Origin of the sequence: Tepidimonas sp. (genome assembly GCF_029335975.1) — a bacterium.
Taxonomy (GTDB): domain Bacteria; phylum Pseudomonadota; class Gammaproteobacteria; order Burkholderiales; family Burkholderiaceae_C; genus Tepidimonas.
In genome coordinates this window covers 1-57671 of sequence record NZ_JARJMT020000145.1, presented here as the reverse complement: position 1 = coordinate 57671, position 57671 = coordinate 1, and the positions used below count along the sequence as shown (strand labels likewise).

Sequence of the window (57671 nt, the reverse complement as noted above, 5' to 3'; positions counted from 1 at the left end):
CTGCCCCCGGGTGGGCCAACCGTGGGCCAGACCCTGGGCGAGCTGGCCTTGCACGCAGTCGGGGTGCGGGTGGTGGGCGTGCGCCGCGTTGGCGGTCGGCACGAGGAGCCTGCCGACGACTTGCGCCTGCAGGGCGGTGATGCCGTCGTGCTGTACGGCAGCCCCGAGGCATTGGCGCTGGCCGAAAGCAAGTTGCTGGCCGGATAATCGGCCCTCATGGACACCGCCGCCTACCTCAAAGCCCACATCCGTACCGTGCCCGATTGGCCTGCGCCCGGGGTGCAGTTCCGCGACATCACGCCACTGCTGCAAGACCCCAAGGTCTTTCGGGTGCTGATCGACACCTTCGTCCACCGCTACATGGACCGCGACCGGCGCCCCGATGTGGTGGCAGGGCTGGATGCGCGCGGTTTCATCATCGGCTCGGTGGTGGCCTACGAGCTCGGCGTCGGTTTCGTGCCCATCCGCAAAAAGGGCAAGCTGCCCTTCACCACGGTCGAGGAGACCTATGAGCTCGAGTACGGCAGCGCGACGGTGGAGCTGCACACCGATGCGGTCAAGCCCGGCGACCGTGTGCTGCTGATCGACGATCTGATCGCCACCGGCGGCACCATGATGGCCGGCAAAAAGCTGCTGGAAAAACTGGGCGCCACCGTCACCGAGGGCGCAGCCATCGTGGCCCTGCCCGAGCTCGGCGGCCTGCAGCGCCTGCAGCAAGCGGGCTTGCCCCTGTTTACCCTGGTGTGCTTCGACGGCCATTGATGGTGCGCATGCGCGCCATCGGGCGCATCGATGCCGCCGCTGCAGACGCCGACGCGGCTTGACGCGTTTTTCGACAGATCGAAACAGACCTTTTTGGTTGATACTCTGGCACCATTGGCTCTGTGCCGCAGATCGCCGCCGATGGCTGTGGGGCCGCCGGCCTCGTCCGTCTCGCTCAAGAGGAGAGTCACCCCATGACCGCTGTTGCCGCCTCGAACGTCAACCACATCGATACCGCTCACGGCGTTCGTTCGAGTTCTGAGTTTCTGACCTTCCGGCTGGGGGGGGAGGAGTACGGTATCGACATTCTGCGGGTGCAGGAAATCCGCTCCTTCGAAAAACCCACCCGCATCGCCAACGCGCCCAGCCACGTTCTGGGCGTCGTCAATCTGCGCGGTGTGATCGTCCCGGTGGTGGACCTGCGCATCAAGCTCGGCTGCGACACGGTCGAATACAATGGGCTGACGGTGGTCATCGTCCTCAATGTCAAGGGGCGGGTGGTCGGTGCGGTCGTTGACTCGGTCTCCGACGTGCTGGAACTGCCGCGTGAGCAGGTTCGCCCTGCGCCCGAGATGGCGTCATCGACGGTGGACACCGCTTTCATCACTGGCATTGCCAGCGTGGGTGAACGCATGCTGATTCTGATGGACATCGAAGCCCTGTTGGGCAGTCCTGACATGGGGCTGACGGACGTCTGAACGCCGCAGGCGCCGCGCCGGGTACTGGTAGAGGACGGACACTCATGGGGACGAGCCATTGGATGCGCGCCTTCAGCGTGCGAGTGCGGATGCTGGGAGCCATTGGCGTGGTGCTCGCGCTGTTGTTGGCCTTGGCTGCGGTGGGGGTGTGGTCGGTGCATCACATGCAGATCGCCCAGCACGAGGCGCTGACCTTGGCCTGGATGGCCACCGGCACTGGCGGCGATGAAACGTTCACACAGCAGATGATTCAACTGACCGAGCGCGGCGAACAAATTCGCGCCCAGGCGTTGTGGGCCTTGGGCGCTGCCTTGGTCGTGGCGCTGGTCATCGTCGTGCCCACCACCTGGATGAATATGCGTAGCATCGTAGATCCGGTGCAGCAGGCGCAGGCGCTGGCAGTGTCGATCGCGCGGGGTGACCTGTCCACCCGTGCCGACACCAGCGGGCAGGATGAGCTGGCCGAGCTGATGCGCAGCCTGGCGGACATGCAAGATTCGCTGGCCCGCACCGTAGGCGCCGTGCGCGAGACGGCCCAGCGCATGAACCACACCGCCGAATCGGTGGCCCGAGGCAGCCAAGACCTGGCCGAACGCAGCGAAAAGACGGCCGAACATCTGCGCCAAACCGCGGCCAGCCTGGATGATCTGGCACGCAATGCCCAAGCCAGCAGCCAGGCCGCGCAGGCCGCCATCGATTTGGCTCGGCGCAACGCCGAGGTGGCCGACCGGGGAGGACACGCCGTCACGCAAGTCGTGACCACCATGGACGGTATCCAGGCGGCCAGCCGCAAAATCGCCGACATCATCGGCGTCATCGACGGCATCGCATTTCAGACCAACATCCTGGCACTCAATGCGGCGGTCGAGGCCGCGCGCGCGGGCGAGGCGGGCCGGGGCTTTGCGGTGGTGGCGGGCGAGGTGCGGCAACTGGCCCAACGCAGCGCCCAGGCGGCCAAAGAAATCAAAACCCTGATCGAAGCCAGCGTGCAGCAGGTGGGCTCAGGGACCGAGCAGGTGCATGCGGCCGGCGCCACCATCCGCGACATCGTCGCCAATGCCGAGCAGGTCTCGACCTTCATTCGCGACATTAGCGCGGCCATCCAGCAGCAAGCGCAGGCGCTGGCGCAGATCCAAGCGGCCGTGGCCGAGGTGGACCAAATGACCGAGCAAAACGTTGGCTTGGTGGCGCGCAGCGCCGACACCGCCAGCCATGTGCGCGCCCAGGCGCAGCGCATGGCCCAGACAGTGGCCATCTTTCGCTTGGCGCAGGATGAGGGCGCCCATACCCCTTTGTCGGCGGTGCAGGTGCGCGGGCAGGGCGACCCGTCCAGCTACCACGGGCCAGAGCGGCGCGGCCGCGCACCGGCGCTCTCGACCTGATGCCCGATGGGCGGCCCGCCGGCGCCGGCCGGGCGCTGTGATAAGCTGATGTTCATACGACGGTCGTGCGCGCCCACTGGATACGGCAGCCGCAAGGATCGGTAGGAGGATAGACCATGAATTGGAGTCATTGGCGCATCGGCACCCGGCTGGCATGGGCCATGGGCTTGATGCTGGCGCTGCAGCTGGCCGTATTTGGTGCTGCCATCTGGGGTGAATGGCGCATCGAGCAGGCGCGGGCGATCGAGCAGCGCATGGCCGAAGCCGAGGATCTGGCTGCCCAGTGGAAAGAGGTCACGGAAGCGCAGGCCGGGCGAGTCGACGCCATGCTGCAGCTGGGCTCGGGGGACAATGGCCAAGCGGTCCTTGACTACTTCAGCGAGCGCCTGGAGGCCGCACGCGGGCGCGTCGAAGAGCTCGAACGACGCGTGGCCGAGTTGGCCCCTCAGGTTGGGGTCGAAGAGGAGCTGCGGCGCCTCATGGCGCTGCGCCAGGCGACACTTGAGGCGCGCCGCGAGGTGGTAAAGGCGCTCAACGCTCAAGATTTCGCCTCGGCCAAAGCAGCGTTCGACGGCCGCTACCAAGCCGCTGCGCAAGCCTATCAACAGGCGCAAAGCGAATTGACCCAGATGCTCAAACAACGCAAAGAGCGCACGCGCGAAGGCGCGCAAGGGCTGACGCGCACGGTCCAAATGGTGCAGGCAGCGGTGGTGGTGGCGGCGTTGCTGCTGGGCGTGTGGATCGCGGTGGCGCTCACCCGCGCCACCGTCGGGCCCATCCGCCAGCTCCTGGCGGTCAACGAGCGTCTGGCGGCAGGCGACTTCAGCATGGCCGTGCATGACGGCGGCCGCGGCGACGAAATTGGCGATCTGCTGCGCTCTAAGGCCAAAACCGTGCAGGCGATGCGCGAGGCGCTCGTCAGGGTGCGCCGCGCGGCCGACCAGGTGGCCGCGGCAGCGGGCGAAATTGCGCAGGGCAACCAGGACCTCTCCGCCCGCACGGAAAGCGCGGCTGCCAGCCTGCAGCAAACCGCCGCGAGTTTGCAGAGCATGACGGAATCGGTGCGCCACGGGGCCGAATCGGCTCGCACGGCCAACCAGGTCGCTCAACAGGCTGCCGATGCCGCCAAGCGCGGCGGGCAAGCGGTGCAGCAGGTCGTGGGCACCATGCAAGGTATCGAGGCCAGCAGCGCCAAGATTGCCGATATCACTCAAGTCATCGATGGCATCGCCTTTCAGACCAATATTTTGGCGCTCAATGCCGCGGTGGAGGCCGCGCGCGCGGGCGAAGCGGGCCGGGGCTTTGCCGTCGTCGCTGGCGAGGTGCGCCAGCTCGCCCAACGCAGCGCCCAGGCAGCCAAGGAAATCAAGGCCCTCATCGAAGCCAGCGTGGCGCAAGTGCGCGAAGGCGGCCAGCAGGTGGATGCGGCTGGGCGCACGGTCCAAGAAGCGGTGCAGGCCATCGATCGGGTCGCCGACCTGATCGGTGAAGTCAGCGCCTCGGTCAATGAGCAAAACGACAACATCACCCAGGTCAACGCTGCGGTGGGACAGCTCGATCAGGCCACTCAACAAAACGCAGCCCTGGTGGAGCAGGCCGCTGCAGCCGCGCAAAGCCTGGTGCAGCAGGCGCATGAGCTGCAGCAGGTGGTGGCGCGCTTCAAGACCGGCGAGTCCATGCCGGCGGTGGTCTCCGCCCCCGTCCGGCCGCTGTCGGCGCCCCGCAAGCCTGCGCGTGCGCCCACCGGCTCGCTCAAACCCGTGGCGGGGCAGACCCACACCGCCCCGCGGCGCGAGCCGACGCTGCCGGCGCCTGCGCCAAGCGCCAAAGCCGCGCCGCCGGCGGCCAAGTCCGCCGGTCCATCGACATCGCCCACAGCGGGAGCAGACGACCAGTGGGAAACCTTCTAAAACAACGCGTCCATGCAATTCAGCTCGACCCTGCCGGGCACACCCAGCGCTGCCGCTGACGATGCGGCTCGCCACGGCCGGCTGTCGGTGGCCGAATTGCTGGACCATCTGAACCACGCGCTGGTGGTGTTGGATGAACAGGGCTTCGTGGTCGGGCACAACGACGCTGCTCATCGCCTGCTGGAGCTGCCGCAGACCGTTTTGGCCGAGGGCGCGCTCATCGACGACGTCGTGCGCTGGCAGATCCGGCGCGGCGACCTGCGTGGCGACGCCGACGCCATCGTACAGCGGGTATGGCACCATTTGCGTACCACACAGACCGAGGCTCACCCCCATGTGTACACCTACACCACGGCAAGCGGCCGCACCTTGCAGGGCTCGACGATTGCGCTGCCAGGGGGCGGCTGGGTGCGCGTCTACACCGATATCTCCAAGCATGCCCAGGCTCTGGCAGCGCTGCGCGAGAGCGAGGCGCGCTTTCGCAGTCTGACCGAGCTGTCTGCCGATTGGTATTGGGAGTGGGACGCCGAATGTCGCTACACCCGTCTGGAGGGTCGGACGGTCGAAGAACATGATTTGGCTCGGCACTTTCTGGGCAAACGGCCTTGGGATGTGTTTTCCCCCAACCGGCCTCAACCTCGGGACTGGGCGCCCTTACAAGATCTGATCGCGCAACGGCGCGTGTTTCGGGGCTGGGAAATCCAGCGCATCCTGCCCGATGGCCAGTCGGTGTGGTTTTCGCTGAGCGGTATGCCGATTATGGACGAACACGGCCACTGTACCGGCTATCGGGGTGTCGGACGCAACATCACGCCGCGCAAAGAAGCCGAAGCCACAGTCCAGCGCCTGGCTTTCTATGACAGTTTGACGGGTTTATACAACCGTCGGGCGTTTCAAGATCAACTCCGCAAGGCTCAGGCCGCCGCCGATCGTTCAGGCCAATGGGGTGCGTTGTATTTCATCGATTTGGATAATTTCAAAGACGTCAACGATGCCTATGGGCATAAGCTGGGCGACGCCTTGCTGCGAGATTGTGCCAAACGGTTGCAGACCATATTGCGCGACGAAGACAGCGTGGGTCGGCTCTGGGGAGATGAGTTTGTCGTTTTGCTGGAAAATCTGGGAGACTCGCAAAGCGGGGCACTCTGGAATGCCCAGATGATTGCCGAAAAAATTCGCGCCGAATTGGAGCGACCATCGATTCACGATGGTCAGGAGGTGCAGGTCACACCCAGTATTGGCATTACGTTATTCCAGGGTAGTCACGAAGCGGTGGAAGAAATTTTGCAGCGCGCCGATTTGGCCATGTATCAGTCCAAGGCGGCAGGGCGCAATGCCATACGCTTCTTTGACCCCGACATGCAGGCCAAGGTGATGGAGCGCGCCACGCTGCAGCACGAGCTGCGCCATGGACTGCGCGAGCAAGAATTTGCCCTGCACGGACAGGTCATCGTGAATGGCGGGGGGCGTATCCAAGGTTTGGAAGCCCTCATCCGTTGGCGTCATCCCAAACGGGGCATGGTGTCGCCCGCTGCGTTCATTCCTTTGGCGGAGCAAAGCGGTTTGATTGTTCCCATGGGGCAATGGATTTTGGAGCAGGCCTGTCGAACCCTGGCGCGCTGGTCTTCCGATCCTGAGCGGTCGCACTGGACACTGGCCGTCAACCTGAGCGCTCGCCAGTTACGGCAACCGGATTTGGTCGATACAGTGTTGCGCGTCATCGACGCCAGCGGATGCGATCCGAAAAAACTCAAGCTCGAGCTCACGGAAAGCCAGCTGCTCCACGATGTGGAAGATACCATCAAAAAAATGGAGGCGCTGTCGGCGCGCGGTATCCGATTCGCCCTGGACGACTTCGGGACCGGCTACTCATCGTTGGCCTATCTGAAGCGGCTTCCATTGTCTCAGCTCAAAATCGATCGCACATTCGTGCGGGATTTGCTCGATGATCCGAACGATGCTGCGATTGCACAAACCATTTTGCAATTGGCAGACAGCCTCGGACTGGATGTCGTGGCAGAGGGCGTGGAAACCGCCGCTCAATTCGAGGCGCTGTACGCCATGGGTTGTCGGCTGTTTCAAGGTTATCACTTTGGTCGGCCAGCGCCACTGGACCCGGCCGACCCCGCGTCGGTCCATTGATGGCCCCCAGGGCGGTGCGCTTGCGCGAGGGCAGCGGAGGGGTCATCTGCCCGAGGCGGGTCTAGCGTCACCGGTCTCCGGCAGGGTGTGCTGGTCGATCGGCTCGATAGGCAAGGACAGGCCGACGCTGGCGAGTTCCACGTGAACACCTCGCCGGCGATGGGTTCGTGCTGCTCGGTCTGTGCCGCCTCCCAGGCAGGAAAATCCCCGGCGTTGAAAACGGGTTGCGGCTGGCGCCCGACACAGGTCGGCCCATCCGTCGATCGCGATGAAGACGACGTCGTTGGTCAAAGACAGGCTCCGTTCGCGGTGGCCAACCGCCCCAAGTTGCGGCGCGCGGACTGTGGTTCTCACTGACGCCCGCCCGAGCTGTGAAAGCCGCGCGCGACTTTCTACAATCGGTCTATTCCCCGCTGACGCCGTCCCGTCGGGCGGCTCCCTTCCACTTTCCGTCAGAGAGGGCCTACCATGGTTCCCCATCTCGTCACCGCGCTGACCGGCCCCATCAACGAGCTGGAGCAGCGCATCCTCGAATCCACTCCGGTCATCGAGCGCTGGTTCCGCCTGGAGTGGATGGAGCACACGCCGCCTTTCTACACCTCGGTGGACATCCGCAATGCCGGCTTCAAGCTCGCGCCGGTAGACACCAATCTGTTTCCCGGCGGATGGAACAACCTGACGCCCGAGATGCTGCCGCTCGCGGTGCAGGCCGCCATGGCTGCCATCGAGAAGATTTGCCCCGAGGCGAAAAACCTGCTGCTCATCCCCGAGAACCACACGCGCAACCTGTTCTACCTGATGAATGTGGCGCAGTTGCAGCGCATCTTCTACTCGGCCGGACTCCATGTGCGGCTCGGCTCTCTCAACCCCGAGATCAAGGCCCCCGTGACCATCGATCTGCCCAACGGCGACCAGGTCACGCTCGAGCCCTTGATTCGCGAGGGGCGCCGCCTTGGGCTCAAGCACTTCGATCCCTGCACCATCTTGCTCAACAACGACCTCTCCGCGGGTGTGCCCGGCATCTTGGAGGATTTGCACGAGCAGTACCTGCTGCCCCCCCTGCATGCAGGCTGGCATGTGCGGCGCAAGAGCAACCACTTCCGTGCCTACGAGGAGGTGGCCAAGCGCTTTGGCAAGCTGCTGGGCATGGATCCGTGGCTGATCAACCCCATGTTCGCCCAATGCGGCCAGGTCAATTTTGCCGAGGGGACCGGCTTCGAGTGCCTGCAGGGCAATGTCGATGCGCTGCTGACCAAGATCCGCCGCAAGTACAAGGAGTACGGCATCCAAGAGCGCCCCTTCGTCGTTATCAAGGCCGACAACGGCACCTATGGCATGGGTGTGATGATGGTGCGCGACGCAGCCGAGTTGTCCAGTCTCAACCGCCGTGCCAAGAACAAGATGAATGTCATCAAGGACGGCCAGCAGGTCAGCGACGTGATCATCCAAGAGGGCGTCATGACGCACGAGCGCATCAACGACGCCGTGGCCGAGCCGGTGGTCTACATGATGGACCGCTATGTCGTCGGCGGCTTTTACCGTGTGCATGCCGAGCGCGGCGTGGACGAGAATCTCAACGCCCCCGGGGCGAGCTTTGTGCCGCTGGCGTTCGAGAAAAGCGCGCTGCAGCCACAGCCTGGCACGCCGCCAGGGGCGAGCGTGCCCAACCGCTTCTACATGTACGGCGTGGTGGCGCGGCTGGCCATGCTGGCCGCCGCCTACGAGCTGGAAGCCACCGACCCGGAGGCCGAGTACGATGCCTGAGGCCCCTATCGCAGCCGGTGGCCTGAGCCGCGTGCTGGTGGTGGCCGATCCCTTGCACAGCTTTGCGACCTACAAGGACAGCACCTTTGCGATGATGCGCGAGCTGGCGCGCCGCGGCGTGCGCCTGGCTGCGTGCGAGCCGGCGCATCTGCATTGGCGCAGCGGCGAGCCGGTGATGGCGCTGGTGCGCGAGGTGGAGCTGACCGGTGCGGCCGACGACTGGTTTCGCATCTGCCGGCAGGGCCACGAGCCGTTGCATGCCTTCGACGCCGTGCTCATGCGCAAGGACCCACCGTTCGATGCCGAGTACTTCTACGCCACGCACCTGCTGCAGCAGGCCGAGCGCGAAGGCGCGCGCGTCTTCAACCGCCCGGCGGCACTGCGCGACCACCCGGAAAAGCTGGCGCTCATGGAGTTTGCCGAGTGGGCCCCGCCAACGCTGGTGACGCGCTCGGCGCAAGCGATTCGCGCCTTCCACGCCGAGCACGGCGACATCATCTTGAAACCCCTGGACGGCATGGGCGGGAGGGGGATTTTCCGTGTCGGTCCGGATGGGCTCAACCTCGGTGCCGTGGTCGAGACGCTGACGCAGCACGGCCACGCCACGATCATGGCGCAGCGCTTTCTGCCCGGCATCGCGTTGGGCGACAAGCGCGTGCTCGTGATCGGCGGTGAGCCGGTGCCCTACTGCCTGGCGCGCATTCCGCAGGGCGGCGAGGTGCGCGGCAATCTGGCCGCCGGCGGGCGGGGCGTCGCGCAGCCGCTGTCGGAGGCCGACTGGGCCATCGCGCGTGCGCTCGGGCCGCGGCTGGCCGCACGCGGGCTGCTGCTGGTGGGGCTGGACATCATCGGCGAGCACCTGACCGAAGTCAACGTCACCAGCCCGACCTGCTTTCAAGAGATCACGCAGCAGACTGGCTACGACGTGGCGGCGCGCTTCGTCGATGCGCTGCAGGCGGCGGTGGCAAGTGCCGCGCCCAGCGCCGGCGCGTCAGCCAGTCAGCCGGGCTGACTTCTTGCATGCCGCGGGCGCAGATCGGATGTCGCGCTGGCCACCTCTACAATGCCGGCATGAACTTTGTCGATCGGTTGCTGGAGGCTGAGGCGCGCCATCGCTCGCGGCTGTGCGTCGGGCTGGACCCGGACCCGCTTCGCCTGCCCGGCCGCTGGAAGGGGCGCGTGGAGCACCTCTACGACTTCTGTGCGGCCATCGTCGATGTCACCGCCGACCTCGTCTGCGCCTACAAACCACAGATCGCCTACTTTGCCGCGCACGGGGCAGAGGCGCAGCTCGAGCGGCTGATGGCGCACATCCGCGTGGCTGCACCCGATGTGCCGATCATCCTGGACGCCAAGCGCGGCGACATCGGCAGCACCGCCGAGCAGTACGCCAAGGAAGCCTTCGAGCGCTACGGGGCCGACGCGGTGACGCTGTCGCCGTTCATGGGCTTCGACTCGGTGGAGCCCTATCTGCGCTACCCCGGCAAGGGGGTGTTCCTGCTCTGCCGCACCAGCAACCCCGGCGGCAGCGACCTGCAGGCGCAGCGCCTGGCCGATGTACCGGGGCAGCCGCGGCTGTACGAGCACATCGCGGCGCTGGCCCAGGGGCCGTGGAACCGCCACGGCCAGATGGGACTGGTGGTCGGCGCCACCTACCCGCAAGAGATCGAGCGCGTGCGCTCGATCGCCCCCACCGTGCCGTTGTTGATCCCAGGTGTTGGCGCGCAAGGGGGAGACGCCGCCACCACGGTGCAAGCCGGCTGGCGCGGCGACGCTCAGGGCCGCACGATCGGGCCGGTGATCGTCAACTCCTCGCGTGCCGTTCTGTACGCCAGCGCGGGCGAGGACTTTGCCAGCGCCGCCCGCGCGCAAGCCGAATGCACGCGCGCAGCGCTGTGGCAGGCACCCTGAGCGCGGGCCGCAGACTGGATCAGAGCAGGCTTTTAAGCAGCTTGCCCATCTCGGAGGGGTTGCGCGTGACCTTGAAGCCGCATTCCTCCATGATGGCGAGCTTGGCCTCGGCAGTGTCGGCACCGCCTGAGATCAGCGCGCCCGCGTGGCCCATGCGCTTGCCCGGGGGGGCAGTGACGCCGGCGATGAAGCCAACCACCGGCTTCTTCATGTGGTCCTTGCACCAGCGTGCGGCCTCGGCCTCGTCTGGGCCGCCAATCTCGCCGATCATGATCACGGCGTCCGTATCGGGATCGTCGTTGAACATCTGCATGACGTCGATGTGCTTGAGCCCGTTGATCGGGTCGCCACCGATGCCGACGGCGCTGGACTGGCCCAGCCCCAGCTCGGTGAGCTGCGCCACCGCCTCGTAGGTCAGCGTGCCGGAGCGCGACACGACGCCGATGCGGCCCTTGCGGTGGATGTGACCCGGCATGATGCCGATCTTGATCTCGTCCGGCGTGATCAGGCCCGGGCAGTTCGGCCCCAGCAGCAGCGTCTTCTTGCCGCCGGCGGCTTCCTTGGCCTTCATCTTGTTGCGCACCATCAGCATGTCACGCACGGGAATGCCTTCGGTGATGCAGACCACCAGGTCCAGGTCGGCTTCCACCGCTTCCCAGATGGCGTCCGCTGCACCCGCCGGTGGCACATAGATGACGCTGACCGTCGCGCCCGTCTCGGCCGCCGCTTCTTTCACGGAGGCGTAGATGGGGATGTCGAAAATCTTCTCACCGGCCTTCTTGGGGTTGACGCCGGCAACGAAACAGTGCTTCCCGTTGGCGTACTGCTGGCATTTTTCGGTGTGGAACTGGCCCGTCTTGCCGGTGATGCCCTGGGTGATGACCTTGGTGTCTTTGTTGATCAGGATGGACATGATGCGCTTTCCTCTCGGCAGGGCCAATCAACGGCCGGCAACGGCGGCGACGACCTTCTGGGCGGCTTCGGCCATGGTGTCGGCGCTGATGATGGGTAGGCCCGATTCGGCCAGCATCTTCTTGCCCAGGTCCTCGTTGGTGCCCTTCATGCGCACGACCAGCGGCACATTCAGGTTGACCGCCTTGCACGCGCTGATGACGCCGGTGGCGATCACGTCGCAGCGCATGATGCCGCCAAAAATATTGACCAGGATGGCCTTGACGTTGGGGTTTTTGAGCATGATCTTGAACGCCTCGGTCACTTTTTCAGCGGTGGCGCCGCCGCCGACGTCCAGGAAGTTGGCCGGCTCGCCGCCGAACAGCTTGATCGTGTCCATGGTGGCCATGGCCAGCCCGGCGCCGTTGACCAGACAGCCGATGTTGCCATCCAGGCTGATGTAGGCCAGGTCGAACTTGGAGGCTTCGATTTCGGCCGGGTCTTCCTCGTCCAGGTCGCGCAGCGCGACGATTTCCGGATGGCGGAACAGGGCGTTGGAGTCGAAATTGAACTTGGCATCCAGCGCGATCAGGTTGCCCTGGCTGTCACGGTTGAGCGGATTGATCTCCACCAGCGAGGCGTCTGTCTCCATGTAGCAGCGGTACAGGTTCTGCAGCAGCGTCACTGCCTGGTCCACTGTGCGGCCGGTCATGCCGATGCCCTCGGCCAGTTGGCGCGCCTGGGCCTCGCTCAGGCCGACCAGCGGATCGACAAAAATCTTCACGATCTTGTCGGGCGTGTGCGCGGCGACCTCCTCGATGTCCATTCCGCCTTCGCTGGAGGCGATGATCGCCACCTTCTGCGTCGCGCGGTCGGTCACCACCGACACGTAATACTCTTTTTGGATGTCGGCGCCATCCTCGATGTACAGGCGCCGCACCTTCTGGCCCTGCGGGCCGGTTTGGTGCGTCACCAGTTGCATACCCAGGATCTGGCCGGCCAGTTCGCGCACCTGGTCGATGCTCTTGGCGACCTTCACGCCGCCGCCCTTGCCGCGGCCACCGGCGTGGATCTGGGCCTTGACCACCCAGACCGGCCCGCCCAGCTTTTGGGCCGCTTCGACCGCTTCCTGCACCGTGAACGCGGGGATACCGCGCGGCACCGGCACGCCGAACTGTCGCAAAATTTCCTTGCCTTGGTACTCGTGAATCTTCATGTGGTTCCTGTCTGGAATGGCGTCTGACGGGAGGTCCGCCCGGCAGCAGGTGAGGGGTCGGCAAGATCGCTTGCGCCGCCGCGTGCACGAGTGCGCGGCGCCGCGGTGCGCAGCGCCGCAGCCGGCGGGCCAGCGCGGGCCAGCGCGAACTGTATCATGCTGCGTCGCACAAGCCTGATGGGAAGCTGACGGGCCGCGCCAACCCGCCGGTCTGGATTTTGATCATGTCAATGGGGGTGACCCCCGTGGAGTATCGAGATGGCCCATATCTTCATCGACGGGGAAGCGGGCACGACCGGCTTGCAGATCCGCGAACGGCTGCAGGGGCTGGCCGGCGTGACGCTGCTGTCGATCGACCCCGAGCGCCGCAAAGATCCGCAGGCCAAGCGCGAGTGCATGGCGCGGGCGGATCTGGTCATCCTCTGCCTGCACGACGAGGCCGCGCGCGAGTCCGTCGCCCTGATCGACGCCTTGCGCGCCGAGACGGGGCGTGCGCCGCGCATCATCGATGCCTCTACCGCGCATCGGGTGGCGCCCGGTTGGGTGTATGGCTTTGCTGAACTGGCACCAGGGCAGGCCGAAGCCATCCGAGCGGCGGATCGCGTGGCCAACCCCGGCTGCTACGCCACGGGGGCCATCGCGTTGATTCGCCCGCTGGTCGATGCCGGTCTGATTCCGATCGACCACCCCCTGTGCCTGCCCAGCGTCAGCGGCTACACCGGGGGCGGGCGCACCCTGATCGAGGCGTACGAATCCGGCCACGCCCCCGCCTTCGAGCTGTACGCCCTGGGGCTGGAGCATAAGCACCTGCCGGAGATCATGGCCTACACCGGCCTGCAGCGACGCCCGCTGTTCGTGCCCTCGGTGGGCAACTTTGCGCAGGGCATGCTGGTGCAACTGCCGTTGCATCTGGATGCGCTGCCGGGCCAGGTGCGTCCGGCCGATCTGCACGACGCGCTGGCGGCCCACTATGCGGGCAGCGCTTGGGTATCGGTCGAGCCGCCAACCGCCGACGGCAAGCTGGACGCGGTGGCGCTGGCCGGCAGCGACCGGCTGGAGCTGCGGGTGTACGGCAACGACGCACGCCGCCACGCCCTGCTCGTGGCCCGATTGGACAACCTGGGCAAAGGCGCCAGCGGCGCGGCGGTGCAGAATCTGCGGCTGATGTTGGGCGTCTGAGGTGCTGCGCAGTGGGGGTGGCCTAACAGACCGTTGAAAAAGCACGCATCGGGCGGGCTTGGGGCGCTGATTCCGAAGAAACGGGTTGCCCTGACATGCCTGCGAAGCGCTTGGAGCGGCTGCTCACGCATGATGCGCGTGCCACCAGATGCCGATGCTGCCCATGCGCACCCGGTCTTAGTTGGCAAAGCACAGCAGCGCTTGGCCCGCGAGCTTGGCCTGGCCGATCAGTGGGGTCTTGGCCTTAACCGCCCACGGTCTTGATCCTGCCAAAGGCCCCTTCGATGTGCTTGATGCGCTTGCGCGCTTAGAGGCTGGTCTTGCCGCCCGCATGGCGCTCGCTGCGGATAAAGCAGCGGATGGGCCTGCGGCACTCGCTCTGCTAGGCCGATGTCGCTGAACATCGCCCCGTTGGAAGTTTTGCTTGCCTCGCATCGTCTTCGACTGGGGCGTTTGCAGATGGCGTCAGATCGTAGCGGCCGAGTCGGGCGCTCGCACGGGATTTTTCAACGGCCTGTTAAACGACTACGGGAACCCTAGGAATCCAGCTCAAGTGAGCGGGTTCGTGCACGCGGTATCTTGGAGCATCGCACGTCGTGCCACCGCGGCGCGCGCTTACCAGGACTGCCTACCTGCCAGCTTGGCTGTTCGGCGAAAAAGCGCGTTCATACGCGCACACGCCGACGACCAGCCGCCATGACGCCCATCTCTCCCAACGACCGCCGCCAACTGCCCCGCGCGCTCGGCCGGCGTGGGGTCGTCCTGGCGGACAACGCGCACAGGGGCCCGGCTACTCCACATTGTTGGCGCCGCTGCGATACTGTAAAGTGCAGTACATTTGCAGTGGCTTCCGGAGAGGCTATGGTCGCACGCAAAACCGCTACCCTGACCTTTCGGATCGATCCCGCTCTCAAGGAGGCGCTGCGCCTCGCGGCAAATCTCGAACATCGGTCGATCGCCAACATGGTCGAGGTCCTGATTCGCGACTATTGCGAGCAATGCGGGATCGAGATTCCGCCCTCCGACGAAGCCGAGAACAACAGCGAAGTGCGCTCATGATCAAGACGGTCAAGCAGGCCTGCCGGTTCAATTCGATCATCCGAGACTACCGGATGAGCCAAGGCATCGAGAATCTGGCAGAACTCATCAATGACGAGGGAGACGGGCGGGAGTTCTTCTCACGCAACTTCGTCACGCACGGCATGGAGCAACTGTTCCGCGAGGGGCTGCTGCGCTTGTCGGGCAAGTCAGATCAGGCGGTCTTCGAGCTCACCCAGGCCATGGGTGGCGGTAAAACGCACATGATGATCGCGCTCGGCCTGCTAGCGCGTCACCCGCACCTGCGTTCCGATGTCCTCCCCCCTGATCTCGCTGCCCGTGTGGACTTTGACACGGCACGCATCGCTGCCTTCAACGGTCGCAACAACCCGGATAACTACATCTGGGGTGAGATCGCAAGCCAGCTTGGCGCCGAGGATGCCATCAAGCCCTACTGGGCCAACGGCCCCAAGGCCGTCGATCAACGCAAGTGGAAGGAAATCATAGGCAGTGAGCCGACGTTGATCCTGCTGGATGAGCTGCCACCCTATCTCGACAACGCCAGCACACAGGTGTTTGGTCAGGGCACACTGGCCAATATGGTGGTCTACAGCCTCTCTAGCCTGATGAGCGCGGCGCTGGAGTTGCCCAACTGCGCCATTGTCGTTGCGAACCTTGCGGGTAGTTACAAGGCGCAGACGAAGGCCCTTTCCGACGCAATCTCCAATCTTCAGCAGGAGACGCGCCGCCAAGCCATGACCATCACACCGGTGCAACTGGCCGGCAACGAGATCTACGAGATCCTGAAGAAGCGGCTCATCGACGAGCTGCCCGACGAGCGCGTCATTTCGGATGTGGCCGAAGAATACGCCCAGCAGATCAAGAAGGCCGAAGACGGCGGCTACATCGTTGCCAGCAGCATCGAGCAGATTGCCGAGCAGGTGCGCGAGACCTACCCCTTCCACCCCTCGTTCAAGCACCTTGTCGCGCTGTTCAAGGAAAACGAAGGGTTCCGCCAAACCCGCGGCCTGATGCAATTTACCGCCCGACTCCTCAAGAGCGTCGAGGAGCGCGATACGGATGATGTCTTCCTGATCGGCACGCAGCATCTCAACCTCAACGATGACCAAGTCAAAGACGAGATCGAACGCATCGCGCCGAAGCTGATGCCAGCCGTCACGCGGGACATCGCCGACAACGGTAACGCAATTGCCGAACACATCGACGACGAGCTGGGTTCTGATGCCGCGCGACAGGTGATGACCCTGCTGCTGGCCTCTAGCCTGTCCCGCGCGGTCGGGGGGCGGATCGGCCTTTCCGAGAGCGAACTCATCGAGTTCCTGGCCGCACCGCAGCGCAAGCCAGACGAGTTCCTTCAGGCGATGCAGCGGCTGCGGGAGGCCGCCTGGTACCTGCACCGCGAGGAGCGACGCTTCTTCATCAAGGAAACCGAAAACCTCTCGCGCCAGATCGAGCGCAACGCGAAGGAGGTTCCTCAGCCCAAGGTCGATCAGGCGCTGATCAATCGGCTCACCGGCATCCTTGAACCGGTCCGCAAGATTGCATACCAGGATGTTCAGGTCCTGCCCAAGCTCGACGAATTGAAGCTCTCCGGCCCGCGGACGCTCATCGTCATCAAGCCCGATGGCAAGGTTCCGCCGAGCGAACTCCAGAACTTCTTTGACTATCAGCAGGAGAAAAACAACCTGCTGGTGCTCACGGGTCAGGATAGCCTGTTGGCGGACGCTGTCGAGGAGCGTTTGCGTGAGCTCTACGCCATCGAGCAGATCCACAAGCGGCTTCGCCCTGGTGACACGCTGTTCGAAGAAGCACGCGACCGACTGGAAGAAGCGGAAGACCGCTTCGGCAAGGCCCTGTCGGCGGCCTATAACCGCCTCTATTTCCCAGTGAACGACCCGGTCGATGGTCGCGACGTCCTGGCCGGCGTCACCATCGACCAAGGACTGAAGATCGGCCAAGGAGATCAATCCGCCGAAGCGCAGATCGAGAGTCTGCTCGCAAGCCCCAGGGCGGATTACAAGCTCGTACGGGAACTCACCAAGGGCAACCTGGACGAGTACTTTGCGATGGCCGAAGAGTACCTCTGGCCATCGGGCAAGGACAACCGCCGCACGCCCTGGAAGGACGTCGTCATGCGCGCCAAGTGCTCGCCCATCTGGCCCTGGATGCCGGGCGCGAGCGGTCTGGATACCCTCAAGACGGAGGCGTTGAAGCAAGGACGCTGGCGTCTGGGTGAAGACGGCTACATCGAGAAGGGCCCCTTCCCCAAGGACAAGGCCACTGTCAACGTGTCCGTCGTCAACATCAAGGCCGACTCGGGAGAGACGGTGTTGAGTCTGACGCCCCGCCATGCGGGTGACAGCCCAGTGGTCTATTGGTCGACCAAGCCCGAGGTTACGGACAAGGACCAGAAGGTCGATGACCTCGACAACTTCACGACGACGCAAGGAACACTCTACTTCTGGGTGAAGGACACCACCGGGCAGCACGAAAGCGCCCCGCCCGTGCGCTGGCTGGCCGATCTGAAGATCCGTCACCAAGTCGAACCGGCTGCCGATAAGCGCCGTGTGCGCCTGGAGGCCACCCCGCGGGCAGAGCTCTACTACACCTTGGACGGGTCCAACCCTAAGGACGGTACGCGGTACGACGGCCCCTTCGAAATCGGCGTAGGCAGCTTTCGCCTGCTGGTGTTTGCACGAGCAGGCGAAGCCAACAAGACGGCCGACTTCCAGATCCAGGCCAGCGGCGATAAGACGGTCCAGATCGTCGATGCCAAGCCGGCCCGCCTGCAGAGCAAGCGCGTGTCTCTGGACACTACCGACCGTGTGTTCGGGGTCATCAATCGCTTCCGCGATCAGCCGGGCACTCGTTTCAAGGGCGTTCGCATCGAGATCGGCGAGGGCGAAAACACCGTGACCGTGCGCTTCCAAGAGCGCGAGGTCACGGCCGCCATGATCGAAGGCGTCGTCAACAGCCTTCGCGACGTTCTGGGTGAGCCCGAAGCCATGGTTAACATCGCCATCGCTGAAGGCATTCAGTTCGACACGGGCTTTGCGCTCAAGGAGTTCGCGAAGATTGCTGGTGTCGAGCTCAAGCCGGGCGACGTGAGCCAGGAGGAATGACCATGACGCAAGCCTTGCGCCGCGCAACCCGGACGCTAGCAGGGCGTGCGCATGTCCAGCATACGCTGGGCTTCGGGGTGCCCGCGACCTCAGACCCGCATCACTTCAAGGTGCTCATCCCCAAGAGCAGCACGGGCAAGGTTCAGATCAGCGAGTACCTCGGCCTGCAATCGGCATCAAGCGATACCGCGGTGATCGACCGCGTCTTGCTCGACCGGCCGCGCTGGACGGCCATCCGTGCTGAGGTGCAGCGGGCCTTCAACGCACGCCTCACCGCGCATGCGCTGAAGCCCAGTGCATGGAAGATCGGCGAGAACCCTGTGGATCGCCTGCTCGGCAAGGAACTCTGCGTCCTGGCCTGGGCCGTCGAGCAGCTGGAGGCATCCAAGATCCCCGTCGCCGTAAGGAACTGGCTGGCGCTTCGGCCCGAGGAGCGCTGGTGGCTGTTTGGCATGACCGCCATGGCGACAGGCGGCGTCATGGACGCCGGCAAGGGGTGGCGCATCGCGCTTCAGCATGCCTTGGGTGATGTCGCGCAGAGCGAGTTGCTGTGCACCCGCGGCCGCCGCAGCCAAAACGACCGCGACGACACCCGGCCATCGCTGGATCTGTTCGGGGACGACACGGCATGACCAACGGCCTCGTACCCCCGCAGCCAAAGATCTACCACATTGCCCACGTAGATCGTCTACCCTCCATCGTGGCGGACGGTTTTCTTTGGTGCGATGCGGAGATCGTGCGACGCATGCCGCCGGGCACTATCATTGGCATGAATGGCATCAAGCAGCGGCGCTTGAACGAACTGCGCCTCAGCAGCCATCCCGACCTGCACGTGGGCGACTGCGTGCCGTTCTACTTCTGCCCGCGCTCGGTGATGTTGTACCTGATCCACCAGGGCAATCATCCGGAGCTTGGCTACCGCGGTGGACAGGCCCCGATCCTGCATTTCGAAGCCGATCTGCATGCCACCGTTGCTTGGGCACAAGCCCAACAGAGGCGGTGGGCCTTCACCCTCTCGAACGCTGGTTCGTACTTCTTCGAGGACCGTTGCGATTTGGCACGCCTCGACGAAATCGACTGGGTGGCTGTTCAAGCGCGAGATTGGCGGCAGTGCAAGGAAGGCAAGCAAGCCGAGTTTCTGCTGGAGCACAGCTTTCCCTGGCACCTGATCCAGCGCGTTGGCGTACTCAATCGCACGATCTACCAGCAGGTTGTGAACGCCCTTCCGGTAAACGGACACCGACCTACGGTCGAAATCCGCCCGGATTGGTATTACTGAGAAATGAGAGGGGCACAGCCATGATCGAGTTTACCTCGGGCGACATCCTCAAGTGTGAAGCGGACGCGCTGGTCAACACCGTCAACTGCGTCGGCGTGATGGGGCGCGGGATCGCCTTGCAGTTCAAGAACGCATTCCCTGAGAATTTCAAGGCTTACGAGGCTGCCTGCAAGCGCGAGGCCGTGCAACCCGGCCGCATGTTTGTCTTCGAGACGGGGCAGCTCACGCCGCCGCGCTTCATCATCAACTTCCCAACCAAGCGCCATTGGCGCGGTAAGAGCCGCATCGAGGACATCGAAGCAGGCTTGGTCGATCTGGCCCGGGTCATTCGCGAGAAGGGCATCCGGTCCATCGCCATCCCACCGCTGGGCAGCGGCCTGGGAGGCTTGGAGTGGAACGACGTACGCCCACGCATCGAGCGAGCGCTGGAGCAACTGGAGGACGTGTACGTGCTCGTGTTCGAGCCCTTTGGTGCGCCCACCCCTGACAAGATGGCCCATGTGCGTGAAGTGCCAACCATGACTGCCGGTCGTGCGGCCTTGGTTGAATTGATCCACCGTTATCTCAGCGGCTTGCTCGACCCCTTCGTGACCTTGCTGGAGATCCACAAGCTGATGTACTTCATGCAGGAGGCTGGGGAGCCGCTGCGCCTGAAGTACGTCAAGGCACCCTATGGCCCTTACGCGGAAAACCTGCGCCACGTGCTGCGCACGGTCGAGGGGCACCTGATCGCCGGTTACGCCGACGGCGGCGATGCGCCGGACAAGCCTCTGACGCTGGTTCCCGGCGCCATCCAGGAGGCGTCCGCCTTCCTCGACCAACATGCCGACAGCCGCGAACGCCTCGAGCGCGTCACCCGTCTCGTCGAAGGCTTCGAGTCACCATACGGTCTTGAGTTGCTCTCGACCGTGCATTGGGTCTTGTCGCGCGAGGGGGTGAGTCAGCTCGACGAGGTAGCCAAGCGCATTCACGCCTGGAACCCGCGCAAGCGCCAGTTCACGCTCCGGCAGATCGCCATCGCCGCCGACAGATTGGCCGCCCAAGGCTGGGTGCAGGCAGTGACCGCTTGAAGATCACCTTGCCATGCTTGCACAAACAAGAACAACCCTCGCCCCGCTGGCGCTGAAAGATGCACCGGCGTTGATCGAGACGGTTTTCCCCGCGCAAAAGGTTTCCTTCGAGGCGCAGAGTGAACGGAAGGCGGTTGCGGCGCAGACCTTGACTGGGCTTGGCTCTTACTGGAAGGGCAGGAAACCCTTGATCCTGGTACGCGCCATCGTGCTGGGTAGCCTTTTGCCGCCTACCCACGACCCCGAGGCCGATCTGGCGGTGTTCGAGGCGCTGATGGCTTTCGACGATGAGGGCCTGGCCCGCCGGGCGCTCGCCGCCAACGCCTTCTCGGCGGCTAGGCTTACGGAGATGCTTGCGCTATCCAACCCAGAGCGCTACTTCAGCGCGCGCGGCTGGCGGCGCGACGCCACCGACGACGACAAGCTGGCGCTGTATCGGCGCGCCCTGGCGCGGCTTCCCAGTTACGAGGCCAAGGCGAGCCTGTGCAAACGCCCTGAAGAGGTCGATCCAGATTGGCTCTACGCACCAGTATGGCCCAAGGTCAACCGCCACTACGCGCATTTGGGCATCGATGCCCATTCGTTCCCGGAGTTGATCGAGCAGCTCGGCATCCTGCGCTATGGCCATCGCCCGCGCGTGGGCGACACGTTCTGCGGTGGCGGCTCCATCCCCTTCGAGGCAGCACGCATCGGGTGCGATGCCTATGCCTCCGATCTCAACCCCATCGCCTGCATGCTCACCTGGGGGGCGCTCAATGTCATCGGTGCCCCGACCGACCGGCGCGCCGCCCTGGAGTCCGCGCAGCAACGGGTGTTTGCCGAGGTGGATGCCGAGATCACGCGACTTGGCATCGAGCATGACGAACAAGGCAACCGCGCCAAGGCCTACCTCTACTGCCTGGAGGCGCGCTGCCCGGAAACCGGCTGGAGGGTGCCGCTCGCCCCCAGCTGGGTGATCTCGCCCAAGCAAGGCGCCATCGCCAAGCTGGTGCCGGACCCTGCCCTGAAGCGCTTTGACATCGAGATCGTTACCGGTGCCTCGGCGAAGGCGATTGCAGCAGCCGAAACTGGCACGGTGCAGGATGGCGATATGGTCTACGAGCTCGATGGCAAGACCTACCGCACGCCCATCAAGACCTTGCGTGGCGACTACCGGCTGGCGAATGGCTCAACAGGCAACCGGCTGCGCCGCTGGGAGAAGAGCGAATTCCAGCCGCGGCCGGACGACATCTTCCAGGAGCGACTCTACTGCATCCAATGGATCAAGAAGGAAACGATCGACGCCCCCCGTCAGGAGACCTTCTTTGCCGCCCCCACGGAAGCGGACCTCGATCGCGAGCGCAAGGTGGAAGCCCTCGTTGCCGAGAACCTCGCCCGCTGGCAGGAAGAGGGATTGGCACCCGACATGGCCATCGAGCCGGGGGACGAGACCACGCGTTTATTCCGCGAGCGCGGCTGGACGCATTGGCACCATCTCTACAATGCACGGCAACTGCTGCTGCAGGCCTTGATGCAGAAGCATTGGCGGGCCTCGAATGCGGCGCCTCTTGGCTGGCTGAACGTGGCCAAGGCAGCGGATTTCAACTCGAAGCTGTGCCGGTGGGCAACCGCGCAGGGCGGCGGGTTGGGCGGCCCCAAGGGCGTGTTCTCGAATCAAGCCCTCAACACCTTCTACAACTACGCCACACGGGCCTGGCTCGGGTTCGGCGCCTCGTCGTTCAAGATGGCAGAAGCGCCGCTGCCCGACGTAGAGCGATCCATCGTCTCGGCGACTGCTGATCGTCCCGCCCAGGACTGCGAGCTCTGGATCACCGATCCCCCTTACGCCGACGCGGTCAACTACCACGAGATCACCGAGTTCTTTATCGCTTGGCTGCGCAAAAATCCGCCCAAGCCGTTCGATGCATGGGTGTGGGATTCGCGCCGGGCGCTGGCCATCAAAGGCACGGGCGAGGACTTCCGCCGCGGCATGGTGGCGGCCTATACCGCGATGCGCGAGCACATGCCCGACAACGGCCTGCAGTGCGTGATGTTCACGCACCAGGATACCGGGGTGTGGAGCGACCTGATCGGCATCTTCTGGGCGGCGGGCCTGCAAGTCGTGGCCGCCTGGTACATCGCCACCGAGACGACCTCCGAGCTCAAGAAGGGGGGCTATGTGCAGGGCACCGTCATCCTGATGCTGAAGAAGCGCCCCGCAGGCGAGCGCACGGGCTTCAAACAGCGCCTCCTGCCCGCCGTGCGACAGGAGGTTCAGCGTCAAATCGAGACCATGATGCACTTGAACGACACGATGAAGGCGCATCACGGCGAGCCGGTGTGGAGCGATGCCGACCTGCAAATGGCGGGCTATGCAGCGGCGCTCAAGGTGCTGACCGCCTACACCCACATCGGTGGCGAGGACGTGACGACTTTTGCTCTGCGCCCGCGTGCCCGCGGGGAAGTGACCGTCGTCGATGAAATCGTCCAACAGGCGGCAGAAACGGCATCCAGCCTCTTGGTACCCGAAGGCCTTGCCCCGGACACCTGGGCCAAGCTCACCGGCATCGAGCGCTTCTATTGCCGCATGCTGGACATGGAGACGACCGGCGCGCAGAAGCTCGACAACTATCAGAACTTTGCCAAAGCCTTCCGTGTAGAGGACTACAGCCGCGTGATGGGCGATATGCGCCCCAATCACGCGCGGCTCAAGCGCGTGACTGAGTTCGCCTCGCGCGACCTGACCGACGCAACCGAACTCGGCCCAACCCGGCTGGGCCGTCTCATCATCGCCTTGCAGCAGATGCTCAAGGACACCGAGCCGCAAATCATCGTCGAGCAGATCAAGAACGAGATGGCGGACTTTCTCGAAACGCGCCCGCTGCTGGTGGACGTGCTGGCCTTCATCGAGCGCAAGTCGATGGAACCAAACGTGCGCAGCGCCGCCGAGGTGCTGGGCGCGCGCTTGAAGAACCTGCGCTTTGGGGATTGAGGAAGACGACATGCAAGCAGATTTCCTGGATGCGCATGAGCGGCATTGGACCGATGCGGAGGGCTTGTTCCAGACAGGACGCTGGGCAAATGCCGATCATCTGTATGGTGTGGCGGCCGAGTGCGGTTTGAAGCGACTGATGCTGGCCTTCGGTATGCCGTATGACTCGACACGCGACCGCCCAGCCGAGGGCCGAGACCAAGTGCATGCCAACAAAATCTGGGACCGCTATGAAAGCTATCGCTGCGGTCATCATCAAGGCGCGGCGTATGCACTGTCAACGCCCAATCCCTTCAGTGACTGGGACGTGGCGCAGCGCTATGCCCATCAGTCCAACTTTGATCAGGCGCGCACGCAGGCGCACCAGTCTGGCGCAAGCGTTGTCCGCGCACTGATCAAAAAGGCGCAAAAGGACGGATTGCTATGACGACGTTCGATGAAATTCTCACCGCAACGGTGGGGGTGTTGAACGCACACCGTGATGCGCTTGAGCAGATCGATTGGCTCGTCGTCAATCGCGACCTCAACGGGCGTGCGCGCTTCATCGCGCCTGAACCCGTCGAGCGCCAGGAAGAGCCGCGGCGGCAGGTCGAGAGGATTTATCGGGAGCTTGCCGAGCGCATTGCTCCGCATGCGTATCCGCCCGAATCCGGCCTATTGTTCGAAGTGAGCCGCGAGGCTGCTTGCTCTGGCGCCACGGGTTTTCGGCTGGAAGATTTCACCAATGTCTGGCTGATCGACCGCCTGGCGACCGAAGGCAACTGGGCGGAAATTGCTCCAGAAACCCAAGGACCGCGTCGCATCGTGTTTTTTTCGATCAAAGGTGGCGTCGGTCGTTCCACGGCGCTGGCCGCCTGCGCGTGGCGGCTGGCACAAGCGGGCAAGCGTGTGCTGGTGCTGGACCTAGATTTGGAATCCCCCGGCCTGTCTTCCAGCCTGTTGCCACCCGAACGGCAGCCCAAGTACGGCATAACCGACTGGCTGGTGGAGGATCTGGTGGAAAACGCCGATACGGTGTTTGAAAGCATGATCGCCACCAGTGACCTCGCCTATGATGGCGAAATCTATGTGGCGCCGGCGCATGGCGCCGATCCCGGTGAATATGTGGCCAAGTTGGGGCGGGTGTGGATGCCCAAGATTCAAGCGGACGGGACACGACAGTCATGGTCCAGCCGATTGCATCGACTATTGCAGGCGCTGGAGGGGCGTATTCGTCCCGATGTGGTGTTGATCGATTCGCGTGCGGGTATCGACGAGGTGGCGTCCGCCTGCGTCACCGATCTGGGCGCAAACCTGGTGCTGCTGTTCACCTTGGAAGGCTGCCAGACCTGGAACGGCTACCGCATCCTGTTCGAGCACTGGCGGCGTGCTGGGGTAGCGCGACAGATTCGTGAACGCCTCAAAAGCGTGGCGGCCCTGGTTCCAGAGGTTGATCGGATCGACTATCTCAAGGGGCTTCGCGAGGGCGCGTACCAAGTTTTTGCTGATTCGCTGTATGACGAAATTGCACCTCCACCTCCTGATTCCATTGAACGGAAGAAGGAAGGAGAGCGTGAGATGTGGCGAGTCTGGGAAATCGTGGAGGGATGGAATTTCGACGAGGCGGACGAAGGCGCTCCGCATTCTCCTTGGGTGGTGCATTGGCACAGGAGCTTCGCCGGACTTCGTTCATTGCAGGGGCGACTTGCCGTCATCGATGCCGCAGAAGTGAATGCCATCTTCGGGGGCTTGATCGAGGGTGTTAGGGGCTTGCTCGATTCAGAGATTAACCATGACTGAAGCTCAAGCGTTGCGGGATGCCATCTTGGCGGCACCCCTGGAAACCAGCAACTTCGGCGAGATACCGGATGCGCGGACGCTCTACGTTCCCCTGTCACATCTGAAGGCGCTCAAGCTGGATGCTCACGTGATCATCGGCGGCCGCGGGGTGGGCAAATCCTTTTGGACCGCCGCGTTGCAGTCTGAATCGTTGCGAAGCCTGCTGGGCTCTGCGGCGCCAGAATTGAAAGACATCGTGGTGCAAGTGGGCTTTGCGGGCAAGGAGGCCATCGACCGCTATCCCAATGCCGATGTTTTCTCAGCTTTCATCGCCCAAGGTGGAGATCCCTATGATCTTTGGCGTGCAGTCATGCTGCGCTGGGTGGCAGATCATGCACAGCAGACCATTCCGTCTGCAAGCTGGCCAGAAACCGTTGCCTGGCTAAAAAACAGGCCGGAAGAGTCGGCGCGCCTGATGCAGCAGCCACGTACATGGCGCGGCCTCATTCTTTTCGATTCTCTCGATCGCACCAGCAATGACTGGAAGCGCATGGATGACATCGTACGTGGGCTGCTGCGCGCGCTGCTATGGCTCAAGTCTTATCCTGGGCTTCATGGCAAGATTTTTCTGCGGGAAGATCAGGCGGAACGCACTGTTTTCAACTTTCCGGATGCTTCCAAGCTGTTGGCCACCAAAGCTGACCTAAATTGGGCGCGACATGATTTGCATGGACTGCTTTGGCAGCGCTTGATCAATGCCTGCGGCGATCATGGCAGCTTGATGCGGAAAATTTGTCCGGCAGAACAAGGCGAAGGCGCTTGGCTGGTTGCCGATGAGATGAAACGCGAAACCGAAACACAACGCAAGGCGTTCGAACGACTCGCCGGACCATGGATGGGGCGCGATCCGCGCCGCGGCATCCCTTACACATGGTCGGTCGGGCACCTCGCGGATGGCCGCGGTCAGACTTCACCGCGCTCGTTTCTTGCGGCCATTCGTCAGGCAGCGGAGGATTCCAGTGTACGATATCAGGATCATCCGTTTGCCCTGCATTACGAAAGTATCAAACGCGGCATTCAAAAGGCGTCCGAAATCCGGGTGACCGAAGTCGCCGAGGATTATCCCTGGGTACCGGAAGTCCTCTCGGCGCTCCAAGGAATGAATGTCCCATGTACCTATGAGGATGTCTTGACTCGGTGGCAAGAGAAGTTTTCGACGGGGCCCGAGGAGATTCGCTCGGAGCGTTTGCCTGCTCAACATGTCGACCGCGGCTGGAAAGGTATCCGGGAGGATCTGCAGCGTCTTGGGCTGATCGAAACCAAAAAGGACGGTCGGATCGATATGCCGGACCTATACCGCGTGGGCTTTGGCCTGGGCCGCAAGGGCGGCGTAAAGCCACGCAATTGATGCACCATGGGCATTCGCCGCTTTTCCTCCAGAACGCATCGGCTGGATGCCAGCTTCCTAATGAGGCACTTGGCGGGCGCTCGCAGCTACAAGCGCATTGCGGGCTATTTCACCAGTTCATTATTTGAGGTGGCTGGTGAGATCTTGGAGTGCATCCCCGAAGTCAAGATCGTTTGCAACGTCGATATCCATCCGGATGACTTGAAGGTCGCCCAGTTGCGCGAAAGCAAGATGCTGGGACGCTGGAATGAGCGTGCTCTGGGGGCAGAAGTCCTGCTCCACCGCGACCGCTATCGGCGCCTCGATGCCTTTTTGCAGAAGCATGGGCAGGCCGTGCGGGTAGCGCCCGACAATGTCTGCGGTTTCGTGCATGGCAAGGCCGGTGTGATCACCTTGGCGGATGGCCGGAGGCTGGGCTTCATCGGCTCAATGAATGAGACGCGCAGCGGCTGGCAGCGTCATTACGAGATCTTGTGGGAAGACGAGTCCCCCGAGGGGGTGGCCTGGATCGAAGAAGAGTTCGACTTCCTTTGGAAAGCGGCGAAGCCCTTGCCGCAGGCGGTCATCCGAGAAGTTCATCGCCGTGGCTGGCGCCGCGAAGTGGTCTTCGACGAGATCGATGAGGACGAGAACCTTGCGCCGGCTGCGCTGATCGAGTCCCCGCTCTACCGCGAGGGGCAGCAGTTACAGCCGTGGCAGCAAGGATTCCTGACCGAATGCCTGCGCCACTACAGGCTCTATGGCGTAGTGCGGCTGCTGCTGGCCGATGAGGTGGGCTTGGGCAAGACGCTGTCGCTCGCCACCGCAGCGCTTACGCTGTGTTTGCTCTCTGATCGTGACAACGGGCCAAGACGCCCGGTCGTGATCTTTGCGCCGGCCACCCTCACCGAGCAATGGCAGACCGAGATGCTGGATAAGCTCGGCATCCCGACCGCACGCTGGGATACGGTGCGCAAGGTGTGGCTGGATACGGACGAGCGCGCCATTTCTCCGGCGGGTCGCGAGCAGATTGCACGCTGTCCGCTTCGCATCGGCATCGTGTCCACGGGCCTTATGATGCGCGACTCGTTGGAGAAGCAGCACCTGCTAGGCTTGAGGTTCGGCGTAGTGATCCTGGACGAAGCCCACAAGGCGCGCACGCGCCAGGGCTTCGGCAGGGACGCCGGAACGCCGAACGAACTCTTGGCCTTCATGCGCGAAATCGCCGCCCGGGGCGATCATGTGTTGCTTGGTACAGCCACCCCCATCCAAACCGATCCGAGGGACCTGTGGGACCTGCTGGGTATCCTGCATCAAGGCCTAGGGCGCTTCGTCCTGGGACATGACCTGGCGGCTTGGCATCGGCCCAATGAAGTGCTGGACATCTTGGCCGGTCGGCAAGAGGTACTGGACCCCAACCATGCTTGGGAGTTGCTGCGCTCTCCGCTGCCACGCGTCGAGTCCACCAACGAGCCACATGCCCGTAAACTGCTGTCGGCTATCCGACAGGACTTGGGGCTAACCAACGGAGAATGGCAAACCAATCGCCCCTTGACCGATCTCGCCGAGGAGACGCGAGAGATCCTGGAAGAGGAACTAGAGCGGCGCATCGCCGGAGCAACGTTGTTCCAACGTGAGAACCCGTTGGTCAGGCACGTCGTGCTTCGCAAACGACAGCAGCTGGAAGATGCGAACCTGCTCACACGGGTCGGGGTCGAAATTCACCCGGATCGCTCCAAGGTGGCCGAACCACGGATCTTCGACGTCCTGTTCGAGGGCAAGGCGCTTCGAACTTCAGAAGACTTCCGCGAGGCCTATAGCCAGGCACGCGCCTTCGGCAAGGCACTCGCAAAACGCGGCGAGGGCAGTGGGTTCATGAAGAACATGCTGGAGCAGCGCATTTGCTCCAGCATCCAAGCCGGACTCGTGACAGCTCGACGACTGTTGCAAGGGGAGGTTGTGCATGAAGAGGGAGACGAGTTCGAGGCCAACCTGGCCGTTGAAACGCAGGAAGAGCGGGACGTGCTGGAGCGCCTCATCGACAGGCTGCAGCGACTGGACGTCGACCCCAAGATGCAGGCCGTGATCTACTTTCTGGACAAGGAGAAGTGGCTGGATCTCGGCGTGATCATCTTCAGCCAGTACTACGACACCGCGAAATGGCTCGCGGATGAGCTGGCCGCCCGGTATCCAGAAGAGGCCATCGGCCTCTACGCCGGCGCGGGCCGCAGCCGCCTGTATCAGCAAGGCGACAGCGTCGCGGTGGAGCGCGAGACCCTGAAGCGGATGGTCGCCGAGCACCAGATCCGGGTCATGGTGGCCACGGATGCCGCATGCGAAGGCCTCAACCTGCAGACGCTCGGCACGCTCATTAACGTGGATCTGCCCTGGAACCCGACACGGCTGGAACAGCGCATCGGACGAATTAAGCGCTTCGGCCAGAGGCGAGAGACGGTTGACATGCTCAACCTGGTGTTCGAGCAGACCGTGGATGAGAAGATCTACGAGCGGCTGTCCGAGCGTATGCGAAACCGCTACGACTTGTTCGGGGCTCTACCCGATACCATCAAGGATGAATGGATCGAGGATATCGAGTCTTTAGGTGAAAAGCTCGATATGTACATTGATGCCCAGAAGAAAGCGACAGGTTTCGATCTGCGTTACACGGGCACGATGATGCCACCGGAGAAGGACTGGCGCGAGTTTACTGCAGTACTCTCGCGCCGGGATCTCGCCACATTGATGGGCACACCATGGAATTGACGCGCTGGTAGATGGTGGTAAAGAGGAATTGTGTGCGTTGAGCTGAGCAGATCGGCGGATCAGGTAATCTAATGATTTATCAGAAAATGCTGAAGAAATCGACAGCAGGATGAAACTGCCGGGCGCATCCGGTTCAATCCGGCGCATGGTGCGTGGTAGAGTATCCGTTAGGAAACCCCTGATCACTTGACGTTCTAACAGATCGTTGAAAAAGCACGCATCGGGCGGGCTTGGGGCGCTAATTTCAAAGAAACGGGTTGCCCTGACGTGCCTGCGAAGCGCTTGGAGCGGCTGCTCACGCATGATGCGCGTGCCACCAGATGCCGATGCTGCCCATGCGCACCCGGTCGTGGGTGGCAAAGATGGGGCTGCTTGCTCGGAAAGGGTGGGGGCAGTGGCGCTGGCCACGCCGCGGCGCTTGGGTCGCAGCCGTTCATGGTCCCGCATCGGGTCGGCGTGGCCAATCGCCTTTATGTCCCATCCACCAGCATGTCGCCGACACGTCTGGCCGCTTGATTGGCGCACAGATCATCGATCACGGCATCCAACCATTGTGCAAACGGCGGCGCATCGCGACAACGCGCATGCAGTCGCAGCAACAGCGGCACCTGCTGCGCCCAAGCGTACACCGCCGCCAGCGGCTGGCGCTGCCACTGCAGCGGCTTGAACTTCAGCAACACTTTCAGCGCGTGCCGGCGGTGGCGCGCGGGATCGGCCGCAAAACTCTGCAGACGCTGGCGCGCCACCGCCAGCGCCGATGCGACGGGTTCGGCGGGTCCGGCCCCGCAGTACTCCGCGTCCCCAAAGGGACTGCCGTGGCCAGGGATGACGACGCGCGGCGCCAGCCGCTCGATGAGCGTCAGCGTCGCCGCCACGGCATCGAAGCCGGGTTCTCCCTCCAGCTCGGGAAATACCACGCCAAAGCCGTGCGCCCACAGGGCATCGCCGCAGATGAGTGTGCGCGAAGCTGGCTCGAACAGCATCACCGCGTCCGGGTCGTGGCCCGGGGCGGCGAGGATTTTGTTGGCCGACAGCCAGCCGCGCTCGAACACGCGCACGCCGGGGGGCAGGGTGGGGTGGCTCATGTCTTGCCACGCAGCTCGCGGCGCAGGATCTTGCCGACGTTGCTCTTGGGCAGCTCATCGCGGAACTCGATGTACTTGGGCCGCTTGTAGCCGGTCAGGTTATCGTGGCAGAAGCGCAACACCTGCTCCTCGGTCAGCGTGGGGTCGCTGCGCACGACGTAGAGCTTGACCGCCTCGCCGGAGTGCGGGTCCGGTACGCCCACGGCGGCGCACTCGAGCACCCCGGGGCAGGTGGAGACGACGTTGTCGATCTCGGTCGGGTAGACGTTGAAGCCCGAGACGATGATCATGTCCTTCTTGCGATCGACGATGCGGATATAGCCGCGCTCGTCCATGATGCCGATGTCGCCGGTGCGCATATAGCCGTCGGGGGTGAAGACCTGGGCCGTCTCCTGCGGCTTGTTGTAGTAGCCGGTCATGACATTGGGGCCGCGGATGCAGATCTCGCCGACACCGCCCGGCGGCTGGTCCTGACCGTCGTCGTCCTTGATGGCGATCTCGACGCTGGGCAGCGGCAGCCCGATGGTGCCGGTGAACTCGGTGTTGGTGACCGGGTTGTTGGTGCCGATGGCGCAGGTCTCGCTCATGCCCCAGCCTTCGATCATGGCGCAGCCGGTGACCTTTTGCCACTGCCGCGCCGTGCCCTCGCTGGCTGCCATGCCGCCGGCTTGCGACAGCACCAGCGACGAGAAGTCGAGTTGGCGAAAACGCGCGTTATTCAGCAGCCCGTTGAACAGGGTATTGACGGCGGGCAAGACATTGAACGGCCGGCTCTTGAGGACTTCGACGAACTTGGGGATGTCGCGCGGGTTGGGGATGAGGGTGGCGTGCGCGCCGTGGCGCATGACCAGCAGCATGAGGGTGAGCGCAAAAATGTGGTAGAGCGGCAGCGCCATGATGTGGTTGGCATGCCGAGGATCGCCCACTTTGCTGAGCGCAGGGGTGAACCATGCCTCGGCCTGCAGGATGGCAGCGATGACGTTGCCATGTGTGAGCACCGCGCCCTTGGACGGGCCGGTGGTGCCGCCCGTGTACTGCAGGAAGGCGATGCTGTCGCGGTTGACCGCGGCGGGCTTGAGGGTCTGGGCCTGTCCGCTCTCCAGCGCTTGGCGCCAGGGCACGATGGTGCGCGCGCCGCCCGGTCCCTGCAGCGGGAGCTTGAACGCCGGAACCAACTTGGCCACATGCCGCACCAGGAAGGTCATCCACCGCCCGTACCAAAAACCCAGCAGATCGCCGAAGCTGGCCAGCACGACATGGCGCACCGGCGTGTGGTCGATCACCTCCTCCAGCGTGTGGGCGAAATTCTCCAGGATGACGACGGCCTCGGCCCCCGAGTCCCGAAGCTGGTGCTCCAGTTCGCGTGCCGTGTAGAGCGGATTGACATTGACACAGGTGTAGCCGGCGCGCAGCACTGCGGCCATCGTGACTAGGAACTGCGGCAGGTTGGGCAGCATGATGGCCACGCGCGCGCCTGCGGACAGACCGAGCGACTGCAGGTACGCGCCCAGGGCGGCGCTGTAGCGGTCGAGTTGACCATAGCTCATCCAGCGGTCCATGCACACCGAAACCGGATCCTGCGGATGCCGGCGGAAGGCCTCTTCCAGCAGGCTCACCAGCGAATCGTACTGGGTCGGGTCGATATCGGAAGGCACCCCGGGGGGGTAGCTCGATAGCCAAATTCTTTGCATGGTGGAAAAACGATCGTATCAATTACCCATTGTGGTAGAAGTCTTGCGTCGCCCGGCTCAGGGGATGTCCCTAGGAGATGTCGCCGGCGGCACAGTTGCTTGGAGGGCTGCCAGATGCCTCGAGCTGTCGGATAAAAAACAAGTAACGCAGGGGTATTCGGGAAAACCCTAATCTTTTCGGTCGATTCGCCGTATAGTGTCGGTATGGTGATGTTGGTCACTCCGCCCCACGTCGCTGCGCCTGCGCGCGGCGAGCGCGCGCCCGTGCGCGATCTGCCCACGGCGACCGACCCCGGCCCGGTGCGGATGCGGCGACCGCGCGCGCCAATCCGTACCCTGGACGCCCAGCACCGCGATGCCATCCTGCGCCACCTGCTTGCCTTGGATGAGCGCGACCGCTATCTGCGCTTCGGCTACGCCGCGCAAGACGAGCATATTCGACGCTACGTCGATGGTCTGCGGTTCGGCCTGGACGAGGTGTTTGGTATCTTCAATCGGCGCTTGGAGCTCATCGCTATGGCCCACTTGGCGTATATGGTCTCGCCCGAGCGCGGCAGCGACAGCGCTGAGTTCGGGGTCAGCGTCAGCGCCCATGCACGCGGCCGCGGCTATGGTCACCAGTTGTTCCGCCGGGCGGTGGTGCACGCGCGCAATCACGGGGTGCGCTATCTGTATATCCACGCCCTGAGCGAAAATGCGCCGATGCTGCGCATTGCGCGCAGCGCGGGGGCGGTGGTCGTGCAGCACGCCGGCGAGAGCGAGTGCCACCTGGCACTGCCCCCAGCCGACTTCGAATCGCACGTTAGCGAATTCATCGAGGAAGAGGCGGCGCGCACCGACTACTGGCTCAAGGCCTATCGCCGAGGGTGGCGGCGCCTGATGCGCTGGCTGGCCGCACGCCGCTGATGCGGGGCGGCCAAGGATGCCAGGATCATCACCCTGTTGTATCCTAACGACCATCGCAACCCCTGACCACACCCGTGGCCGATCCCTCCCATTCTGCGGAGCCGCGCTCTGGCGCGCGGCACGAAGACAAACGCGGTTTTCTGCAGCGGCTCGCCGAGTTCCTGCATCCTGGGCCGGATTCCAAGGATGAGCTCATCGAGACGCTGGCCGAGGCCGAGGACAACGAGATCATCGACGCCGAGTCGCGCGCGATGCTCGAAGGCGTCATCCGCATTGCCGACCTGACCGCAGGCGATGTCATGGTGGCCGCCCCGCGCATGGATGTGCTCGACATCCATGCTCCCTATCCGGAGCTGCTCAACACCGTCATCGACACCGGGCACTCGCGCTTTCCGGTCTACGAGGGCGAGCGCGAAAACATCATCGGCATCTTGTTGGCCAAGGACCTGCTCAAGCTGCAGCGTGCGCCGGAGTTGAATGTGCGTGCGCTGCTGCGGCCAGCGGTATTCGTGCCCGAGAGCAAGGGTCTGAACGATCTGTTGCGCGAATTTCGCGGCAACCGCAACCACCTGGCTGTCGTCATCGACGAATTCGGGCGCGTCGCCGGCCTCATCACCATCGAAGATGTGCTAGAGGAGATCGTCGGCGAGATCGAGGACGAGTTCGACGAGGACGAGGAAGAGGGCGACATCTTTGCGCTGGCCGACGGCAGCTGGCGGGTAAGCGGCGACACCCCCATCGAGCGCGTCAACGACTGGTTCCAGGTCGCGCTGCCGGAGGAAGACTTCGACACCATCGGCGGCTATGTGGCCCACGCCATGGGGCGCGTGCCCCGCCGGGGCGAATCCCATCAGGCCGCGGGTTTGGTGTTCCAGGTGCAGCATGCGCGTGGCGGCGCCGTGCGCTGGTTCAAGGTTTCGCGCCAGACGGCCGCATGAAGGGGCTGGGCGGCGCGGCGGTCGTGCTGGCCGGCTTGGCGCATGCGGCGGCGCTGGCCTGGCCTTTCGATTGGTCACTGGGCGCTTGGCTGCGCCCGGGCGAGCCGGTGGCAGGGCTGCAGGGGGCGAGTCTGGTCGTGCTGGTTGCGCTGCTGGCCCGCGCGCAGACGGCCGCTGCCGCCGCGGTGCGGGCCGGTGGGTTTGCCCTCGCGTGGCTGGCGGGCACCTTCTGGTGGCTGTTCGTTTCCATGCACATTTACGGTGGGCTGGCCGCACCGTTGGCGCTCGCGGCCGTACTGGCGCTGGCGGCCTTTCTGGCGCTGGACTACGCACTGGCCGCCGCCCTGTGGTGGCGCTGGCGCCACGCGGGTGTCGCAGCCCGGGTCGGGGCGTTTGCCGCGCTGTGGACGCTGGCCGAGGTGGCCCGCGGCGTGCTCTGGACCGGCTTTCCCTGGGGCGCGGGGGGCTATGCCCAGATCGAGGCGCTGGGCTGGCTGGCACCCTGGGTCGGCGTCTATGGCATGGGGGCGGCCTCGGCCGCGCTGGCCGCAGTGCTGGCGCTGGGGGGCAGGGTTTCGCGCGCCGCAGCGGGCGTGCTGGCGCTGGCCCTGTGGGCGGTACCGGCCACCGGCCCAGGCCTGGCGGCGAGCTTGCCCGATGCCACTCGGGCTGCGGGCACCCTGCCTGTGCGCTTGCTGCAGGGGGCCATTGCGCAAGACCAAAAATTCGACAGCGAGGCGGGCGTACCGCTCGCGTTGCGCTGGTATGGGCAAGAGATCGTGCGCGCCAGCGCCGACCCGACGCTGGCCGAAGGGCTGGTCGTCGCTCCAGAGACGGCCATCCCTCTGTTGCCGCAGGATGTCGACGGGGACTACTGGCGCGCACTCGGCGGGGCCGTGCGCGCAGGCCGCGTGGCGGTGCTGCTGGGCGTGCCTTTGGGCAGTTTTGCCGATGGCTACACCAACTCGGTCGTCGGCTGGACGCCAGGCGAGCCGCTGATCGATGACGGTAGCGATCCCTTCGAGGCCCTGAGCCGCTACCGCTACGACAAGCACCATTTGGTGCCGTTTGGCGAGTTCATCCCACGCGGTTTTCGCTGGTTCACCGAGCTGATGCACATCCCGCTGGGGGATTTCGACCGCGGCGCGCTGCCCCAGCCGCCGCTGGCATGGGCCGGGCAGCGGATCGCCCCCAACATCTGCTACGAGGACTTGTTTGGCGAGGAGCTGGTCGCGGGTTTTCGGGACCCGGCCGCGGCCCCGACCATACTGGTCAATGTCAGCAACATCGCGTGGTTTGGGGATACAGTGGCCATAGACCAGCACCGGCACATTTCGCGGCTGCGGGCGCTAGAGCTGGGCCGGCCCATGGTGCGCGCCACCAACACCGGTGCCACCGCTGTCATCGACCACCGCGGCCGTGTGGTGGCGGAGCTGCCGCGCGGGCAGCGCGGCGTGCTGGATGCGACCGTCGAGGCCCGCACCGGCATTACGCCCTATGCCGCCTGGGCGGCGCGCTGGGGCCTGTGGCCGCTGGTGGCAGTCTGCATGGCGGCGCTGGCCTTGGGCTGGCTGGGGCGGCCACGCCGGGGCGCGCCGTAGAATCGGGCGCTTATGCTGACCTTCCAACAGATCATCCTAAAGCTCCAGTCGTACTGGGACGCCCAGGGTTGCGCGCTGCTGCAACCCTACGACATGGAGGTGGGTGCGGGCACCAGCCATACCGCGACCTTTTTGCGCGCCATCGGCCCCGAGCCGTGGAAAGCCGCCTTTGTGCAGCCCAGCCGCCGCCCCAAGGACGGGCGCTACGGCGAAAACCCCAACCGCCTGCAGCACTACTACCAGTACCAGGTGGTACTCAAGCCCGCGCCCAACCACATTCTCGATCTCTACCTGGGCTCGCTCGAAGCGCTGGGCTTCGACCTAAAGAAGAACGACATCCGCTTCGTGGAGGACGACTGGGAAAACCCCACGCTGGGCGCCTGGGGCCTGGGCTGGGAGGTCTGGCTCAACGGCATGGAGGTGACGCAGTTCACCTATTTCCAGCAGGTCGGCGGCATCGACTGCAAGCCCATCACGGGTGAGATCACCTACGGCCTGGAGCGGCTGGCCATGTACCTGCAGGGCGTGGAGAACGTCTACGACCTGATTTACGCCCCAGGCTTGACCTACGGCGATGTGTTCCACCAAAACGAGGTAGAGCAGTCCGCCTACAACTTCGAACACTCGGACCCCGACTTTTTGTTCACCGCCTTTGCCGCGCACGAGCGGCAAGCCAAGCACCTGATGGAACAGCAACTGGCCCTGCCGGCCTATGAGCAGGTGCTCAAGGCCGCGCACACCTTCAACCTGCTGGATGCGCGCGGCGCGATCAGTGTGACCGAGCGCGCCGCCTACATCGGCCGCATCCGCAATCTGGCGCGCAGCGTGGCGCAAAGCTATCTGGACAGCCGCGCGCGGCTCGGCTTCCCGATGGCGCCACGCGCATGGGCCGACGAAGTGCTCGGTCAGCTCACGAAAAAGGGGGCCGCATGACGACCCAGACCGCAAACCTGCTGGTGGAGCTGTTCGTCGAAGAGTTGCCGCCCAAGGCGCTCAAGACCCTGGGCGAGGCCTTTGGCTGCGTGCTGGCCGACCAGCTGCGCGACCAAGGCCTGGTCGATGCCGGGGCCGTGCTCACCCCCTATGCCAGCCCGCGCCGGCTGGCCGCGCACCTGAGCGGGGTGCGTGCCAAGGCCGACGACCGCGCGGTGCAGCTCAAGCTCATGCCCGTGGCCGTGGGCCTGGACGCACAGGGCCAGCCGACGCCAGCCCTGCGCAAAAAGCTGACCAGCCTGGGCGTGGACACGACCGACGTCGCCGCACTGACGGCCCGGCTGCGCCGCCAGTCCGACGGCAAGGCCGAGGCCCTGTTCTGGGACAGCGTGGTGGCCGGGGTGGCCCTGGAGGTCGGGCTGCAAAAGGCGCTGGACGAGGCCTTGCGCCGCCTGCCCATCCCCAAGGTCATGACCTATCAGCTGGCCGATGGCTGGAGCAGTGTGCACTTCGTGCGCCCCGCGCATGGTCTGGTCGCTCTGCACGGGGATCGGGTGGTGCCGGTGCAGGCCCTGGGGTTGACGGCGGGCCGCCACACCCATGGTCACCGTTTCGAGGCGGCGTGCGATCCGATCGAGCTGCCGCACGCCGACGCCTATGCCGAGACCTTGGCGCGCGAAGGGGCCGTCATCGCCAGCTTTGCCGAGCGCCGCGCCGAGATCCAGCGCCAGCTCGCGCAGGCGGCAGCCCGCGTGGGCGGTGGCTGTCGGCCCATCGAAGACGACGCCCTGTTGGATGAGGTGACCGCGCTGGTGGAGCGCCCGAATGTGCTGGTCTGCCAGTTCGACGAGGCTTTTTTGGAAGTGCCGCAGGAGTGCCTGATTCTGACGATGAAGGCCAACCAGAAGTACTTCCCGCTGCTCGATGCGCAGGGGCGGCTGACCCACCGTTTTTTGGTGGTGAGCAACATCACGCCACACGATCCGAGTGCGGTCGTCGCCGGCAACGAACGGGTGGTGCGCCCGCGGCTGGCCGATGCCAAATTTTTCTACGATCAGGACCGCAAGCGTCCGCTGGAGTCGCGGGTGCTGGGGCTGGCCAAGGTGGTTTATCACAACCAGCTGGGCACCCAGGGCGAGCGGGTGGAGCGCGTGGGGGCAATCGCGCGCACCATCGCTGCCCGACTGGGTGGGGATGCCTTGGTGCGTCAGGCCGATTTGGCGGCCCTGTTGGCCAAAGCCGATCTGCTGACCGACATGGTGGGCGAGTTCCCTGAGCTGCAGGGCATCATGGGAGCCTACTACGCCCGGCACGATGGGCTGGATGAGGCGGTCGCCCAGGCCATCGAAGACCATTACAAGCCGCGCTACGCTGGCGACGATCTGCCGCGCAACCCGGTTGGCCTGTGCGTGGCGCTGGCCGACAAGCTCGAAACGCTGGTTGGGCTGTTTGGCATCGGCAGCCTGCCCACCGGCGACAAGGACCCGTACGCCCTGCGCCGGCATGCGCTGGGGGTGGTGCGCATGCTCATCGAGCGCGATCTGCCGCTGGATCTGCCCGCGCTCATCGACGCGGCCGTGGCGGTCTTTGGTGAGCGCATCCGCGATCCGCGCGAGGCGCTGGGGGCGTTTTTCTACGACCGCCTGGCCGTCAACCTGCGCGAGCAGGGCTACAGCGCGCAGGAGGTGGATGCCGTGCTGGCGCTGCGCCCAGCGCAACTGCGCGAGGTGCCGCGCCGGCTGGCGGCGGTGCGCGCCTTTGCCGCGTTGCCCGAGGCGCCGGCGCTGGCCGCTGCCAACAAGCGGGTGACCAACATCCTGCGCAAGGCCGAGGCGGCCGTGCCGCCCCAGGTGGACCCCAGCCGATTGGTCGAGCCGGCCGAGCAGGCCCTGCACCAGGCTCTGCAAGCGGTGCAGCCTGCGGCCGACGCTGCCTATGTCGCGGGCGACTACACCGTCAGCTTGCAGCGTCTGGCGGCGCTCAAGGCACCGGTGGATGCCTTCTTCGACGGGGTGATGGTCAACGTCGACGACGCGGCCCTGCGTGCCAACCGGCTGGGGCTGCTGGCCGTGCTGCACCAGGCCATGAACCGCGTGGCCGACCTGTCGCGTCTGGCGACTTGAAGGGAACTGGGGCGTGCGTGACATCAGGCTGGTCGTCATCGATCGCGACGGTACCCTCAACCGGGATCCGGAAGATTTCTTGCGCGGCCCGGACGATTGGGTGCCGTTGCCCGGCGCGTTGGAAGCGGTTGCACGCCTGAACGAGGCGGGCTGGCGCGTGGTCGTCGCCTCCAACCAGTCGGGGCTGGGGCGGGGGCTGTTCGATGTCGACACGCTCAATGCCGTGCACGCCCGCATGCACAAGGCGCTGGCTCAGGCGGGGGGGCGCATCGACGCCGTATTTTTCTGCCCTCATGCGCCGGAGGATGCCTGCGACTGCCGCAAGCCCGCGCCGGGTCTGTTTTTGCAGATCGCCGCCCGCTACGGCATTGCGCCAGCCCAATTGGTGGCCGTGGGCGACTCGGTGCGTGACGCTTGCGCCGGGGTGGCCGCGGGCTGCGATACCCACCTGGTGCTGACTGGGCAGTCCGCTGCACATCGCGATGGCACCCGCCCGGCCGGTCTGCCCGAAGGCGTCACCATCCACGTGGACTTGCTCGCTTTTGCCGACGCCCTCATCGCCCGCGATGCGTCGCGGGCCCAGGCAGTGGATGCGGCCAAGGGGGGGGCGGGAGCGCGCCCATGAACATACTGCGCTCCTGGCTCCACCTGCTGTTCATGGGGGTCACGGTCGTTCCTTGGGCCACGGCCGCGGTCCTGATGTCCCCATTCGTCTCAGCCAACCGGTTGTACTGGTTTTGCGTGGCCTGGGTGCGGCTGCAGGTCTGGGCAGCGCGCTGGATGCTGGGCATCCGCAACCATGTCATCGGTTGGGAGAATCTGCCGAACGGCGAGACGGCCCCTGCCATTTTGCTCGCCAAGCACCAATCGACCTGGGAGACATTTTGCCTGCCGGTACTCATGCCGCATCCGCTGGCCTTCGTCTTCAAGCGGGAGCTGCTGTATATCCCCTTCTTCGGTTGGGCGCTGGGGCGATTGGACATGATACACATCGACCGCGCCAAACGCGCGCAAGCCTTTCACAAGGTGGTCGAGCAGGGACGCCGCTTGCTTGCGCGCGGGGTCTGGGTGATCCTATTTCCCGAAGGCACCCGTGTCGCCCGCGGGCAGCGCGGCCAATACAAAAGCGGTGGCACCCGGTTGGCGGTGCAAACGGGTGCGCCAGTGATCCCCATCGCGGTGACGTCGGGCCGCTGCTGGCCGCCGCGCGCCATCGTCAAACGGCCTGGCACGGTGGTGTTTTCCATCGGCCGGCCCATCCCGAGTGAGGGCCGAGATCCCGAGGCGCTGATGCGCGAGGTCGAGACGTGGATCGAGTCGGAGATGCGCCGGCTCGATCCCGAGGCCTACCGCGACGACCGTCCGGCGACGTTGGCCGCTTGAGGACCGACGGGTGATGATGCCGCCGGCCACGGGAACGCCGACCGAGTCGCCCGCCTGGGTACATCCGCGGGCCAACCGCGCGGTCGAGCTCAACGGTGTGCACATCGCCTATGAGTGTCGGCGCAGTGCGCGGCGAACGATTGGTCTGTCGGTCGGCCCTCTCGGCCTGAGCGTGCGCGCCCCGCGCTGGGCCACTTGGTCCGATATCGAAGGCTTTCTGCAAGTCAAGGCCGCTTGGGTTTTGGCCCATCTGCAGCGCCAAGCCTGCCGCCCGCAGCCCGTTTGGCCAGAGCCGACGCCAGCGCTGCGCGAGCGGGCGCGCGCACTGTTCGCCGCGCGCGTGGCCCACTACGCCCCGCTGCTGGCCGTGCGTCCGGCGGCGCTGCGGCTGTCGTCGGCCCGCACGCGCTGGGGCAGCGCCAGCGCGCGCGGCACCGTATCGCTCAACTGGCGGCTCGTCTGCCTGCCGGTGGAGCTTCTCGATTACGTCGTGGTGCACGAGCTGGCTCATCTGCGCGAAATGCACCACGGCCCCGCTTTCTGGGCCGTGGTGGCTGCGGTACTGCCAGACTATGCTGAGCGGCGCGCGGCGCTGCGCCGGTATGTCCTCGGTTGATGGGCCGCGGTGCAGCTTTCGGCCCGGCCTCAGAGGGACCGAGCGATGGCAGCGAAAGCGCCCGTCAGCGCCAGCGCATGCACCAGGGCCGCGCCGATGGTCAGGCCGATGACAGGGCGCAACAGGGTCACGGGCTGATGCGTGGCGACGTGGCGCCACAGCAAGCCTGCCGCTGCAAGCGACAGCGGCAGCGAGGCCAGACCCCACCATGCTCGCTCGGGCGCGATCACACCCAACACCGCGGCCACCAAGACGCCATGGGCCAGCACCGCAAGCGCCGAGTAGAGCGCCGCCACGCCCACTGGGCCAAGACGCACCGCGAGGGTGCGCTTGCCCACCGGTTCGTCCCAGGGGGCATCAGGCAGGCCGTTGACCAGCAAAATCGCCGCTACCAACAGCGCAAAAGGGATGGCCGATACCATGGGTACGACCTGCCACTGTCCGCGTTGGGTGTAATAAGCCCCCAGGACCACCAGCCACCATGCCAGCGCCACCGCCAGCTCGCCGAAGCCGCGCGCCATGAGCCGCAGCGGTGAGGCCGAGTAAGCCCAGCCGAGGAACAAGCCAGCCAGCCCAATGGTGATCAGTCCGCCGCCTGCCGTCAGGGCCAGCCACAGACCGCCCAGTACCACCCAGCCGGTCAGCCCGAGCGCCAAGCGCCGCGCATGGGCTGGGGATGCGATACCCTCCGGGATTGCGCGCGAGCCACCCGTAAACGGCGACAGCGGCGCTGGGTTGAGGGCATCCGCTCCACTGAGCGCATCGTGGTAGTCGTTCCAGACGTTGGCCGCCGCGTGGGCCATGACCGCCAGCGCCAGCGTCATGCCCGCTCGCAGCGGATCGAATCCGCAACCACAGGCCGCCGCCATCGCCAAGCCCAGCGCCACGGCGGCCACGGTCACCCAGAGAAAACCCGGACGACTCAGGCGCCACGCCGCGGACAGGCTCAAAGGGGTGCTGGGGGATACCGACATCCGTGTCACTATAGCCAAGTCGCGGCACGTTGCGATGTGTCCTACGCCGGTTGGTGTGCCGCCCGTGCGCGCCCTGCCGTTTGGGGCTGCGCTGCCGTAAGATTGGGTCTTCTTGACGTTTACGTCAACGTCAGATTGGCGGCCCGCGTGTCGGCGCCGCAATTCATTTTAGCAGTCATGGCGAGCAGCACCACTTACACCATCCGCGATCTGGCCCGCGAATTCGATCTGACCACGCGCGCGATCCGCTTCTATGAAGACATGGGGCTGCTCAGTCCGCGTCGAGGGGGGCCGGGCGGGCGCAGTCGGATCTACACGGCGCGCGACCGCACCCGCCTGAAGCTGGTGCTGCGCGCCAAACGCTTGGGCCTGAGCCTGTCCGAGGCCAAGGACTTGATCGACATGTACGACAGCCCCCGCGATACCGGGCCGCAGTTGCGCAAGTTTTTGCAGGTGCTAGCCGCCCATCGACGCCAAATCGAAGAGCAGATGGCCGACCTGCAAGCGACCCTGGACGAAATCAAGGTGCACGAGAAAGAGGCTCGCGCCTTGCTCGCTCGCCTGGGCGATGGCCAGGTCCCGCCCGAAAAAGCGGCATAATTGACGTTTACGTAAACGTCAATAATTCCCAGGAGATGTCCATGACCCATTTGCCCGGCCTCGATTTCCAGCTCGGTGACGACATCGATGCCCTGCGCGATGCGGTGCGCGCCTTTGCCCAGGCGGAAATTGCCCCGCGCGCCGCGGAGATCGACCGCACCGACCAGTTCCCCGTGGATCTGTGGCCAAAGATGGGGGAACTGGGCGTGCTCGGCATCACCGTGGAGGAGGCGTACGGCGGAGCTGCGATGGGCTATCTGGCGCACATGATTGCGATGGAGGAAATCAGCCGCGCCAGCGCCTCGGTGGGGCTGTCCTATGGCGCCCACTCCAACCTGTGCGTCAATCAAATCCGCCGCAACGGCACCGAGGCGCAAAAGCGCCGATACCTGCCCAAGCTGGTCAGCGGCGAGCATGTGGGCGCACTGGCCATGAGCGAGCCCGGCGCCGGCTCCGACGTGGTGAGCATGAAGCTGCGCGCCGAAGACAAAGGCGGCTACTATTTGCTCAACGGCAGCAAGATGTGGGTCACCAACGGTCCGGACGCAGATGTGCTGGTGGTCTATGCCAAGACCGAGCCCGAGCTGGGTGCGCGCGGTATCACTGCCTTCCTGATCGAAAAGGGCATGAAGGGCTTTTCCATCGCGCAAAAGCTCGACAAGCTGGGCATGCGCGGCAGCCCCACGGGCGAGCTGGTGTTCCAGAATGTCGAGGTACCGTCCGACCACATCCTGGGCGGCCTCAACAACGGCGTCAAGGTGTTGATGAGTGGGCTGGACTACGAGCGCGCCGTGCTCGCCGCCGGCCCCGTGGGCATCATGCAGGCGGTGATGGACAACGTCATCCCCTACATCCACGACCGCAAGCAGTTCGGTCAGAGCATCGGCGAGTTTCAGCTCATCCAGGCCAAGGTGGCCGACATGTATACCACGCTGCAGGCAGCGCGTTCGTTCCTCTATACCGTCGGCAAGAATCTGGACCGGCTGGGCGCTGCGCATGTGCGCCAGGTGCGCAAGGACTGCGCCAGCGTCATCCTGTGGTGCGCCGAGCAGGCGACCAAGATGGCTGGCGACGGTATCCAGATCTTTGGCGGCAATGGCTACATCAACGAATATCCGCTCGGCCGCCTGTGGCGCGACGCCAAGCTCTACGAGATCGGCGCTGGCACCAGCGAGATCCGACGCATGCTGATCGGCCGCGAACTGTTTGCGGAGACCGCGTAATGTCCCTGCACCACCTGCTGGTCCGCAACCGCGAGTGGGCGTCGCGGATGGAGGCCGAGCGTCCGGGATTTTTCTCGGGGCTGGCCGGTCAGCAGTCGCCGCGCTATATGTGGATCGGATGTTCCGACAGCCGCGTGCCGGCCAACCAGATCACCGGGCTGGAGCCGGGCGAGGTCTTTGTGCACCGCAATGTGGCCAATGTCGTGGTGCCCACCGACCTCAATTGTCTGAGTACCATCCAATATGCGGTGGACATGTTGCATGTGCAGCATGTGATGGTGGTGGGGCATTACGGCTGTGGCGGGGTGCAAGCGGCGCTGCAGGGCATTCGCGTCGGCTTGGCCGACAACTGGCTGCGCCATGTGCGCGACGTGGCGGACCGCCATCGGCGTTTGCTGCAGGCGTGCCCCCCGCAACGCCGGCTGGATGTGCTGTGCGAGCTCAACGTCATCGAACAGGTGCGGCATGTCGCGCAGTCCACGGTCGTCCAGGACGCTTGGGCGCGCAGCCAGCCTGTGATGCTGCACGGTTGGGTGTACGGCCTCAGGGACGGCCTGTTGCAGGACTTGTGCGTGTCCATGCGCAGCGCCGAAGAGGTGGAGGAGGTTCACCGCAGCGCCTGCGCAGCGGTGGTGCAGCGCCACCGGCTGTATCTGTCATGATGATGCGCTGTTTCCTGCCGCAAGAAAGATCGCATGCTGCCGAGCCGACTCGACTCCTCGCTCGCCTACGACATCGCCCGCGCGATGATTGATGGCTTCAACCGCCACTACCGGCTCTTTCGCGCCGAGTCGGCGCGCGCCAAGCACCGCTTCGAGACCGCGGATTGGGTGGGCCAGCAGCGGGCGCAGCGCGAGCGCATCGAGTTCTACGACCTGCGCGTCAAAGAGTGTGTCACGCGCCTGGAGCGGGAGTTCCACGCCTCGCAGCAGCCGATGGAGGTATGGCAGCAGGTCAAGCTGCTCTACATCGGCATGCTGGTCGACCATCGCCAGCCGGAGCTGGCCGAGACTTTCTTCAATTCGGTCACCACCAAGATCCTGCACCGCAGCTATTTTCAGAATGACTTCATCTTCGTGCGGCCGGCCATCAGCACGGAGTACATCGAGCCGCAAGACCCCAAGTCGCACACCACCTACCGCTGCTATTACCCCAAATCGGTCGATGAACTGCCCGCGACCCTGGTGCGCTTGATCGAGGATTTTGGCCTTCGCGTCCCGTTCGAGGACTTGGCGCGTGACGTGTCCGATGTGCTGTCGGCGCTGTTGCCGCTGTTCGACCACCGTCGGCTGCGGGCCAATTTCCAGATCCAGGTGCTCGACAGCCTGTTTTACCGCAACAAGGGGGCCTATGCGGTCGGCAAATTGATCAACGGCTTTCAGGAGCTGCCATTTGCGCTGCCCATCCTGCACGGGGCGTCGGGGCGACTGGTCATCGATGCGCTGCTGCACGGCGAGGACGATTTGCTGATGATCTTCAGCTTCGCGCGGGCCTATTTCATGGTGGATATGGAGGTGCCCAGCGCTTATGTGCAGTTTCTGCGCAGCCTGATGCCGCGCAAGCCCCGCGCGGAGTTCTACAACGCGCTGGGCCTGGCCAAGCAGGGCAAAACGCTGTTCTACCGCGACTTCCTCCACCACATGCGGCACAGCACGGACAAGTTCCGCATCGCTCCTGGCATCAAAGGCATGGTGATGCTGGTGTTCGACCTGCCGAGCTTTCCGTTCGTGTTCAAGGTCATCAAGGACCGCTTTCCGCCGCAAAAGGACACCACGCGCGAGCAGATCCGCAGCAAATACCAGCTCGTCAAGCAGCACGACCGTGTCGGCCGTATGGCCGACACATTGGAATTCAGCGGTGTGGGCTTTCCCCGCGAGCGCTTCACCGACGAGCTGATCGAGGAAATCCAGAAATTTGCGCCCAGCCAGATTGAAATCGGCGACCGCAACGACGATGGCAATATCGAGGTTTTCCTCAAGCATGTCTACATCGAGCGGCGCATGATCCCGCTCAACATCTATTTGCAGGAATGTTTCGACATCCTGAGCAAAGACCCGGGCAACACGACGGCGCGCCAGCAGCTCGAACATGCCGTGGTGGAATACGGCAACGCCATCAAGGACTTGGTGGCGGCCAACATCTTTCCCGGCGACATGCTGTGGAAAAACTTCGGCATCACGCGCCATGGTAAGGTGGTCTTCTACGACTACGACGAGATCGAATACATCACCGACTGCAACTTCCGCCGCGTGCCGCCGCCGCGCAACGAGGATGACGAGATGAGCGGGGAGATCTGGTACTCGGTGGGGCCGCACGATGTCTTCCCCGAGACCTTTGGCCCCTTTCTCCTGGGCAACCCGATGGTGCGCGACATCTTCATGCACCACCACGCCGATTTGCTGGACGTGGCTTTTTGGCAGGGCCACAAAGAGCGCATCCTGGCCGGCCATGTCCACGACGTCTTTCCCTACGAGCGCGAGCGGCGCTTCTGTGCCCAGCGCGCCGTGCCCCTTTCCCCGACGGCCGAGTCCGCGCATGCGCCCGCCGCCCTCTCCACACCCCAACCGACAGGAGTCACAGCATGAGCCAAACCGATCCAATCGTCATCGTCGGTGCCGCACGCACCCCCATGGGCAGCTTTCAGGGCGACTTCGCCACGCTGGCCGCGCACGATCTGGGGGCGGCTGCCATCCGCGCCGCCGTGGAACGCGCAGGCATCCCGCCCGATGCGGTGGATGAGGTGCTGATGGGCAACTGCCTGATGGCCGGTCAGGGCCAGGCCCCGGCGCGGCAGGCGGCGCTCAAGGCCGGTCTGCCCAAGAGCGCCGGCGCGGTGACGCTGTCCAAGATGTGCGGCTCGGGCATGCGCGCGGCGATGTTTGCGCACGACATGCTGGTGGCGGGCACGGCCGACGTCATGGTCGCCGGTGGCATGGAGAGCATGACCAACGCGCCCTATCTGCTGCTCAAGGGCCGCGGCGGCTACCGCATGGGGCACGACCGCGTCTTCGACCACATGATGTTGGACGGGCTGGAGGACGCCTACGAGCCCGGTCGCAGCATGGGCACTTTTGGCGAAGACTGCGCGGCCAAGTACCAATTTACCCGTGAGCAGCAGGATGCGTTTGCCACCGCCTCGGTGACGCGCGCCCAGAAAGCCGTGGCCGATGGCACCTTTGCCCCCGAGATCACCCCCGTCACCGTCAAGGAGCGCGCCGGCGAGCGCGTCGTCGCCAGCGATGAGGGCCCGGGCAAGATCAAGCTCGACAAGATTCCGCAACTCAAGCCCGCGTTCAAAAAGGACGGCACCATCACGGCGGCGTCCAGCTCGTCGATCAACGACGGCGCAGCGGCCCTGGTGCTCATGCGCGCCTCCACCGCCGAGCGGCTGGGCTGCACGCCACTGGCGCGCATCGTCGGCCATGCCATCCACGCGCAGGAGCCCAACTGGTTCACCACCGCGCCGGTGGGCGCCACGCGCAAGCTACTGGCCAAGACCGGCTGGCAGGTGGCCGACGTGCAACTGTGGGAGGTCAACGAGGCGTTTGCCGTGGTGCCCATGGCGCTGATGGCCGAGCTGGGCGTCAGCCACGACATCGTCAACGTCCACGGCGGCGCTTGCGCGCTGGGCCACCCGATCGGCGCCAGCGGCGCGCGCATCATGGTGACGCTGATGTATGCGCTCAAGGCGCGCGGCTTGAAGCGCGGCGTGGCAACCCTGTGCATCGGCGGCGGCGAGGGCACGGCCATCGCGCTGGAGATGCTTTGATCGCGCCCCTGGGCGTCCGATCGGGTGCCCGATGCGCTGCACCTTGGGCGAGACGGCGATGCGGTTGACCGATGACCAACAGATGATTCGCGACGCGGTGCGCGCCTACGCCCGCGAGCAGCTCTGGCCCCATGCCGCGCGCTGGGATCGGGAGCACACCTTCCCGCGCGAGGCGCACCGCGGCTTGGCAGAACTGGGCTGCTACGGTGTATGTGTGCCACCAGAATACGGCGGTGCAGGGCTCGACTATCTGAGCCTGGCGCTGGTGCTGGAGGAGATTGCCGCTGGCGACGGCGGCACCAGCACCGCCATCAGCGTCAACAACTGCCCAGTGTGCGCGATCCTGCTGCGCTACGGCAGCGAGGCGCAGAAGCGCCGCTGGCTCGCCCCGCTGGCGCGCGGCGAGATGCTGGGGGCGTTTTGCCTGACCGAGCCTCACGTCGGCTCGGACGCGGTGGCGCTGCGCACCAGCGCGCGGCGCGACGGGGACGGCTATGTGCTCGACGGCGTCAAGCAGTTCATCACCAGCGGCAAGAACGGTCAGGTAGCCATCGTCATCGCCGTCACCGACAAGGCCGCTGGCAAGCGGGGCATGAGCGCCTTCCTCGTGCCGACCGACACGCCCGGCTACATCGTCGAGCGGCTGGAGGATAAGGTCGGCCAGCACTCCAGCGACACCGCACAAATTCGTTTCGACGGTTGCCGCATCCCAGCCGACTTCCGCATCGGTGAGGAGGGCGAGGGTTACAGAATAGCCCTGTCGGCGCTGGAGGGTGGGCGCATCGGCATTGCGGCGCAGAGCGTGGGCATGGCGCGCAGCGCGCTGGAGGTGGCCATCGACTACGCCAAGCAGCGCGAGAGCTTCGGCAAGCCAATTTTCGAACACCAGGCGGTGGGTTTTCGCCTGGCCGACGCAGCGGCGCGGCTGGAGGCGGCGCGGCAGCTGACCTGGCACGCCGCGGCGCTGCGCGACGCCGGTCAGCCCTGCCTGAAGGAGGCGGCGATGGCCAAGCTGATCGCCAGCGAAACGGCTGAGTGGGTCTGCTCGGTCGCGATTCAGACGCTAGGGGGCTACGGCTATGTGCGCGACTTTCCGGTCGAGCGTATCTGGCGCGATGTGCGGGTGTGCCAGATTTATGAGGGCACCAGCGATGTGCAAAAAATCTTGATCCAGCGCGCCCTATAGACCCGGACCGATCGGCAGCGTCCCGCTCGCGGGCATCGCCAACGTATCATAGGCGGGCCATGAACATCATCATTTTTGGCGCTGGGCGCGTGGGCGAAAGCGTGGCCGAGAGTTTGGTGTCGGAGCAAAACGATATCACGGTGATCGACCAGGATCCGGCGCGCGTGCGCGCGCTGGAGGAGCGGCTCGACCTGCGCGGCGTGGTCGGCAACGGCATCCAGCCCTCGGTGTTGGCCGAAGCGGGCGCCAAGGATGCGGATATGGTGATTGCCTGCGCGGCGCTAGACGAATCCAATCTGGTGGTGTGCAAAGTGGCACACGACGTCTTTCAGGTGCCCACGACGATTGCGCGGCTGCGCTCGCCGGAGTTCGAGGAGGGCAGCCCTCTGCTGGACAAAGCCGGATTTGCGGTGGGCCATGTGATCTGCCCGGAAGAGTCGGTGATGCGCTACATCCTCCAGCTCATCGACTACCCCGAGGCGCTGCAGGTTCTCGAGTTTGCCGAGGGGCGGGTATGCCTGATCGTCGTGCGTGCGGCCGCCGGCGGCGCGTTGGTGGGACACACGATCGGAGAATTTCGCGACCGTTTCCCGCGCGCCGAGATGCGCGTGGTCGCCCTCTACCGCTTGGATGCCGAGGTGGAGGCGACGGCCCAAACCCGTATCCTGCCGGGAGATGAGGTGTTTGTGCTCGCTGCCAGCGACCAGATCCGCTTGGTGTTGGCCGCTATCCACAATATCGACCAGCCGGTGCGGCGGGTGATGATTGCAGGCGGGGGCAAGGTCGGGCTGCGGCTGGCGCGCTCCTTGGTGGGTCAGTGCGAGGTCAAAATCATCGAGAGCAATCCCCGGCGCTGCGAGTACCTGGCCAGCCAATTGCCCTCCAGCGCGCTTGTGTTGCAGGGCGACAGCGTGGACGAGACGTTGCTGGAGGAGGAAAACGTTGCCGACATGGATCTTTTCCTCGCGCTGACCAACGACGACGAGGACAACATCATGTCGGCCATGCTCGCCAAGCGGTTGGGCGCGCGCCGGGTGCTGGCCCTGATCAACCGCCGTGCCTATGCCGAAATGCTGCAGGGCAGCGCCATCGACATCGCGGTATCGCCCGCGCAGACGGTGATTGGCGAGCTGCTGGCCCATGTGCGCCGCGGCGATGTGGTGGCGGTGCACAGCCTGCGCCGCGGCGCGGCCGAGGCGCTGGAGGGCGTCGCGCGCGGCGACATCAAAACCTCGCGGCTGGTCGGCCGTCGGGTGGAGGAGATCCGCCTGCCCAAGGGCGCGCGCATCGGCGCCATCGTGCGCGGCCAAGGGCGCGATGCTCAGGTGCTCATGCCCCACCACGACACGCTCATCCGGGCCGATGACCATGTCATCATCTTCATTCCGAACAAGCGTTTGGTTCGGGAAGTGGAAAAACTATTCCAAGTCGGCGCCACTTTTTTTGGGTGATGCCTGCTGGCCGCATCCGTCCACCGCTGCCCATGCAATCCCTCGGTCCTGCGCTCTATGTCTTTTCGCATGTGCTGATGGCTTTTGCCGTCATCTATGGCGTGCCGATGGCGTGGGCCTGGTTTCATGACGACCTGACCCATGAGCTACAGTGGGCGGCCTGCGCGGGATTGACCCTGGTCAGCGGTGCGCTGCTGTGGTTGACCACGCGCTCGCGCCGCAGAGAGCTGATGCCCCGCGACGGCTTTTTGCTGGTCAATCTGGTGTGGCTGGTGCTGCCGGCATACTCCGCCGTACCGCTGATGCTGATGGTGCCCGGCATCACTTGGCACCATGCCTACTTTGAGGCCATGAGCGCGCTGACCGCCACTGGCGCCACGGCGCTGTCCGGGCTGGAGCGGCTGCCGGTCTCGATCAATATCTGGCGCTGCTTTTTGCAGTACGTCGGCGGCTTGGGGGTGATGCTGCTGGTGGTGGCCGTGCTGCCCATGCTGGGGCTGGGGGGTATGCAACTCTACAAGGCCGAGACGCCCGGTCCCATGAAAGATGCGCGGCTAACCCCCCGCATCGCCGAGACCGCGCGCGGGCTGTGGGGGGTGTACTTCGTATTTTCGGTGCTTTGTCTACTGGCTTACCGCTGGGCGGGCATGGGCTGGGCCGATGCCTTCATGCATATGTGCTCGACCATGGGGTTGGCGGGTTTTTCGTCCTACGATGCCAGCATCGGTCACTTTCAGTCCGCTGCCGTGGAGTGGGTGGCTGTGGTGTTCATGGCGCTGGCCGGCATCAGCTTTTTGCGCTACTTCATGGTGCTGCGCGGATTGAGCTTGCGGCCGCTGTGGAATGACCGCGAAGTCCGTACCTATGCCATCGTGCTGGCTGCTTCCGTCGCGCTGGTGGCGCTGATGCTGTTGGCCGAAGGGGTATACGACGACGCATCCACGGCGGTGCGGCAGGCCGCCTTTCATGTGCTATCGCTGGCCACGACGACTGGCTATGCCACGACCGACTACCTGCAGTGGCCGGTATTCATCCCCGTATTTCTGCTGTTTTTGGGGACCTTTGTGTCCTGCGCCGGGTCCACTGGCGGCGGGATCAAAATGGTGCGCATGGTGCTGCTTGTCAAGCAGGCGCGGCGCGAGCTGGTGCGCAGCATCCATCCGCATGTGGTCAACCCCGTCACGCTGGGGGGGCAGGCCATCCCGCCGCAGGTCATGGCGGCGGTACTGGGCTTCATGCTCATCTACGGTGCCGCAACCCTGGGCCTGACGTTTTTGCTGCTGTTGTCGGGTTTGGATTTGGTCACAGCCCTTTCCGCCGTGGTCGCGACGCTCAACAACATCGGCCCCGGTTTGGGCGAGATCGGTCCGGCCAGCAATTACGGCGGACTCACGCCCTTTCAGCTGGGGGTGCTGAGTTTTGCGATGCTGCTGGGTCGGCTGGAACTGCTGAGCGTGTTGGTGTTGTTTACCCGTGCGTTTTGGCGGCGCTGATATGTCTGCGGGCCAATATCTGGCCCTTGCCGACCCTCAAGCCACAACCGTCACGCTGCAGGCCTGATTGGCGCTCATCGCATCCCAGCATTTGAGTGCCTCGGCCGCATACATCAGCGCCGGGCCGCCGCCCATATAGGTGCATATCGTCAACAGCTCCTCCAGCTCTTGCCGTGTGCCCCCCAGCTTGATCAGCGCGCGCACATGGTAGCCGATGCAAGCTGAACAGCGCTGCGTGATACCGATGGCCAGCGCGATCAGCTCCTTGTGCTTGGCGCTGATGGCGCCGTCGGCCATGGAAGCTTGCGCCAGCTGTGTGAAACCGCGCATGGCCTCGGGTTGGGCTTTGCGCAGCTGGTTGAGCTGAGCGCTGATATCGCAAATAAGGTCGCTGTGGTCGATGATGGGCATGGTGGGCTCCGATCCGCATAGGCATTGGTGAAATAATACCCAACTGGGTACGGTTTGGGTTTGATCGGCATCAAAAATACGCGCCAGCGGGCTTGCCGTTCAAAACCACTCGAACAGGCGATGGCTCGATGCCACCGACCCCGCTGGATGCGGCGGTGTGCCCCAAAATAGATGGCGCCTAACCCAGGGTATCCCCTAATCAGTCGAGGCGGCCATTGATGATATGCTGACTTAGCGTTAAGTCAAACCGTCACATGCAGGAGCGCAGTATGGAATGAAATCGGTGGTTGGTGGCAGTTTCGGTCGGAGGGGTGATTGGAGGGGCGTCGGCGCAGACGGTTGATCCGGCGGTGCGGGCATACCGAGAAGCGCTGTCCGACAAAGACGGAAACCCTGGAGTACTGATCGTCGAACAGGGCGCGGCGTTATTCAAAAAGCCGGATGGTCCGAAGAATGTCAGTTTGGAGAAATGCGATTTCGGCTTGGGTCCCGGGGTGCTCAAAGGTGCCTATGCCCAGATGCCCCGCTACATGAGCGACACGGGTCGGGTGGAGGACCTGGAGACGCGGCTGTTGCACTGTATGGTGACGCTGCAGGGCAAAGATCCGCAAATGATCAAAGACCAGCGCTTTGCCAATGAAACCAAGCACGAGCGCAATACAGACTGGGAAAAGATCGTGGCGTATATCGCTGCCCAGTCGGATGGCATGAAGCTTAGCATGCCCACGTCCCATCCGCTGGAACGACAGGCCATTGCGGTCGGCGAGAGGATCTTTTTCACCAACATCGGGCCCCTGGATTTCTCATGCGCGACCTGCCATGCGGAAGATGGGAAGCGCATCCGTCTGCAATCCCTGGCCAATCTAACAGACCCTAAACAGGCGCAAAATGTAATGGGTGCCTGGCCCACTTACCGGGTGTCCCACTCGGCCGTGCGCACGATGCAGCATCGCATGTGGGACTGCATGTGGCAGATGCGGCTGCCCGATGTCGACCTGGGATCGCCAGCGACGGTGGCTTTGATTGCCTACATGACCAAAAAAGCTGACGGGGCGACGCTGGATTTGCCGGGTATGCGGCGCTGAGTGGGGCGATGCGAGCGGGTCTTGGGAGCCGTTGGTTTAAACGAATTCCGGAGGGATTATGCAAATGAAGCGAGTCATGGTTAGCGCGAGCGTCATCCTGGCCAGCGTTGGGTTGGCGTCGGGTTGTGCAACGGGGTCGGCCACCACGGCGCAGACCGATCTGGATGCATTGGCGCAGCAAACGCTGCGTGAGAGCTTTTTGCCTGGGCCTGGGCAGTATCTGAGCCGCTTGAATCAAGACGAGGCGCAAAAACTCTGCACCCAATACCGTGGACAACCACCCGCGTCGGTTGCTGAGTCGATCCAAGCCAAAGAAAAGAATCACATCGCCTATCCAGCCGACGGTAAGCTGATGGGCGATTGGAAAGAGGGAGCCAAGGTCTTCAACGGCGGCTTTGCCTACCGCATTGGACATTTCATACCGAGCAACCCAAAGGCGGTGCGGGGCGGTAACTGTTACGCTTGCCACCAAGGCGAAGCCAAAGAGGTGGCTTATGGCAATCTCGGCCCCTCATTGCTGCATTATGGCAAGTTACGCGGCACCAGCGACGCAGTCGTGCGTTACACCTACGAGAAAATTTACAACGCCAAGGCCTATAACGCGTGCAGCCAGATGCCGCGCTTGGGTCATCACGGTATACTCTCGCCCAAACAGGTGGCGGATTTGACGGCTTATTTATTGTCGCCGCAGTCGCCGATCAACCAGTGATGTTGGATCGCTGCGGGGGTGTATCCCCCTCTTGGCCTGCGCATACCGCAGTGTTGGCTCACCCCGATTGGCTCATGCGCCAATCGGTCGGGCTCATTCCAGTCCAAGTGCGAAAGGCGCGCAAGAAGCTTTTGTCGCTGGCAAAGCCGACCTCAGTGGCAATGCGCTTGATCGGCCAGCTGGTGCGCAGCAACAGGTGCTCGGCGAGCTCTTGCCGAACGCGTGTGCGCAGCGCCTGGACGCAGGTTTCATGGCTGGCCAGTTGTCGCTGCAGCGTGCGCACGGACACATGCAGCAAAGCGGCCAGCTGAGCCGCGTCTGTCTCAGGGTGGGCGCGCAGCGCCAGCCGTGCGCGCTCCAGCAGTAGCCGATCGTGTCGGTACGGGCGCACCATCAGCCGAATGGCCTGCGGCAGCATGGCCCGCAATGCGGCCTCGTCTCGGCGGATCGGCTCGTGCAAGATGTCGCTGGGTAAGCTGGCTTCGATGTGGGCGCTGCCAAAGCGCAGCTGCGTCCCGGGAAACAGCAGGGGATAGACGTCGGCGTGGGGCGGCTCAGGACAGGCCAAATCCAGCGTCAGCAGCGGCAGCCGAGCGTCGATCCACCATGCCGATATCCCCAACGCGTTGCGCAGCAGGGAGATGTGGGCAAATTCGCGCACGACGGCGCGTTCGGCAACGTCTGGCAAGGCTGCACCGGGCACCGCGCGCTCACGCAGCGCCAGCCGCGCCACGGCGCCGTCGCGGCTGAGCGTCAGGATCACGTCGCTGGTCAGCAAAGCGTGGTGGCGGCACCAGCGCGCCAGCGCCACGCCCAGCGTTGGCGCGCTCAGCGATGCGCGCGCCAGCATGCCGTAGCTGCCCCAGGGCAGAGGGCGGCCAAACCAGCCCAGCGCTTCGTCGTCCAGCTCGCGCATCGCACGCAGCGCCAGCCGCTCGAACGGCAAGCTGGTCAGGCGTGCCTGCGCATCGAGCAGATCCGCACGGCCCACACCCGCCTCGCGCAGCGCTGCGGCAGGGTCGGCGCCACGCAGCCGGTACGCCAGCGCAATCGCGCGCACGAACGCCATGGGTGTGGCGGCCATGGGCTTGCGGCGTTGGGCTAGCGGTTGCAGGAGAGGCGACATGATTGGCGTATTTTGCAACCTCTGATGCTTGCCCCCCGCTGGTGTGCCACACCGCGGGACGCCACAATTCGGCGCATCATGCGTGTACTGAACTCCCGACTCAACCCCCGTTCAGCGGACTTTCAGGCCAATGCCGCGGCAATGCGCGCACTGGTCGATGATCTGCACACCCGCATCGCCGAGGTTGCACAGGGTGGCGGCGAGGCCGCCCGCAGCAAACACACCGCCCGCGGCAAGCTGCTGCCGCGGGAGCGCGTCGAGATGTTGCTCGACCCCGGCACGCCTTTTTTGGAGATCGCGCCCTTGGCCGCGCTGGGTATGTACGGTGATGAGGCGCCCTGCGCCGGTTTGATTGCGGGTATCGGGCGCGTATCGGGCGTGGAGTGCGTCATCGTTTGTAACGACGCCACCGTCAAAGGCGGAACCTATTACCCAATGACGGTCAAGAAACATTTGCGTGCCCAAGAGATCGCGCAGCAAAACCGCCTGCCCTGCATTTACCTGGTTGACTCCGGCGGCGCCAACCTGCCCAACCAGGATGAGGTGTTTCCGGACCGCGACCATTTCGGTCGAATCTTTTATAACCAGGCCAATATGAGCGCCCAGGGCATCGCGCAGATCGCCGTGGTCATGGGCTCGTGCACGGCGGGTGGGGCCTATGTCCCGGCGATGAGCGACGAGACCATCATCGTCAAGAACCAGGGCACGATCTTCCTGGGGGGCCCGCCGCTGGTGAAAGCCGCCACCGGCGAGGTCGTCAGCGCCGAGGACTTGGGCGGCGGCGATGTGCACACGCGGCTGTCGGGCGTAGCCGATCATTTGGCCGAAAACGACCTGCATGCACTGGCGCTGGCGCGCGAGGCGGTGGCGCGACTCAACTGCCGCAAAGACTGGCCGGTGGCGCGATGCGAGCCGCGCGCGCCGCTGTACCCGGCCGAGGAACTGTACGGCGTCATCCCGACCGATGCGCGCAAGCCGTTCGACGTGCGCGAGATCATCGCGCGCCTGGTCGATGGCTCGGCGTTTCACGAGTTCAAGGCGCGCTACGGCACGACGTTGGTGTGCGGCTTTGCGCACATCGAAGGCATGCCGGTGGGCATCGTCGCCAACAACGGCATCCTGTTTGCCGAAAGCGCCGACAAGGCCGCGCACTTCATCGAACTGTGCTGCCAACGCAAGGTGCCGTTGGTGTTTTTGCAGAACATCACGGGCTTCATGGTCGGCCGCAAGTACGAAAACGCCGGCATTGCGCGCGCGGGGGCCAAGATGGTGACGGCCGTGGCCTGCGCGCAGGTGCCCAAGCTCACCGTCATCATCGGGGGCAGCTTTGGCGCCGGCAACTATGGCATGTGCGGCCGTGCCTACAGTCCACGCTTTCTCTGGATGTGGCCCAACGCCCGCATCAGTGTGATGGGCGGCGAGCAGGCCGCGTCGGTGCTGGCGACCGTCAAGCGCGACGGCATTGAGGCCAAGGGTGGCAGCTGGAGTGCCGAGGAGGAGGAGGCGTTCAAGGCCCCGATTCGAGCGCAATACGAGCGCCAGGGCCATCCGTATTACGCCACCGCCAGGCTGTGGGATGACGGCATCATCGACCCGGCCGACACGCGCCGCGTGCTGGCGCTGGGCCTGTCGGCCGCGCTCAATGCGCCGATCCCGGACACCCGCTTCGGCGTCTTCCGCATGTGAGCAAGGGGGTGAGCATGAGACATTTGACCGTTACCGTCACCGGCCACCGCGCCACCGTGACGCTGGCGCGCCCCGAGCTGCGCAACGCCTTCAACGATGAGGTGATCGCTGAGTTGAGCGCGGCCTTTACCGAATTGGGGGGGCGCGACGATGTGCGGGCCATCGTGCTGGCCGCCGAAGGGCCGGCGTTTTGCGCCGGGGCGGACCTGAACTGGATGCGCCGCATGGCCGACTACAGCCGCGAGGAGAATCTGGCCGACGCCAGCCGCCTGGCGGCGATGCTGCGCACGATCCACGAGTGTCCCAAGCCCACGGTGGCCCGGGTGCAGGGCGATGTGTATGCCGGCGGCATGGGGTTGGTGACCGCGTGCGACATGGCGGTGGCGGTGGACACCGCGGGCTTTTGCCTGAGCGAGGTCAAGCTCGGGCTGATTCCCGCCACCATCGGGCCGTATGTGGTGCGCGCCATGGGCGCGCGCGCGGCGCACCGGTATTTTCTGACGGCCGAGCGCTTTGACGCAGCCGAGGCGCTGCGCATCGGCTTGGTGCACGAGGTGGTGTCGGTCGACGCGCTGGATACCCGGGTGGACGCCATCGTGCACGCCCTGTGCAGCGCGGCTCCAGCGGCGGTGGCAGCCGCCAAGCGATTGGTGCGCGATGTGGCCGCAGCCCCGCTGGACGATGCCCTGGTGGCCCGCACCGTCGAAGCCATCGCCGACATCCGCGCCAGCGCGCAAGGGCGCGAAGGGGTCCAGTCCTTTCTGCACAAGCGCAAGCCCCAGTGGCTGGCGTGACGGAGTCGACCGCATGTTCCACAAAATTCTGATTGCCAACCGCGCAGAGATCGCCTGCCGCGTGGCCGCCACGGCGCGCCGACTGGGCATTCGCACCGTCGCCGTGTACTCCGAGGCCGATGCGCTGTCGCGCCATGTCGCCGCTTGTGACGAGGCGGTATGCGTCGGCGGTGCGGCACCCAAGGACAGCTATCTGCGTTGGGAGCGCATCATCGAGGCGGCGCGGGCCACCGGCGCGCAGGCCATTCACCCGGGCTACGGCTTCCTCAGCGAAAACGAAGGCTTTGCCCAAGCCTGCGCAGACGCGGGGCTGGTGTTCATCGGCCCGCCGCCGTCGGCCATCGCCGCCATGGGCCTGAAGGCGGAGTCCAAGCGCTTGATGGAAGCCGCCGGTGTGCCACTGGTGCCGGGTTACCATGGCGCGGATCAGGATGCGCGCCTGCTCAAGGCCGAGGCCGACCGCATCGGCTATCCGGTGTTGATCAAGGCCAGCGCAGGCGGCGGCGGCAAGGGCATGCGGCGCGTGGACGCACCCGAGGGCTTCGACGAGGCCCTGGCCTCGTGCCAGCGCGAGGCGCTCAACAGCTTTGGCGATGCGGCGGTGCTGATCGAAAAATATGTCCA

At 64.7% G+C, this 57671-nt stretch carries 48 protein-coding genes and 1 pseudogene (1 of these 49 running past the window's edge); 41 read left to right on the top strand and 8 right to left on the bottom strand.

The window, feature by feature from the left end; all coding sequences use genetic code 11:
- From P3W97_RS08045 to pyrF, 9 genes are all read left to right on the top strand, one after another.
- Positions 1-207, top strand: partial view of a monovalent cation:proton antiporter family protein gene (locus P3W97_RS08045; protein WP_300845589.1) — the 3' end only. Its footprint begins 1779 nt before the window's first position; the window shows 207 of its 1986 coding nt (coding positions 1780-1986); its start codon lies beyond the left edge, outside the window; it ends in the stop codon at positions 205-207.
- 9 nt (positions 208-216) lie between these two features.
- The gene (locus P3W97_RS08040; RefSeq protein ID WP_300845586.1) at positions 217-762 is read left to right on the top strand and encodes an adenine phosphoribosyltransferase; all 546 of its coding nucleotides are present in this window, start codon (positions 217-219) and stop codon (positions 760-762) included.
- Between the two features lie 194 nt (positions 763-956).
- Entirely contained in the window at positions 957-1460 is a 504-nt protein-coding gene (locus tag P3W97_RS08035; RefSeq protein ID WP_300845584.1) for a chemotaxis protein CheW, read from the top strand.
- 44 nt (positions 1461-1504) lie between these two features.
- Complete coding sequence (locus tag P3W97_RS08030) at positions 1505-2842, top strand: methyl-accepting chemotaxis protein (protein ID WP_300845582.1); 1338 nt, start codon at positions 1505-1507, stop codon at positions 2840-2842.
- Positions 2843-2958: 116 nt separating this feature from the next.
- On the top strand, positions 2959-4752 hold the full coding sequence (locus P3W97_RS08025) for a methyl-accepting chemotaxis protein (RefSeq protein ID WP_300845580.1): 1794 nt from the start codon (positions 2959-2961) through the stop codon (positions 4750-4752).
- Between the two features lie 12 nt (positions 4753-4764).
- Complete coding sequence (locus P3W97_RS08020) at positions 4765-6894, top strand: EAL domain-containing protein (RefSeq protein ID WP_300845578.1); 2130 nt, start codon at positions 4765-4767, stop codon at positions 6892-6894.
- 468 nt (positions 6895-7362) lie between these two features.
- Entirely contained in the window at positions 7363-8658 is a 1296-nt protein-coding gene (gene gshA / locus P3W97_RS08015) for a glutamate--cysteine ligase (RefSeq protein ID WP_300845577.1), read from the top strand.
- Complete coding sequence (gene gshB / locus P3W97_RS08010; RefSeq protein ID WP_300845574.1) at positions 8651-9670, top strand: glutathione synthase; 1020 nt, start codon at positions 8651-8653, stop codon at positions 9668-9670. Before gshA ends, gshB begins: the two co-directional genes overlap by 8 nt.
- A 59-nt stretch (positions 9671-9729) precedes the next feature.
- Positions 9730-10569 carry an orotidine-5'-phosphate decarboxylase gene (pyrF, locus tag P3W97_RS08005; RefSeq protein ID WP_300845572.1) on the top strand — a complete coding sequence of 280 codons (840 nt, stop codon included), beginning with the start codon at positions 9730-9732 and terminating at the stop codon, positions 10567-10569.
- 19 nt (positions 10570-10588) lie between these two features.
- Here pyrF and sucD read toward each other — a convergent pair whose 3' ends face one another.
- Together sucD and sucC are read right to left on the bottom strand one after the other, a co-directional pair.
- Positions 10589-11482 carry a succinate--CoA ligase subunit alpha gene (gene sucD / locus P3W97_RS08000; protein WP_300845569.1) on the bottom strand — a complete coding sequence of 298 codons (894 nt, stop codon included), beginning with the start codon at positions 11480-11482 and terminating at the stop codon, positions 10589-10591.
- A gap of 27 nt (positions 11483-11509) precedes the next feature.
- Positions 11510-12676, bottom strand: coding sequence for an ADP-forming succinate--CoA ligase subunit beta (sucC, locus tag P3W97_RS07995; protein ID WP_300845567.1), 1167 nt, complete (start codon positions 12674-12676; stop codon positions 11510-11512).
- Positions 12677-12934: 258 nt separating this feature from the next.
- Here sucC and argC point away from each other — a divergent pair, with 258 nt between their 5' ends.
- Positions 12935-13855: an N-acetyl-gamma-glutamyl-phosphate reductase gene (argC, locus tag P3W97_RS07990; RefSeq protein ID WP_300845565.1), complete on the top strand. Its 921-nt coding sequence runs from the start codon at positions 12935-12937 to the stop codon at positions 13853-13855.
- Between the two features lie 177 nt (positions 13856-14032).
- Here the strand turns inward: argC and P3W97_RS07985 are convergent.
- A pseudogene (locus P3W97_RS07985) lies at positions 14033-14192 on the bottom strand (IS5/IS1182 family transposase); the annotation flags it as partial.
- Between the two features lie 524 nt (positions 14193-14716).
- On the opposite strand from P3W97_RS07985, the gene P3W97_RS07980 reads away from it, so the two are divergent.
- The 10 genes from P3W97_RS07980 to P3W97_RS07935 are packed head-to-tail and all read left to right on the top strand — an operon-like array spanning position 14717 to position 29264.
- Positions 14717-14914 carry a hypothetical protein gene (locus P3W97_RS07980; protein ID WP_300845563.1) on the top strand — a complete coding sequence of 66 codons (198 nt, stop codon included), beginning with the start codon at positions 14717-14719 and terminating at the stop codon, positions 14912-14914.
- Positions 14911-18036, top strand: a complete 3126-nt coding sequence (locus P3W97_RS07975; RefSeq protein WP_300845561.1) for an anti-phage-associated DUF499 domain-containing protein — start codon at positions 14911-14913, stop codon at positions 18034-18036. The genes P3W97_RS07980 and P3W97_RS07975 overlap by 4 nt, the downstream gene beginning before the upstream one ends.
- Positions 18037-18038: 2 nt before the next feature.
- Positions 18039-18668 (top strand): anti-phage-associated DUF3780 domain-containing protein, encoded by a 630-nt coding sequence (locus tag P3W97_RS07970; protein WP_300845558.1) that lies wholly within the window; start codon positions 18039-18041, stop codon positions 18666-18668.
- Complete coding sequence (locus P3W97_RS07965) at positions 18665-19315, top strand: DUF4433 domain-containing protein (protein ID WP_300845556.1); 651 nt, start codon at positions 18665-18667, stop codon at positions 19313-19315. Before P3W97_RS07970 ends, P3W97_RS07965 begins: the two co-directional genes overlap by 4 nt.
- A 20-nt stretch (positions 19316-19335) precedes the next feature.
- A complete protein-coding gene (locus P3W97_RS07960; RefSeq protein ID WP_300845555.1) occupies positions 19336-20385 on the top strand; it encodes a macro domain-containing protein in 1050 nt (349 codons plus the stop codon).
- Between the two features lie 13 nt (positions 20386-20398).
- Positions 20399-23356, top strand: coding sequence for an anti-phage-associated DUF1156 domain-containing protein (locus P3W97_RS07955; protein WP_300845552.1), 2958 nt, complete (start codon positions 20399-20401; stop codon positions 23354-23356).
- A 10-nt stretch (positions 23357-23366) separates the two neighbouring features.
- A complete protein-coding gene (locus P3W97_RS07950; protein ID WP_300845550.1) occupies positions 23367-23783 on the top strand; it encodes a hypothetical protein in 417 nt (138 codons plus the stop codon).
- The gene (locus tag P3W97_RS07945; protein WP_300845548.1) at positions 23780-25135 is read left to right on the top strand and encodes an ArsA-related P-loop ATPase; all 1356 of its coding nucleotides are present in this window, start codon (positions 23780-23782) and stop codon (positions 25133-25135) included. Before P3W97_RS07950 ends, P3W97_RS07945 begins: the two co-directional genes overlap by 4 nt.
- Positions 25128-26522: a hypothetical protein gene (locus tag P3W97_RS07940; RefSeq protein ID WP_300845546.1), complete on the top strand. Its 1395-nt coding sequence runs from the start codon at positions 25128-25130 to the stop codon at positions 26520-26522. Before P3W97_RS07945 ends, P3W97_RS07940 begins: the two co-directional genes overlap by 8 nt.
- Before the next feature lie 6 nt (positions 26523-26528).
- Positions 26529-29264 (top strand): phospholipase D-like domain-containing anti-phage protein, encoded by a 2736-nt coding sequence (locus tag P3W97_RS07935; protein WP_300845544.1) that lies wholly within the window; start codon positions 26529-26531, stop codon positions 29262-29264.
- Positions 29265-29734: 470 nt separating this feature from the next.
- On the opposite strand, the gene P3W97_RS07930 is transcribed toward P3W97_RS07935, so the two are convergent.
- Both P3W97_RS07930 and P3W97_RS07925 read right to left on the bottom strand, forming a co-directional pair.
- On the bottom strand, positions 29735-30349 hold the full coding sequence (locus tag P3W97_RS07930; protein ID WP_300845541.1) for an MBL fold metallo-hydrolase: 615 nt from the start codon (positions 30347-30349) through the stop codon (positions 29735-29737).
- Positions 30346-32040: an AMP-binding protein gene (locus P3W97_RS07925; RefSeq protein ID WP_300845538.1), complete on the bottom strand. Its 1695-nt coding sequence runs from the start codon at positions 32038-32040 to the stop codon at positions 30346-30348. Before P3W97_RS07925 ends, P3W97_RS07930 begins: the two co-directional genes overlap by 4 nt.
- A gap of 306 nt (positions 32041-32346) precedes the next feature.
- Between P3W97_RS07925 and P3W97_RS07920 the strand changes: the two genes are divergently transcribed.
- The 8 genes from P3W97_RS07920 to P3W97_RS07885 all read left to right on the top strand — a co-directional run bounded on the left by P3W97_RS07920 (position 32347) and on the right by P3W97_RS07885 (position 40540).
- Positions 32347-32946, top strand: a complete 600-nt coding sequence (locus P3W97_RS07920; RefSeq protein WP_300845610.1) for a GNAT family N-acetyltransferase — start codon at positions 32347-32349, stop codon at positions 32944-32946.
- Positions 32947-33020: 74 nt separating this feature from the next.
- On the top strand, positions 33021-33884 hold the full coding sequence (locus tag P3W97_RS07915) for an HlyC/CorC family transporter (RefSeq protein WP_300845536.1): 864 nt from the start codon (positions 33021-33023) through the stop codon (positions 33882-33884).
- A complete protein-coding gene (lnt, locus tag P3W97_RS07910; RefSeq protein WP_300845534.1) occupies positions 33881-35485 on the top strand; it encodes an apolipoprotein N-acyltransferase in 1605 nt (534 codons plus the stop codon). Before P3W97_RS07915 ends, lnt begins: the two co-directional genes overlap by 4 nt.
- Before the next feature lie 12 nt (positions 35486-35497).
- Positions 35498-36418, top strand: coding sequence for a glycine--tRNA ligase subunit alpha (gene glyQ / locus P3W97_RS07905; RefSeq protein ID WP_300845532.1), 921 nt, complete (start codon positions 35498-35500; stop codon positions 36416-36418).
- On the top strand, positions 36415-38541 hold the full coding sequence (gene glyS, locus P3W97_RS07900; protein ID WP_300845530.1) for a glycine--tRNA ligase subunit beta: 2127 nt from the start codon (positions 36415-36417) through the stop codon (positions 38539-38541). The genes glyQ and glyS overlap by 4 nt, the downstream gene beginning before the upstream one ends.
- 22 nt (positions 38542-38563) lie before the next feature.
- Positions 38564-39166, top strand: a complete 603-nt coding sequence (gmhB, locus tag P3W97_RS07895; protein ID WP_300845608.1) for a D-glycero-beta-D-manno-heptose 1,7-bisphosphate 7-phosphatase — start codon at positions 38564-38566, stop codon at positions 39164-39166.
- Entirely contained in the window at positions 39163-39924 is a 762-nt protein-coding gene (locus P3W97_RS07890) for a 1-acyl-sn-glycerol-3-phosphate acyltransferase (protein WP_300845528.1), read from the top strand. The genes gmhB and P3W97_RS07890 overlap by 4 nt, the downstream gene beginning before the upstream one ends.
- A 13-nt stretch (positions 39925-39937) precedes the next feature.
- Positions 39938-40540, top strand: coding sequence for a M48 family metallopeptidase (locus P3W97_RS07885; protein WP_300845526.1), 603 nt, complete (start codon positions 39938-39940; stop codon positions 40538-40540).
- A 29-nt stretch (positions 40541-40569) separates the two neighbouring features.
- Here the strand turns inward: P3W97_RS07885 and P3W97_RS07880 are convergent, their stop codons facing one another.
- A complete protein-coding gene (locus tag P3W97_RS07880) occupies positions 40570-41514 on the bottom strand; it encodes a prenyltransferase (RefSeq protein WP_300845523.1) in 945 nt (314 codons plus the stop codon).
- A gap of 177 nt (positions 41515-41691) precedes the next feature.
- Here P3W97_RS07880 and P3W97_RS07875 point away from each other — a divergent pair, with 177 nt between their 5' ends.
- The 8 genes from P3W97_RS07875 to P3W97_RS07840 are packed head-to-tail and all read left to right on the top strand — an operon-like array spanning position 41692 to position 51236.
- Positions 41692-42114 carry a MerR family DNA-binding transcriptional regulator gene (locus P3W97_RS07875; protein ID WP_300845521.1) on the top strand — a complete coding sequence of 141 codons (423 nt, stop codon included), beginning with the start codon at positions 41692-41694 and terminating at the stop codon, positions 42112-42114.
- Positions 42115-42149: 35 nt separating this feature from the next.
- On the top strand, positions 42150-43337 hold the full coding sequence (locus tag P3W97_RS07870) for an isovaleryl-CoA dehydrogenase (RefSeq protein WP_300845519.1): 1188 nt from the start codon (positions 42150-42152) through the stop codon (positions 43335-43337).
- Complete coding sequence (gene can, locus P3W97_RS07865; RefSeq protein ID WP_300845517.1) at positions 43337-43999, top strand: carbonate dehydratase; 663 nt, start codon at positions 43337-43339, stop codon at positions 43997-43999. Before P3W97_RS07870 ends, can begins: the two co-directional genes overlap by 1 nt.
- 33 nt (positions 44000-44032) lie before the next feature.
- Positions 44033-45922, top strand: coding sequence for a bifunctional isocitrate dehydrogenase kinase/phosphatase (gene aceK, locus P3W97_RS07860; RefSeq protein WP_300845515.1), 1890 nt, complete (start codon positions 44033-44035; stop codon positions 45920-45922).
- Entirely contained in the window at positions 45919-47106 is a 1188-nt protein-coding gene (locus P3W97_RS07855) for an acetyl-CoA C-acyltransferase (RefSeq protein WP_300845513.1), read from the top strand. Before aceK ends, P3W97_RS07855 begins: the two co-directional genes overlap by 4 nt.
- 58 nt (positions 47107-47164) lie before the next feature.
- Positions 47165-48292, top strand: coding sequence for an acyl-CoA dehydrogenase family protein (locus P3W97_RS07850; protein ID WP_300845606.1), 1128 nt, complete (start codon positions 47165-47167; stop codon positions 48290-48292).
- 59 nt (positions 48293-48351) lie between these two features.
- On the top strand, positions 48352-49743 hold the full coding sequence (gene trkA / locus P3W97_RS07845) for a Trk system potassium transporter TrkA (RefSeq protein WP_300845512.1): 1392 nt from the start codon (positions 48352-48354) through the stop codon (positions 49741-49743).
- Positions 49744-49775: 32 nt separating this feature from the next.
- The gene (locus P3W97_RS07840; protein ID WP_300845510.1) at positions 49776-51236 is read left to right on the top strand and encodes a TrkH family potassium uptake protein; all 1461 of its coding nucleotides are present in this window, start codon (positions 49776-49778) and stop codon (positions 51234-51236) included.
- A 36-nt stretch (positions 51237-51272) separates the two neighbouring features.
- On the opposite strand, the gene P3W97_RS07835 is transcribed toward P3W97_RS07840, so the two are convergent.
- Positions 51273-51647 carry a carboxymuconolactone decarboxylase family protein gene (locus P3W97_RS07835; protein ID WP_300845508.1) on the bottom strand — a complete coding sequence of 125 codons (375 nt, stop codon included), beginning with the start codon at positions 51645-51647 and terminating at the stop codon, positions 51273-51275.
- A 290-nt stretch (positions 51648-51937) separates the two neighbouring features.
- Between P3W97_RS07835 and soxA the strand changes: the two genes are divergently transcribed.
- A complete protein-coding gene (soxA, locus tag P3W97_RS07830; protein ID WP_367184609.1) occupies positions 51938-52732 on the top strand; it encodes a sulfur oxidation c-type cytochrome SoxA in 795 nt (264 codons plus the stop codon).
- Positions 52733-52796: 64 nt separating this feature from the next.
- Positions 52797-53441 (top strand): sulfur oxidation c-type cytochrome SoxX, encoded by a 645-nt coding sequence (gene soxX / locus P3W97_RS07825; protein ID WP_300845506.1) that lies wholly within the window; start codon positions 52797-52799, stop codon positions 53439-53441.
- Positions 53442-53499: 58 nt separating this feature from the next.
- Here soxX and P3W97_RS07820 read toward each other — a convergent pair whose 3' ends face one another.
- Positions 53500-54525: an AraC family transcriptional regulator gene (locus tag P3W97_RS07820; RefSeq protein WP_300845503.1), complete on the bottom strand. Its 1026-nt coding sequence runs from the start codon at positions 54523-54525 to the stop codon at positions 53500-53502.
- Positions 54526-54645: 120 nt separating this feature from the next.
- Here P3W97_RS07820 and P3W97_RS07815 point away from each other — a divergent pair, with 120 nt between their 5' ends.
- The 3 genes from P3W97_RS07815 to P3W97_RS07805 form a co-directional block, all read left to right on the top strand.
- A complete protein-coding gene (locus P3W97_RS07815; RefSeq protein ID WP_300845500.1) occupies positions 54646-56253 on the top strand; it encodes a carboxyl transferase domain-containing protein in 1608 nt (535 codons plus the stop codon).
- 14 nt (positions 56254-56267) lie between these two features.
- Positions 56268-57047: an enoyl-CoA hydratase/isomerase family protein gene (locus P3W97_RS07810; RefSeq protein ID WP_300845498.1), complete on the top strand. Its 780-nt coding sequence runs from the start codon at positions 56268-56270 to the stop codon at positions 57045-57047.
- Positions 57048-57060: 13 nt separating this feature from the next.
- On the top strand, positions 57061-57671 hold a 611-nt coding region (locus tag P3W97_RS07805; protein ID WP_300845496.1), incomplete at its 3' end, for a biotin carboxylase N-terminal domain-containing protein.

What these genes read in the sequence shown, in the direction of transcription:
- sucC (WP_300845567.1), bottom strand. Translation starts at nt 12,676, where the DNA reads ATGAAGATTCACGAGTACCAAGGCAAGGAAATTTTGCGACAGTTCGGC.
- P3W97_RS07955 (WP_300845552.1), top strand. Translation starts at nt 20,399, where the DNA reads ATGCTTGCACAAACAAGAACAACCCTCGCCCCGCTGGCGCTGAAAGAT.
- gshA (WP_300845577.1), top strand. Translation starts at nt 7,363, where the DNA reads ATGGTTCCCCATCTCGTCACCGCGCTGACCGGCCCCATCAACGAGCTG.
- P3W97_RS07820 (WP_300845503.1), bottom strand. Translation starts at nt 54,525, where the DNA reads ATGGCCGCCACACCCATGGCGTTCGTGCGCGCGATTGCGCTGGCGTAC.
- P3W97_RS07925 (WP_300845538.1), bottom strand. Translation starts at nt 32,040, where the DNA reads ATGCAAAGAATTTGGCTATCGAGCTACCCCCCCGGGGTGCCTTCCGAT.
- P3W97_RS07815 (WP_300845500.1), top strand. Translation starts at nt 54,646, where the DNA reads ATGCGTGTACTGAACTCCCGACTCAACCCCCGTTCAGCGGACTTTCAG.
- P3W97_RS07935 (WP_300845544.1), top strand. Translation starts at nt 26,529, where the DNA reads ATGGGCATTCGCCGCTTTTCCTCCAGAACGCATCGGCTGGATGCCAGC.
- soxX (WP_300845506.1), top strand. Translation starts at nt 52,797, where the DNA reads ATGAAGCGAGTCATGGTTAGCGCGAGCGTCATCCTGGCCAGCGTTGGG.
- P3W97_RS07975 (WP_300845561.1), top strand. Translation starts at nt 14,911, where the DNA reads ATGATCAAGACGGTCAAGCAGGCCTGCCGGTTCAATTCGATCATCCGA.
- glyS (WP_300845530.1), top strand. Translation starts at nt 36,415, where the DNA reads ATGACGACCCAGACCGCAAACCTGCTGGTGGAGCTGTTCGTCGAAGAG.
- P3W97_RS07920 (WP_300845610.1), top strand. Translation starts at nt 32,347, where the DNA reads ATGCGGCGACCGCGCGCGCCAATCCGTACCCTGGACGCCCAGCACCGC.
- P3W97_RS07950 (WP_300845550.1), top strand. Translation starts at nt 23,367, where the DNA reads ATGCAAGCAGATTTCCTGGATGCGCATGAGCGGCATTGGACCGATGCG.
- P3W97_RS07880 (WP_300845523.1), bottom strand. Translation starts at nt 41,514, where the DNA reads ATGTCGGTATCCCCCAGCACCCCTTTGAGCCTGTCCGCGGCGTGGCGC.
- P3W97_RS07970 (WP_300845558.1), top strand. Translation starts at nt 18,039, where the DNA reads ATGACGCAAGCCTTGCGCCGCGCAACCCGGACGCTAGCAGGGCGTGCG.
- P3W97_RS07885 (WP_300845526.1), top strand. Translation starts at nt 39,938, where the DNA reads ATGATGCCGCCGGCCACGGGAACGCCGACCGAGTCGCCCGCCTGGGTA.
- P3W97_RS07965 (WP_300845556.1), top strand. Translation starts at nt 18,665, where the DNA reads ATGACCAACGGCCTCGTACCCCCGCAGCCAAAGATCTACCACATTGCC.
- lnt (WP_300845534.1), top strand. Translation starts at nt 33,881, where the DNA reads ATGAAGGGGCTGGGCGGCGCGGCGGTCGTGCTGGCCGGCTTGGCGCAT.
- P3W97_RS08025 (WP_300845580.1), top strand. Translation starts at nt 2,959, where the DNA reads ATGAATTGGAGTCATTGGCGCATCGGCACCCGGCTGGCATGGGCCATG.
- P3W97_RS07810 (WP_300845498.1), top strand. Translation starts at nt 56,268, where the DNA reads ATGAGACATTTGACCGTTACCGTCACCGGCCACCGCGCCACCGTGACG.
- sucD (WP_300845569.1), bottom strand. Translation starts at nt 11,482, where the DNA reads ATGTCCATCCTGATCAACAAAGACACCAAGGTCATCACCCAGGGCATC.
- P3W97_RS07835 (WP_300845508.1), bottom strand. Translation starts at nt 51,647, where the DNA reads ATGCCCATCATCGACCACAGCGACCTTATTTGCGATATCAGCGCTCAG.
- P3W97_RS07940 (WP_300845546.1), top strand. Translation starts at nt 25,128, where the DNA reads ATGACTGAAGCTCAAGCGTTGCGGGATGCCATCTTGGCGGCACCCCTG.
- P3W97_RS07930 (WP_300845541.1), bottom strand. Translation starts at nt 30,349, where the DNA reads ATGAGCCACCCCACCCTGCCCCCCGGCGTGCGCGTGTTCGAGCGCGGC.
- P3W97_RS07945 (WP_300845548.1), top strand. Translation starts at nt 23,780, where the DNA reads ATGACGACGTTCGATGAAATTCTCACCGCAACGGTGGGGGTGTTGAAC.
- P3W97_RS08020 (WP_300845578.1), top strand. Translation starts at nt 4,765, where the DNA reads ATGCAATTCAGCTCGACCCTGCCGGGCACACCCAGCGCTGCCGCTGAC.
- P3W97_RS08035 (WP_300845584.1), top strand. Translation starts at nt 957, where the DNA reads ATGACCGCTGTTGCCGCCTCGAACGTCAACCACATCGATACCGCTCAC.
- pyrF (WP_300845572.1), top strand. Translation starts at nt 9,730, where the DNA reads ATGAACTTTGTCGATCGGTTGCTGGAGGCTGAGGCGCGCCATCGCTCG.
- can (WP_300845517.1), top strand. Translation starts at nt 43,337, where the DNA reads ATGTCCCTGCACCACCTGCTGGTCCGCAACCGCGAGTGGGCGTCGCGG.
- gshB (WP_300845574.1), top strand. Translation starts at nt 8,651, where the DNA reads ATGCCTGAGGCCCCTATCGCAGCCGGTGGCCTGAGCCGCGTGCTGGTG.
- argC (WP_300845565.1), top strand. Translation starts at nt 12,935, where the DNA reads ATGGCCCATATCTTCATCGACGGGGAAGCGGGCACGACCGGCTTGCAG.
- P3W97_RS08030 (WP_300845582.1), top strand. Translation starts at nt 1,505, where the DNA reads ATGGGGACGAGCCATTGGATGCGCGCCTTCAGCGTGCGAGTGCGGATG.
- P3W97_RS07855 (WP_300845513.1), top strand. Translation starts at nt 45,919, where the DNA reads ATGAGCCAAACCGATCCAATCGTCATCGTCGGTGCCGCACGCACCCCC.
- glyQ (WP_300845532.1), top strand. Translation starts at nt 35,498, where the DNA reads ATGCTGACCTTCCAACAGATCATCCTAAAGCTCCAGTCGTACTGGGAC.
- P3W97_RS07870 (WP_300845519.1), top strand. Translation starts at nt 42,150, where the DNA reads ATGTCCATGACCCATTTGCCCGGCCTCGATTTCCAGCTCGGTGACGAC.
- P3W97_RS07850 (WP_300845606.1), top strand. Translation starts at nt 47,165, where the DNA reads ATGCGGTTGACCGATGACCAACAGATGATTCGCGACGCGGTGCGCGCC.
- trkA (WP_300845512.1), top strand. Translation starts at nt 48,352, where the DNA reads ATGAACATCATCATTTTTGGCGCTGGGCGCGTGGGCGAAAGCGTGGCC.
- P3W97_RS07875 (WP_300845521.1), top strand. Translation starts at nt 41,692, where the DNA reads ATGGCGAGCAGCACCACTTACACCATCCGCGATCTGGCCCGCGAATTC.
- P3W97_RS08040 (WP_300845586.1), top strand. Translation starts at nt 217, where the DNA reads ATGGACACCGCCGCCTACCTCAAAGCCCACATCCGTACCGTGCCCGAT.
- P3W97_RS07960 (WP_300845555.1), top strand. Translation starts at nt 19,336, where the DNA reads ATGATCGAGTTTACCTCGGGCGACATCCTCAAGTGTGAAGCGGACGCG.
- aceK (WP_300845515.1), top strand. Translation starts at nt 44,033, where the DNA reads ATGCTGCCGAGCCGACTCGACTCCTCGCTCGCCTACGACATCGCCCGC.
- P3W97_RS07840 (WP_300845510.1), top strand. Translation starts at nt 49,776, where the DNA reads ATGCAATCCCTCGGTCCTGCGCTCTATGTCTTTTCGCATGTGCTGATG.
- P3W97_RS07980 (WP_300845563.1), top strand. Translation starts at nt 14,717, where the DNA reads ATGGTCGCACGCAAAACCGCTACCCTGACCTTTCGGATCGATCCCGCT.
- P3W97_RS07890 (WP_300845528.1), top strand. Translation starts at nt 39,163, where the DNA reads ATGAACATACTGCGCTCCTGGCTCCACCTGCTGTTCATGGGGGTCACG.